This window comes from Ferrovibrio sp. (genome assembly GCF_029255545.1).
Classification (GTDB): Bacteria; Pseudomonadota; Alphaproteobacteria; order Ferrovibrionales; family Ferrovibrionaceae; genus Ferrovibrio.
Window position 1 is genome coordinate 2126 of sequence record NZ_JANLJJ010000053.1, and the last position, 42126, is coordinate 44251.

At 65.0% G+C, this 42126-nt stretch carries 39 protein-coding genes; 28 read left to right on the forward strand and 11 right to left on the reverse strand.

Annotated features, from left to right (window positions below; all coding sequences use genetic code 11):
* The 4 genes from holA to Q1J79_RS10935 form a co-directional block, all read right to left on the reverse strand.
* Positions 1-650: DNA polymerase III subunit delta (holA, locus tag Q1J79_RS10920; RefSeq protein ID WP_367182981.1), on the reverse strand; the 650-nt coding region annotated here is incomplete at its 3' end.
* Complete coding sequence (gene lptE, locus Q1J79_RS10925) at positions 647-1144, reverse strand: LPS assembly lipoprotein LptE (RefSeq protein ID WP_300300120.1); 498 nt, start codon at positions 1142-1144, stop codon at positions 647-649. The genes lptE and holA, both read right to left, overlap by 4 nt.
* Before the next feature lie 19 nt (positions 1145-1163).
* Positions 1164-3731: a leucine--tRNA ligase gene (gene leuS / locus Q1J79_RS10930; protein ID WP_300300122.1), complete on the reverse strand. Its 2568-nt coding sequence runs from the start codon at positions 3729-3731 to the stop codon at positions 1164-1166.
* An 89-nt stretch (positions 3732-3820) separates the two neighbouring features.
* Complete coding sequence (locus Q1J79_RS10935) at positions 3821-4402, reverse strand: DUF3576 domain-containing protein (RefSeq protein ID WP_300300124.1); 582 nt, start codon at positions 4400-4402, stop codon at positions 3821-3823.
* 140 nt (positions 4403-4542) lie between these two features.
* Between Q1J79_RS10935 and Q1J79_RS10940 the strand changes: the two genes are divergently transcribed.
* The 4 genes from Q1J79_RS10940 to Q1J79_RS10955 all read left to right on the forward strand — a co-directional run bounded on the left by Q1J79_RS10940 (position 4543) and on the right by Q1J79_RS10955 (position 9830).
* Complete coding sequence (locus Q1J79_RS10940; RefSeq protein WP_300300126.1) at positions 4543-5439, forward strand: methyltransferase domain-containing protein; 897 nt, start codon at positions 4543-4545, stop codon at positions 5437-5439.
* 319 nt (positions 5440-5758) lie between these two features.
* Complete coding sequence (locus Q1J79_RS10945; protein ID WP_300300128.1) at positions 5759-6943, forward strand: porin; 1185 nt, start codon at positions 5759-5761, stop codon at positions 6941-6943.
* A gap of 270 nt (positions 6944-7213) precedes the next feature.
* Positions 7214-8386, forward strand: a complete 1173-nt coding sequence (locus tag Q1J79_RS10950; RefSeq protein ID WP_300300130.1) for a porin — start codon at positions 7214-7216, stop codon at positions 8384-8386.
* A gap of 190 nt (positions 8387-8576) precedes the next feature.
* On the forward strand, positions 8577-9830 hold the full coding sequence (locus Q1J79_RS10955) for a porin (protein WP_300300132.1): 1254 nt from the start codon (positions 8577-8579) through the stop codon (positions 9828-9830).
* 116 nt (positions 9831-9946) lie between these two features.
* On the opposite strand, the gene ubiB is transcribed toward Q1J79_RS10955, so the two are convergent.
* Positions 9947-11521: a 2-polyprenylphenol 6-hydroxylase gene (gene ubiB / locus Q1J79_RS10960; protein ID WP_300300134.1), complete on the reverse strand. Its 1575-nt coding sequence runs from the start codon at positions 11519-11521 to the stop codon at positions 9947-9949.
* A gap of 13 nt (positions 11522-11534) precedes the next feature.
* Positions 11535-12323, reverse strand: a complete 789-nt coding sequence (ubiE, locus tag Q1J79_RS10965; RefSeq protein ID WP_300300136.1) for a bifunctional demethylmenaquinone methyltransferase/2-methoxy-6-polyprenyl-1,4-benzoquinol methylase UbiE — start codon at positions 12321-12323, stop codon at positions 11535-11537.
* Positions 12324-12388: 65 nt separating this feature from the next.
* Between ubiE and mutM the strand changes: the two genes are divergently transcribed.
* The 6 genes from mutM to Q1J79_RS10995 all read left to right on the forward strand — a co-directional run bounded on the left by mutM (position 12389) and on the right by Q1J79_RS10995 (position 17858).
* Positions 12389-13213: a bifunctional DNA-formamidopyrimidine glycosylase/DNA-(apurinic or apyrimidinic site) lyase gene (gene mutM / locus Q1J79_RS10970; protein WP_300300138.1), complete on the forward strand. Its 825-nt coding sequence runs from the start codon at positions 12389-12391 to the stop codon at positions 13211-13213.
* A gap of 71 nt (positions 13214-13284) precedes the next feature.
* The gene (locus Q1J79_RS10975) at positions 13285-13716 is read left to right on the forward strand and encodes a hypothetical protein (protein WP_300300141.1); all 432 of its coding nucleotides are present in this window, start codon (positions 13285-13287) and stop codon (positions 13714-13716) included.
* A gap of 35 nt (positions 13717-13751) precedes the next feature.
* Positions 13752-14528, forward strand: a complete 777-nt coding sequence (locus tag Q1J79_RS10980; RefSeq protein WP_300300143.1) for an enoyl-CoA hydratase — start codon at positions 13752-13754, stop codon at positions 14526-14528.
* Positions 14529-14543: 15 nt separating this feature from the next.
* Positions 14544-15716 carry an ATP phosphoribosyltransferase regulatory subunit gene (locus Q1J79_RS10985; protein WP_300300145.1) on the forward strand — a complete coding sequence of 391 codons (1173 nt, stop codon included), beginning with the start codon at positions 14544-14546 and terminating at the stop codon, positions 15714-15716.
* A 25-nt stretch (positions 15717-15741) separates the two neighbouring features.
* Positions 15742-17037: an adenylosuccinate synthase gene (locus Q1J79_RS10990; protein ID WP_300300148.1), complete on the forward strand. Its 1296-nt coding sequence runs from the start codon at positions 15742-15744 to the stop codon at positions 17035-17037.
* 137 nt (positions 17038-17174) lie between these two features.
* Positions 17175-17858, forward strand: coding sequence for a hypothetical protein (locus Q1J79_RS10995; protein WP_300300150.1), 684 nt, complete (start codon positions 17175-17177; stop codon positions 17856-17858).
* 19 nt (positions 17859-17877) lie between these two features.
* On the opposite strand, the gene rpoH is transcribed toward Q1J79_RS10995, so the two are convergent.
* Positions 17878-18804 carry an RNA polymerase sigma factor RpoH gene (gene rpoH, locus Q1J79_RS11000; RefSeq protein ID WP_300300152.1) on the reverse strand — a complete coding sequence of 309 codons (927 nt, stop codon included), beginning with the start codon at positions 18802-18804 and terminating at the stop codon, positions 17878-17880.
* 198 nt (positions 18805-19002) lie between these two features.
* Between rpoH and Q1J79_RS11005 the strand changes: the two genes are divergently transcribed.
* Positions 19003-19962, forward strand: a complete 960-nt coding sequence (locus Q1J79_RS11005; RefSeq protein WP_300300154.1) for a dienelactone hydrolase family protein — start codon at positions 19003-19005, stop codon at positions 19960-19962.
* Position 19963: 1 nt separating this feature from the next.
* Here the strand turns inward: Q1J79_RS11005 and Q1J79_RS11010 are convergent, their stop codons facing one another.
* Complete coding sequence (locus Q1J79_RS11010; protein ID WP_300300156.1) at positions 19964-20995, reverse strand: RluA family pseudouridine synthase; 1032 nt, start codon at positions 20993-20995, stop codon at positions 19964-19966.
* Between the two features lie 20 nt (positions 20996-21015).
* On the opposite strand from Q1J79_RS11010, the gene Q1J79_RS11015 reads away from it, so the two are divergent.
* The 3 genes from Q1J79_RS11015 to Q1J79_RS11025 are packed head-to-tail and all read left to right on the forward strand — an operon-like array spanning position 21016 to position 22840.
* Positions 21016-21360: a hypothetical protein gene (locus Q1J79_RS11015; RefSeq protein ID WP_300300158.1), complete on the forward strand. Its 345-nt coding sequence runs from the start codon at positions 21016-21018 to the stop codon at positions 21358-21360.
* A complete protein-coding gene (locus Q1J79_RS11020; protein ID WP_300300160.1) occupies positions 21360-21791 on the forward strand; it encodes a M67 family metallopeptidase in 432 nt (143 codons plus the stop codon). Before Q1J79_RS11015 ends, Q1J79_RS11020 begins: the two co-directional genes overlap by 1 nt.
* 14 nt (positions 21792-21805) lie before the next feature.
* A complete protein-coding gene (locus Q1J79_RS11025; protein ID WP_300300162.1) occupies positions 21806-22840 on the forward strand; it encodes a low specificity L-threonine aldolase in 1035 nt (344 codons plus the stop codon).
* Here Q1J79_RS11025 and Q1J79_RS11030 read toward each other — a convergent pair.
* Positions 22771-23748 (reverse strand): LysR family transcriptional regulator, encoded by a 978-nt coding sequence (locus tag Q1J79_RS11030; protein WP_300300165.1) that lies wholly within the window; start codon positions 23746-23748, stop codon positions 22771-22773. The genes Q1J79_RS11025 and Q1J79_RS11030 overlap by 70 nt on opposite strands.
* A 113-nt stretch (positions 23749-23861) precedes the next feature.
* Here Q1J79_RS11030 and Q1J79_RS11035 point away from each other — a divergent pair, with 113 nt between their 5' ends.
* A complete protein-coding gene (locus Q1J79_RS11035; RefSeq protein WP_300300167.1) occupies positions 23862-24053 on the forward strand; it encodes a hypothetical protein in 192 nt (63 codons plus the stop codon).
* A gap of 83 nt (positions 24054-24136) precedes the next feature.
* A complete protein-coding gene (locus Q1J79_RS11040) occupies positions 24137-24919 on the forward strand; it encodes a class III extradiol ring-cleavage dioxygenase (RefSeq protein WP_300300169.1) in 783 nt (260 codons plus the stop codon).
* 6 nt (positions 24920-24925) lie between these two features.
* Here Q1J79_RS11040 and Q1J79_RS11045 read toward each other — a convergent pair whose 3' ends face one another.
* Together Q1J79_RS11045 and Q1J79_RS11050 are read right to left on the reverse strand one after the other, a co-directional pair.
* Complete coding sequence (locus tag Q1J79_RS11045) at positions 24926-25504, reverse strand: hypothetical protein (RefSeq protein ID WP_300300172.1); 579 nt, start codon at positions 25502-25504, stop codon at positions 24926-24928.
* Between the two features lie 44 nt (positions 25505-25548).
* Entirely contained in the window at positions 25549-27273 is a 1725-nt protein-coding gene (locus Q1J79_RS11050) for a tetratricopeptide repeat protein (protein WP_300300175.1), read from the reverse strand.
* 216 nt (positions 27274-27489) lie between these two features.
* On the opposite strand from Q1J79_RS11050, the gene Q1J79_RS11055 reads away from it, so the two are divergent.
* From Q1J79_RS11055 to Q1J79_RS11110, 12 genes are all read left to right on the forward strand, one after another.
* Positions 27490-29454 (forward strand): flagellar hook-length control protein FliK, encoded by a 1965-nt coding sequence (locus tag Q1J79_RS11055; RefSeq protein ID WP_300300177.1) that lies wholly within the window; start codon positions 27490-27492, stop codon positions 29452-29454.
* Between the two features lie 24 nt (positions 29455-29478).
* Positions 29479-30195: a flagellar hook capping FlgD N-terminal domain-containing protein gene (locus Q1J79_RS11060; protein WP_300300179.1), complete on the forward strand. Its 717-nt coding sequence runs from the start codon at positions 29479-29481 to the stop codon at positions 30193-30195.
* Between the two features lie 88 nt (positions 30196-30283).
* Positions 30284-30607 (forward strand): DUF1153 domain-containing protein, encoded by a 324-nt coding sequence (locus tag Q1J79_RS11065; protein ID WP_300300206.1) that lies wholly within the window; start codon positions 30284-30286, stop codon positions 30605-30607.
* A gap of 180 nt (positions 30608-30787) precedes the next feature.
* A complete protein-coding gene (gene fliF / locus Q1J79_RS11070; RefSeq protein ID WP_300300181.1) occupies positions 30788-32434 on the forward strand; it encodes a flagellar basal-body MS-ring/collar protein FliF in 1647 nt (548 codons plus the stop codon).
* Between the two features lie 20 nt (positions 32435-32454).
* On the forward strand, positions 32455-33471 hold the full coding sequence (gene fliG, locus Q1J79_RS11075) for a flagellar motor switch protein FliG (RefSeq protein WP_300300183.1): 1017 nt from the start codon (positions 32455-32457) through the stop codon (positions 33469-33471).
* 23 nt (positions 33472-33494) lie between these two features.
* Entirely contained in the window at positions 33495-34148 is a 654-nt protein-coding gene (locus Q1J79_RS11080; RefSeq protein ID WP_300300186.1) for a FliH/SctL family protein, read from the forward strand.
* 23 nt (positions 34149-34171) lie between these two features.
* Complete coding sequence (gene fliN / locus Q1J79_RS11085; RefSeq protein WP_300300188.1) at positions 34172-34507, forward strand: flagellar motor switch protein FliN; 336 nt, start codon at positions 34172-34174, stop codon at positions 34505-34507.
* A 39-nt stretch (positions 34508-34546) separates the two neighbouring features.
* Entirely contained in the window at positions 34547-35917 is a 1371-nt protein-coding gene (locus Q1J79_RS11090; RefSeq protein WP_300300191.1) for a sigma-54-dependent Fis family transcriptional regulator, read from the forward strand.
* 32 nt (positions 35918-35949) lie between these two features.
* A complete protein-coding gene (gene flhA / locus Q1J79_RS11095; RefSeq protein WP_300300193.1) occupies positions 35950-38085 on the forward strand; it encodes a flagellar biosynthesis protein FlhA in 2136 nt (711 codons plus the stop codon).
* Between the two features lie 45 nt (positions 38086-38130).
* Complete coding sequence (locus Q1J79_RS11100; RefSeq protein WP_300300195.1) at positions 38131-39192, forward strand: hypothetical protein; 1062 nt, start codon at positions 38131-38133, stop codon at positions 39190-39192.
* 89 nt (positions 39193-39281) lie between these two features.
* Positions 39282-40028, forward strand: coding sequence for a MinD/ParA family protein (locus Q1J79_RS11105; RefSeq protein WP_300300208.1), 747 nt, complete (start codon positions 39282-39284; stop codon positions 40026-40028).
* Between the two features lie 28 nt (positions 40029-40056).
* Entirely contained in the window at positions 40057-42126 is a 2070-nt protein-coding gene (locus Q1J79_RS11110; protein WP_300300197.1) for a hypothetical protein, read from the forward strand.

Here is a 42126-nt window from a genome sequence, read left to right on the forward strand (position 1 = left end):
TCATCGAGGAACAGCGACGAGCTGTCGCCGATCACCGCCTCGCAATCCTCCAGGCCGATCGGCGTGGTGTCATCGCCCTTGTACAGCAGCAGCTTGGCGATCTCGCCGCGCGTGACCATGCGGTCGGTGCCCAGGTTGTCGAGCAGGTATCCCATCGCTTCCGGCGCGATCTTCTTGCCGGCCTCGCGCGCCATGTCTTCGATCAGGCCCTGCAGCGCGCGCTGGTCATCAGCATAGCAGCCGATGGCGACCGCCAGGTCGGATTCCTCGAAGGCGCCACGCAGCGATGAGCGTGCTGCCAGCTCACCGGCCTCGACGACAACCAGCGTGTCGCCGACCATGGACTCCAGAAACGACTCGAACAGCTTGGCGTTGCGGTCTCCGGCGCCTGACACCATGACGACGCGGCGCCCACCGGTCAGCGCGATCGCGGCGGCTTCATCGGCCAGTCGCGCGGGATCATCCTGCAATTGCGCGCCAGTCAGGCTGGTCACAAGGAAGGGATCATTCAAATCCGCCACCACGCTTCTTGCAATCGCCTTGGCGCGTTCGCGGATCATGCCGGCATCGCTGCCGAACAGCAGAACCGCGCGGATATCGGGGCGCGGGCGCCTGACGAAGCCCTCGACCTCGCGCGTGGCCAGTTTCATGGCTGGCGTGGTTGTGGCTTTGGTTTGAACTGGTCGCGGCCGAAATAATTGGCCAGGCGGATGCGGATCTGCTCGGCGGCATCGCGCAGGGCGCGTTCGCGGGCATTCTTCTCGCTGATCAGATTGGAATAATCGGCAACCGTGAGATTGTAGGAAGCCTGGCTGCTGATTGAAAAGGATGCCAGGGGGGAGCCGGTCTGGTAATCCCGCAGGAAGGTGGAAACGGATATTTGCAGGTTGTTTCGAGTGATCTCGTCGCTGCGCGTGACGAAAACCGAGCCGACGGATTCGGTGATCCGGTAGTCAAGGATGTAAAGCGGGCGCTCCGGGCTGCCCTGCGGCGTCACCATGTCCAGCAGGTGATTGCGCAATTGCTGGCTGATGCGGTCCTCAGGCTGGGCGATGCTGATCTGGGTGAATTGCGGCACGGCCTCGCCGGGACCGTTCTGGCGATACAGCGGCTTGAAGCCGCAGCCCGCAAGGGCAGCGGCCACCAGCAGAATACAGAATGGCCTAGACCACGACATTGACGATCCGGTTCGGCACGATCACCACCTTGCGCACGGGCTTGCCGTCGATGGCACGCTGCACATTGTCGTTGGCCAGCGCCAGTTTTTCCAGCGCCGTCTTGTCCATATCGCGTTCCACCTCGATGGTGGCCCGCAGCTTGCCGGCAACCTGCACCGCCACTGTCACGGTATCGTCGCGCACCAGCTCGGCCTCGGCCACCGGCCAGGGCTGCTCCAGCAGCAGGCGATCATGCCCCAAAGCCTGCCAGATTTCCTCGGCCAGATGCGGCACCATCGGTCCGATCAGCTTGGCCAGGGTCTCCAGCGCCTCGCGCCGCGCCCAGGCGGTGGCGGCATCCTCGCCCTTGGCCGCTTCCAGCAGGTTGGCAAATTCATGCACCCGCGCCACGGCCTTGTTGAAATGGAACTGCTCCAGGTCGCCGGTCATGGCCGCGATGCTCTTGTGCAGGGCGCGGCGAAGTTCCAGCGCGGCGCCAGTGAATTCGGCGGGCTTGGGCGCGGCCTTGTCGGCGATGGGGCCTTTTGGTTCGGACACCAGGCGCCACAGACGCTGGGTGAAACGCCAGGCGCCCTCGACGCCGGATTCGCTCCATTCCAGGTCGCGTTCCGGCGGCGAGTCCGACAACATGAACCAGCGCGCGGTATCGGCGCCATACGTGTCGATGATCAGGCCCGGGTCGATGACGTTCTTTTTCGATTTCGACATCTTCTCGGTGCGGCCGACGCTAACGGGTTCGTTGGTGCGGATATGCACCACCTTGCCGCCATCCTTCTTCACATCGGTCGGCATCAGCCAAGCGCCGGAGGCATCCTTGTAGGTCTCGTGACAGACCATGCCCTGGGTGAACAGGCCGGCAAACGGCTCGCCGCTGGGCAACGATACATGGCCGGTATCGCGCAGGGCACGGGTGAAGAAACGCGAATAGAGCAGGTGCAGGATGGCATGCTCAATGCCGCCGATATACTGGTCGACCGGCAGCCAGTAATCGACTTCCGCCTTCACCATCGGATCGTCGGCGCGCGGGCTGCAGAAGCGGGCGAAGTACCACGAGCTGTCGACGAAGGTGTCGCAGGTGTCGGTCTCGCGCCGCGCTGCCTTGCCGCAGGTCGGGCAGTTCACATGTTTCCAGGTCGGGTGATGGTCCAGCGGGTTGCCCGGCCGGTCGAAGGTGACATCGTCCGGTAATTGCACCGGCAGGTCTGCTTCCGGCACCGGCACGATGCCGCAGGATTCGCAGTGGATCACCGGGATCGGGCAGCCCCAGTAGCGCTGGCGCGACACGCCCCAGTCGCGCAGGCGGAAGGTGACGGTGCCTTCGCCGGACTGCAGCTCTTCCAGCCTGGCAATCGCGGCGCGCTTGGCCGCCGTGACATCCAGGCCGTTGAGGAAACCGGAGTTGATCGCCACCGTGCCATCGGTATCGGTGAAGGCCTCGGTGCCGATCTCCAGCGACGCTTGGCCTTTGGGGGCGACGACCGCTTTGACCGGCAGATCGTATTTGCGGGCGAAATCCAGGTCGCGCTGGTCGTGGCCGGGGCAGCCAAAGATGGCGCCGGTGCCGTATTCCATCAGCACGAAATTCGCCACATAAACCGGCAGGGTCCAGGCCGGATCGAAGGGATGGATGGCCTCCAGCGGAATGCGGTAGCCCTTCTTCTCGGCCTTTTCCAGCTCGGCTTCCGCCGTGCCGGTCTGGCGGCATTCCTCGATGAAGGCGGCCAGCTTCGGGTCGGTCTTCGCGGCCTCGGCGGCGAGCGGATGATCGGCCGAGATGGCGACGAAGCTGGCGCCGAACAGGGTGTCGGGCCGGGTGGAATAGACCTCGATCTTGTCGCCTCGGTTTTTCAGCGCGAAGGAGAAGCGTGCGCCTTCCGACTTGCCGATCCAGTTCTGCTGCATCAGCCGCACGCGTTCGGGCCAGCGGTCAAGGCTGCCCAGGGCCTGCAGCAGGTCGTCGGCATAGGCGGTGATCTTGAGGAACCATTGCGACAGCTTGCGGCGTTCGACCACGGCACCCGAGCGCCAGCCGCGGCCATCGATGACCTGCTCGTTGGCCAGCACCGTCTGGTCGACCGGGTCCCAGTTGACGAAGCTTTCGCGGCGGTAGATCAGGCCGGCTTTCAGGAAATCGAGGAACAGCTTCTGCTGGTGCTTGTAATAACCCGGATGGCAGGTGGCGAGTTCGCGGCTCCAGTCCAGCGACAGGCCCATGCGCTGCAGCTCGGCGCGCATGTTGGCAATGTTGTCGTAGGTCCAGGCAGCCGGATGCACCTTCTTTTCCTGAGCGGCATTTTCCGCCGGCAGGCCGAAGGCATCCCAGCCCATGGGATGCAGCACGTTGAAGCCGCGGGCGCGCTTGTAGCGCGCCACCACGTCGCCCAGCGTGTAGTTGCGCACATGGCCCATATGGATGCGTCCCGAGGGGTAGGGAAACATCTCGAGCACATAGTATTTCGGCCGGGCCAGATCAGCCTGGGCACGGAAAGCCTGGCGTTCATCCCAGATGGCCTGCCACTTGGTTTCGACCACCTTGGCATTATAGCGGGACATCGTTCATCCACTCGACTTGCGGGCAATCGGATGCGGGCGCCCGGTTGCCGGAGACAGTTTTATATGGGGAAGGCGATGGCTGGCGCGGATCAGCGCCGGGCCTCGGCCTCCATGCGGAATTCGCGGGCGCGCTGCAGGATGGCGTTTTCCATGGTGGTCGCCGTATTCGCCGCCGCCGCCTGGTCGACCCAGCTGTCGCCCTGGCGCACCTGGCGGAACACGCCTACCCGCAGACCATCAGCCCGCAGCGAACGATCCAGAATATAAACGGTGACCTTGAAACGCTCGCCAGGCGTCTGCGGCGGCACATACCAGTCGGTGATGATCACGCCGCCAAAGGGATCCGCCGAGGTCAGCGGCATGAAGGACACGGTATCCAGGCTGGCCCGCCACAGATAGCTGTTCACGCCGATACCGGAGCCGGCTCCTGATTCAGGCTTCTTGTTGCCATCACCAAGGAGATTGAGGCCGCCAGGGCCAAATACGCTTTGTCTCCCGCTTGTGGGCGCCGGATCGTAGGTGCCATATTGATTTTTTTCAGGGAAATAGGTTTGAGTCTGACCGTCACCCGGTGCGGAGCAGCCGCCGAGACCGAGCAAGAGGACTGCTGCAGCGCAAATATGCGCAGCTAAATAGAAAATACGAAGTGAAATCGGACGCAGAGCAGCCATTATGGCCTCCTCAAACTCTCTAATCAGGTCTGATGCGGTTCAGGTTAGTTTGAGATATCATAATTCATTGTAGGGTCCAATCGTCGGGTATTGGATCAAAGCATTGTCCAACATCCCGAAAAGCCTTAGCCCATCTATTAATGTTGCCGCCTCCGTCTGCCATTGACACCCTTTTCCAACAAGCTTGGGCAGCCCAAACCGCTGGCCGTGCCGAAGAAGCCGCGGCGATTTACTGCCGTATTCTGGCTAACAGTGAGCATGCCTCGGCTTGGTTAGGGTTGGGGCAATGTTATCTTGACCTGAAGCAGACGACAGAGGCCTTGGCCGCCTTTCGCCAAGCGGCTGTCCATATGCCGGATTCCGGGGCGATTCGCCACATGGTCGATATGTTGGCCGGCACCCGGGTGCCTGATAGGGCACCAGATGATTATGTACTATGGGTGTTTAATGGCCATGCTGAAAGCTTCGACGCTCACCTCACTGCGCTGAATTATCGGGGACCGGAGATGATTGCCACCTTGGCCGGCCGGGCTTGGCCACGCCGGCCTGATCGGGCAATTCTGGATCTTGGTTGCGGGACGGGCTTAAACGGGCCAATCTTTCGCGAATGGGCAAGTCGGCTTGATGGAGTGGATTTGGCGCCGCGCATGCTACAGCAGGCGGCCCGGCGGGAAGTTTATGATCAATTATACAAGGCAGAAGTGCACACTTTTCTGCGGCACCATCCATATCGTTACGATGCGATCCTATCGACCGATGTATTTATCTATATTGGGCGGCTGGAAGAATTTTTTGATCTTTCTTATCAAATGCTTAATGAGAATGGAGAAATTCTGTGTACAATTGAACTAAATAATAATGATCAACCTGTTCAATTGATGTCAACTGGACGATTTCGGCAGAGTGACTCCTATATTTGTAAGGCTGCCACAGCGGCCGGCTTCGCGATTGTGGGGATTGTTGATAATACACTGCGGATCGAACAAGGACAGCCTGAGCGTGGGCGGGCTTACCATTTTGTTCGACAGACGAAATAACGACTTTTGATGGCATTTAATAGCTGTTGTTAAGTTATTGTTTATGAAGTGTTATTTGAGATATGGCTTTTCTGGGGCGGAATTTCTAAATCGCTGATAAATAATAAAAAATCCAGAATCCAGCGGTACTGTGGCGACAATGCAACACGCGCGGCAAAAGCGCAGTGAGAAATGCCACTTTTATTGACACTTGTAGGGCGGTAATGGCTTCATCCTAAATGATCATTCGGCTCTGCAAGGCTGATTGTTCTGCCGGTCGTCGGCGTTGTTGGCGGCGAGGCATTGCAACCCAAATCCCGGTGGGAGAGGAAAGAGGAACATGAAGAAGACGCTGCTTCTGCAAACCGCGCTCGTTGCGGCTGCTGGCCTGTTCGTGGCCGACGTTGCTTCGGCGCAAACCAAGGCCACGCCGATCGGCGTGACCGTCGGTGGTTACTACACCTCGTTCTATAAGGTGCAGGATCGCGATAAGGCCGCGAATAACGCGGGCAACACCGACCAGTCGACCCAGGCTCTCGGCCAGGACGCCGAAATCTGGTTCAACATCCGTGGCGTGCTCGACAACGGCACCGTCATCGGTGGCCGCGTCGAGTTGGAAGGCACCACTTATGCTGACCAGATCGATGAAACCTATCTCTTCGTCGAGAAAGCCGATATCGGCCGTATGGAAATCGGTGCTACCGATCGCGTGACTGGCAAGATGCTGTATTTTGCCCCGAACGCGCTTCCTGGCCACTCGACTACGGTCAACTCCGAGTATTCGGCTGCTAATGTTCAGCCTCTGATGTGGTTCTCCAATTCGGGCCACGACAATGAAGGTATTAACCTCTATACCGCTTCGAACCGCTACTTTGGCTCGAAGACTGGTAAGGGCCTGCAGCTCGGCGTGTCGTATGTTCCGAACGGCTGCCAGGACTTTAGCGGCTGCGCCGGCGGCTTCTCGTCGACTGCCGATGCCGGTCAGTTGTCGCAGCAGTTTGCGGCGGCCGCCAACTATATCGAATCGTTCGGTTCGGTTGATGCAGCTCTGTATGCCGGTTACACCACTGCCCACATCGAAGGCACGCTGGGTACCGGTGTGACCGATCCGCGTCAGGATGGCTGGCAGGTTGGCGCGCAGTTCACCTACAACGTAGGCGATGGTTCGACTGTGCAGTTGGGCGGTGGTTACAGCGCCGAAGATGTGGGTCGTGATGCTGACTCGACTGCTTCGGGTGGCGTGATCAAGGATCGCAAGGCTTACTCGGTTGGCCTGCGCTATCTGACCAACGGTGCCGCGCCCGGATCGGTTGGTATCGGTGCTGAGTATTACAATCGTAAGGACGATCTGACCACTGCGGGTACTGAAGACAAGCTGAACTACTACACCCTCGGCGTTACCTACCAGATCGCTGCTGGTATGCTGACCTTTGCGGGTGTTGGCGTTTCGGATGCCAAGTATGCGGCCGCTACGAACGACCCGAAGCAGACCTTCGGCGTCGTTGGTCTTGCTCTGAACTTCTAATTCGACCTATTTGGTTGGAGGGAAAGGGGCGGGGAAACCTGCCCCTTTCTTTTTATATGATTGTCCCCACTGCTGATTTGTGATTGCCATCACATTGTCTTGTGCTTCTGCGGCCACAGCGCCGCATGAACTACAGGCCGCATATTTTTCCTATGTTTCCCGTGATTGCCGTATGGGTTCGGCTTCCGCATGATGCCGCCACAAAATGGGGTGCGAAGAGGTTCGTCCTTCGACGCTGACAAGCTCCAACATAGTGGAAGGACATTCCAGATGAAAAAGACTTTGCTGCTCCAGACCGCGCTTGTTGCGGCTGTCGGTTTGTTCGTGGCCGACATTGCTTCAGCGCAGACCAAAGCCACGCCGATTGGTGTGACTGTCGGTGGTTACTATCAGTCATTCTATAAAGTACAGGATCGTGATAAAGCGGCCCAGACTGATCAGTCGAGTCAGGCGCTCGGCCAGGACGCAGAAATCTGGTTCAACATCCGTGGCGTGCTCGATAATGGCACCATCATTGGCGGCCGCGTGGAGTTGGAAGGCACCACTTATGGTGACCAGATCGATGAAACCTATCTCTTCGTCGAAAGGGCTGATATCGGCCGTATGGAACTCGGCGCTACCGATCGCGTCAATGCTAAAATGAATTACTTCGCGCCAGATGCCTTCCCGGGCCATGGCACGACTTCTCAGTCGGAATACGCCGCATCGGTCATCCAGCCGCAGATGTGGACAGTAAATCACGGCAACGACAGCGAAGGCATCAATCTCTACACCGCCTCGAATCGCTACTTCGGTTCGAAAGCTGGGAAGGGTCTGCAACTCGGTGTGTCTTATGTCCCGAATGGTTGTCAGGATTTTGGCGGCACCTCAGCCTGCGCCGGCGGATTCTCGTCGACCGCCAATGATGGCCAACTGTCGCAGCAGTATGCGGTCGCAGCGAACTACATCGAGTCGTTCGGTCCGGTCGATGCGGCGCTGTACGCCGGTTATAATAGCGTGCATATCGAAGGCACGCTGGGCGCCGGCGCCACCGATCCGCGCCAGGATGCCTGGCAGGTTGGCACTCAGCTGACCTACAATGTCGGCGATGGTTCGAGCGTCACTCTGGGTGGCGGTTACAACAACGAGGATGTCGGTCGTGCTGCCGGCTTCTCCAGCGCCACCGTCACCAAGGAGCGCGAATCCTATACCGTCGGCCTGCGCTACCTGACCAACGGTGCCAATCCGGGTTCGGTTGGTATCGGTGTCAACTACTACACCGGTGAAGACAAGAACTTCAACGGCACCAAGGACGAGCTCGATTACTACGCGCTCGGCGTGACCTATCAGGTTGCCAAGGGCGTGCTGAGCTTCGCCGGTGCCGGCGTCACCGATGCCGAACTGTCGGCTGCCGAGGATCCGAAACAGACTTTTGGCGTCGTCGGCCTGCGTCTCGACTTCTGATCCGGATTGGATTCTGAAACGGGAAGGGGGCGGGGCAACCTGCCCCCTTTTCGTTGCCGGCCCGTCTCTTGCAGCCTTGTGTTCATTCCCGGCGTTGACTTGTGGGGCTGGCGCTCCATAGTCGGGTGTAGGCCGGACCACAAGGTCATTCTTCGGCACAGATCAGGCACCTTCAGGAAGGAGCTACGGCATGAAAAACGCTTTCCTGCTCCAGACCGCACTCGTGGCAGCGGCTGGCCTGCTGGTTGCCGGTGTCGCAAATGCCCAGACCAGGGACGTGCCGATCGGCGTCGCGGTCGGCGGCTACATGACCCATGTCTTCAAGATGCAGGATCGCGACGACCGCCCGACGCAGCGCGATGCCGGTTCGATCGCCTTCGGGTCGCCCGATGCCGAGATCTGGTTCAGCATCCGCGGCGTATTGGACAACGGCACCGTCGTCGGCGGGCGTATCGAGCTGGAGGGCCAGACCGAGAGCGACCAGATCGACGAGACCTATATGTTCGTCGAACGCAGCGACATCGGCCGCATCGAGCTGGGATCGACGGATCGGGCCGCGTCCAAGATGGTCTATGGCGCGCCGATTGCCATTCCCGGTTACGGTACAATCGATCCGACTGGTGCGATTTCGGTTACTAACACCCCGGCCGGCGCCCGCACCAGCGGCAATCTGACCAAATTCATCAGTGTCGACGACAATCAGGGCGTCAACCTGTATACTTCGGCGAACCGCTATTTCGGCTCCAAGGCAGGCAAGGGTCTGCAGTTCGGCCTATCCTATACGCCCGACGGCTGCCAGGATTTCTCCGGTTGTGGCGGCGGTTTCGGGTCGACCGCCAACGCCGGCCAGATCTCGAAGGCCTACACCGCTGCCGCAAACTATCTCGAGTCGTTTGGTCCGGTCGATGTAGCTGTTTTCGGTGCCTACAACCGCTTCTCGGTTGAGGCCGACAGTGCCGGCAGCGCCACCAACGGTTCCGCCACCGTGTTCAAGTCGAGTGGTCTCGACGGTTATGCCGCCGGCACCACGCTGACCTACAACATCGGCGACGGCTCGTCGGTCCAGCTCGGCGGCGCCTACAAGCGCGAAGAGATGGGCGTCACCCGCAGCGGCGACGACAAGCGCAACGTCTACACCGCCGGCCTGCGCTACCTGACGGCCGGCACCACGCCGGGTTCGATCGGTCTGGGCGTCGATTTCGCCAAGACCAAGGCCGACCAGGGTAACATCGCCGGCACTGCCGTCGGCGGTGAAGACGAATACACCTGGTATTCGGCTGGCCTGACCTACCAGGTCGCGACCGGCATCCTGCTGTTTGGTGGTCTCGGCTATTACGAGTATGACGACGCGATCAGCGCCGGCACCGTGGTCGCCGCCACGACCCAGGCCGATAACGATTCCAAGGCGACCTTCGGCGTCGTCGGCATGCGCCTCGACTTCTGATCCTGCGATCAGGATCGGAATGCATCGTTTTGGGAAGGGGCCGGGCAACCGGCCCCTTTTCTCTTCTCTTTTCTCTTTTTTGTTTTCCGTTTGGTTTGGGCCAGTCCGCCAGCGGTTCAGTCCGCCAGCAGCAGCGCTGCGGCCAGCAGGGCGGCGATGCCGGCCCAGATGCTCCACAGCAGTGGCCGCTGACGTTTCGCCGCCGCCGTCGCCTGGGCTTCGGCCAGCAGCGCCAGGCTGTCGCGGCTCAGCCGCAATCCGCCTTCCGCATTGGCCGCCGCCAGCGCGTCCAGCCCGTCGAGGATCGTCGGCAATCGGCGCAGCGCATCACCCAGCGCATCACCCGCCTCGCGCAGGCGCGCCGCCGGCCCAAGATTGTCGCGCGCCCAGTCCTCGATCACCGGCCGCGCCACCTCCCAGAAATTGATCTCCGGATCGAGGCTGCGCGCCACGCCCTCCACCGTCACCATCGTTTTCTGCAGCAGCAGCAGATGCGTCTGCGTGCGCATGCCAAAGGTCTCGGTGATCTGGAACAGCTGCGCCAGCAGCCGGCCGATCGAAATCTCGGTCACCGGCCGGTCGAGGATCGGCTCGCCGATCGAGCGACAGGCCTGAGCAAACGCGTTTACGTCGCGGTCGCCCGGCACATAACCGGCCTCGAAATGCACTTCCGCCGCGCGCCGCCAGTTGCCGGTCAGGAAAGCGCCCAGCATTTCGGCCATGAAGCGCCGTGTCTTCATGTCGAGCCGGCCCATGATGCCGAAATCCACCAGCTCCAGCCGGCCACCCTGCCCGGGCGAGACAAACAGGTTGCCGTGATGCATGTCGGCATGGAAATAGCCGTCGCGCAGAGCCTGCTTGAGGAAGACGCGGATCACCCGCGCGGCAATGTCGTGCAGCTCCAGGCCGGCATCCTGCAGGGCCGCGCGATCCTCGATCGGGATGCCGGCAATGCGCTGCACCGTCATCACCCGGCGCGCCGTGCGCTGCCAGTCGATCGCCGGCACCAGGACGTCGGCGTCGTCGCGGAAATTGTCGCGCAGCTCGCCGGCGGCGGCGGCTTCCAGCCGCAGGTCCAGCTCGATCGCCACCCAGTCGCGCAAGGACGCCACCACGTCGCGAGGGCGCAGCCGGTCCAGGCCGGCCACATGCCGCTCGGCGGCCTCGGCCAGCCAGGCAAACAGCGCCAGGTCTTCGGCAAAGGCGGCCTCCACGCCGGGTCGCAGCACCTTCACCGCCACGGCTTTGCCATCGCTGGTCTCGGCCAGGTGCACCTGCGCCACGCTGGCCGCCGCCACCGGCTCAGTCTCAATATGGGCAAACAGGGTTTCGGTCGGCGCGCCCAGCTCGGCTTCGATCACGGCTTTGGCTTCGGCCCAGGGAAACGGCGGCAGCTTGTCGCGCAGCCGGCCGAGATCCCCGGCCAGGGTGGCGCCGACCAGATCGGGTCGCACCGAGAGCACCTGGCCCAGCTTGATGAAACTCGGGCCCAGATCGCTTAAGGCCGCGGCCAGCCGCTCGCCTTCGCGCAGATCCGGCCTCCGACGGCCGAACAGCGTCTGGAACAGGCCCAGCATGCTGCGGGCGCCGGCACCGACTGGTGCCTCGCGCAGCAGGAACAGCGCATCCTGGCGGGCGAAGCAACGGCCGATGGCAAACAGGCGGAGCAGGTGGCGCAGGTCGGTCAGCACGGTTGGGTCAGTCTCAGATGCGGCGGGCCGAATGCAAAGCAGCGATGCCGCCGGTCAGATCGCGCACCATCACATTGCCGAAGCCGGCTTCCAGGATCATGGCGGCGAAAGCCTCCTGGTCGGGGAAACGCCGGATGCTTTCCACCAGATAGCGGTAAGACTCTTCGTCCTTCGCGATCAGGCCGCCCAGCTTGGGCAGCAGATTGAAGCTGTAGGCATCATAAAGCTTCGCCAGCGCCGGATTGCGCACGGCCGAGAATTCCAGGCACAGGAAACGACCGCCGGGTTTCAGTACGCGATACGCCTCGCGCAAAGCGGCATCGATATGGGTCACGTTGCGGATGCCAAACGCGATGGTATAGGCGTCCACGCTGCGGTCCGGCAGGGCCAGTTTTTCGGCATCCATGCAGGCCCAGGCCAGATTGCGCAGGCGGGCGGGATGCTGCGCGCCGGTATCGATGGCGCGGTTGCGACCCTGCTCCAGCATGGCGGCGTTGATGTCGGCCACCACCACGCGGGCCCTGGGCGCCCGCTCGACGATGCGGAAGGCGATGTCGCCGGTACCGCCGGCCAGGTCCAGAACGGTCATCTCGCCGCGGGGGGCGAGCCAGTCGATCATGGCCGCTTTCCACAGGCGGTGGACGCCGCCTGACATCACGTCGTTCATCAGGTCGTAATTGCCGGCCACCGAATCGAACACGCCGCGCACCAGTTTCGCCTTCTCCTGTTCCGGCACGGTCTGGAAGCCGAAATGGGTCTGATTTCCCGAAGCGTTTTCAGTCGGTTGAGTCTGATCGGTCATGGCGGGGCCGACCATAGCCGAAATGGAGCCGTCACGGTATAGAGACAGCCCAGAGGATCCACGCCATGCCCGAATTGCCCGAAGTGGAAACCACGCGCCGCGGGCTGGCGCTCAAGCTGGAAGGCCGGCGCATCGCCCGCATCGAGGCCCGCCGGCCCGACCTGCGTTTCCCCCTGCCGAAGCATTTCGCGAAAACCATCCAGGGCCGCCGGGTCGAGGCGCTGGAGCGCCGGGCCAAATACATCCTGATCCGCCTGGAAGGCGGCCTGGTCTGGATCATCCATCTGGGCATGTCGGGCCGCATGGTGCTGCGGGCCGGCTGGCCGAACGATATCGGCCCGCATGACCACGTGATCTTCGCCACCGACGAGGGCTGGGCTGCCACCTTCAACGATGCCCGCCGTTTCGGCATGATGGACCTGGTGCCGGCCGGGAAACTGGCCGAGCACCGCCTGCTGGCGGGTCTGGGGCCTGAGCCGCTGGACGATGCCTTCACCCCCGCCGTGCTGGCCGCCGCCCTGAAGGGCAAAAAAACCCCGATGAAGGCGGCCCTGCTGGACCAGACCGTGGTGGCCGGCCTGGGCAACATCTATGTCTGCGAGGCGTTGTTCCGCGCCGGCATCGACCCGAAACGGCTGGCCGGCACGGTCAAACCCGAGCGGCTGGCCAAGCTGGTGCCGGCGATCAAGGCGGTGCTGCGCGAGGCGATCAAGGCCGGCGGTTCCAGCCTGCGGGATTACGTGCAGTCCGACGGCGAACTGGGCTATTTCCAGACCCGGTTCAAGGTCTACGACCACGAAGGCGACCCCTGCCAGGTTTGCGGCGCCCCGATCCTGCGCATCGTGCAGGCCGGCCGCTCCACCTTCTACTGCCGCCGCTGCCAGAAATAGGGCTTTTCCGGGCTGATTCGGGTCCGTCCCGGCACTTCCAAAACCCGCCCCGACCTGCCAAATTCCCGGCCATGTTCCGCCCCGGCTGGAGACGTCGCCCGGTCCCGGCGCTAGCTGCACTTGTCGTCATCGGCTTAAGCCTTGGCGGTCTGTCGCTGGCGGGGATTCGTGCAAGCATCTCAGGGGCCTGGGCTGCTGATCCACGGCCCACCGCCGGTTTCCTGTCGATCGCTGAAGACGTGCCGCTGATGCCGGGCCTGGCGGAAAGCCCGGATGCCGCCACGGTGTTCGACAAACCCGCCGGCCGCATCGCCAATACCGAAGCCAGGGGTGCCGTCGCCGCTGCCGCCGTGCGCCAGTTCTATGCCGCCACCCTGCCGCAGCTTGGCTGGGAAACCCTGGCGCCGGAACGGTACCGGCGCGAGGCCGAGCAACTGCGGCTCAGTTTCACCGGCCGCGACGGGGCGCTCACCGTGCGCTTCGAGTTGCTGCCCAACCAATAAACCGTCCGCTACATCACGCTCCAGAGGAAACAGTCATGGCGTATGAAAACATCCTGGTGGAAACCCGTGGCCAGGTCGGCCTGATCACGCTGAACCGGCCGCAGGCGCTGAATGCCCTGAATGCCGCGCTGGTCAGCGAAATGGCCCAGGCCCTGGATGCTTTCGAGGCCAATGACGGGATCGGCTGTGTCATCATCACCGGTTCGGAGAAGGCTTTCGCCGCCGGCGCCGATATCAAGGAGATGCAGTCCAAGACCTATATGGACGTCTACAAGGAAGACTTCATCACCAAGAACTGGGAACGTGTCACCACCTGCCGCAAGCCGGTGATCGCGGCGGTGGCCGGCTTTGCGCTGGGCGGCGGCTGCGAGCTGGCGATGATGTGCGATTTCATCATCGCTGCCGACACCGCCAAATTCGGCCAGCCGGAAATCAACCTCGGCACCATTCCCGGCGCCGGCGGCACCCAGCGCCTGACCCGTTTCGTCGGCAAGTCCAAGGCGATGGAAATGTGCCTCACCGCCCGCATGATGGATGCGACGGAAGCCGAGCGTTCCGGCCTGGTCAGTCGCGTCGTGCCGGCCGCCGAGCTGCTGAATGAAGCCTTCAAGGCCGCCGAGAAGATCTGCTCGCTGTCGCGTCCAGTGGTGATGATCGCCAAGGAAGCGGTGAATCGTGCTTATGAAACCACGCTGGCCGAAGGCGTGCGTTTCGAACGCCGGATTTTCCACTCGACCTTTGCCACCGAAGACCAGAAGGAAGGCATGAGCGCATTCGCCGAGAAGCGCAAGGCCGTCTTCAAGCACAAGTAACGGAAGCGACCGATCATGGCACCGCGCGGACGCAGTCCTGCAAGCGAAGGAGAAACCAGTGCGGCCGCCGGCCTGCTGCCGGCGGGTCTGCGCGACGTTCTGCCGCCGCGCGCCGAATGGGAGGCCCAGGCCAGCGAAAGCCTGCTGGCCGCCTTCGCCGCCCAGGGCTATGCCCGCGTCAAGCCGCCGCTGATCGAATTCGAGGAAACCCTGCTGGCCGGATCGGGCGCCGACCTGGCCGGCCAGATGTTCCGCGTCATGGACCCGGTATCGCAGCGCATGATGGGACTGCGCACCGACATCACCATGCAGGTGGCGCGCATCGCCGCCACGCGGCTGAAGGATTCCGCCCGTCCGCTGCGTTTCGCCTATGCTGGCCAGGTGCTGCGCGTGCGCGGCACCCAGCTTCGCCCCGAGCGCCAGTTCGCCCAGGCCGGCGTGGAGCTGATCGGCTCCGCGGCGCTGGGCTCCGACGTGGAAGTCGCCGTGCTGGCGGCGGAAGCCGTCGCCTCGCTGGGCGTCAGCGGCCTGTCGCTCGATATCACCCAGCCTCTGCTGGCGCCGGCGATCATGGAAGCCCATGGCCTGGAACCGAAACAGGCGCGCGCCGCCCGCCGTGCGCTGGATCGCAAGGATGCCGCCGAGCTGAAAGAGGCGGGCGGTGCCGCCGCGCCCACTTTGCTGAAGCTGCTGCCGCTGGCCGGTCCGGCCCGCGCTGCTCTGGATGGCCTGCAGAAACTGAAACTGCCACCGGCGGCCGCCAGGATCGTCGCCGATCTCGATGCCCTGGTGCGCGAGGTGTCGGCTGCGGCGCCCGAACTGCTGGTCACGCTGGACCCTGGCGAATTCCGCGGCTTCGAATATCACACCGGCATCGCCTTCACCCTGTTTGCCCGCAACGTGCGTGGCGAACTGGGCCGTGGCGGCCGCTACAACACGCCGGCCGGCGAACCGGCCACGGGTTTCACGCTGTATCTCGACAGCGTGATGCGCGCCCTGCCGGCGCGCCCGGCGCTGCAGATGGTCTATCTGCCGTTCGGCACGCCGCGGTCGGCTGCCGCGAAACTGCGTGGCCAGGGCCATGCCACCTGGGCAGCGCTGGAGCCGGAAGCCGGCGATACGAAAAAAGCGGCCAAAGCGGCGGGCTGCAGCCATTGGTGGGACGGCAAGGCCGTCCAGCCTGTCTGAATTTTTTGTCTGAAGGGTTCCTGAGATGAGCAACGTCGTCGTGGTCGGCGCCCAGTGGGGCGACGAGGGCAAGGGCAAGATCGTCGACTGGCTGAGCCTGCGCGCCGATGTGGTGGTGCGTTTCCAGGGCGGCCACAATGCCGGCCATACGCTTGTCATCGGCAACAATGTTTACAAGCTGTCTCTGCTGCCGTCCGGCATCGTGCGCAAGAACAAGCTGGCGGTGATCGGCAATGGCGTGGTGGTCGATCCCTGGGCGCTGTTCGCCGAGATCGACAAACTGCGCGGCCAGGGCGTGGAGATCGGTGAGCATAACCTCAAGGTCGCCGACAATGCCGCGCTGATCCTGCCGTTGCATCGCGAGCTGGATGGCCTGCGCGAGGATGCCGTCGATGGCGGCGTGAAGATCGGCACCACGCGGCGCGGCATCGGTCCGGCCTATGAGGACAAGATTGGCCGCCGTGCCATTCGTGTGTGCGATCTGGCTGATACCGCCTCGCTCGGCCGCAAGGTCGATGGCCTGCTGGCGCATCACAATGCCCTGCGCAAGGGCCTCGGCGCGCCGCTGGTGGATCGCGCGGCGCTGCTCAAGGAGCTGGCCGAGATCGCGCCGAAAATCCTGCCCTATGCCGCGCCCGTGTGGCGCGACCTGGACGAGGCCCGCCGTGCCGGCAAGCGCATCCTGTTCGAGGGTGCCCAGGGCTCGCTGCTCGATGTGGATCACGGTACCTATCCGTTCGTTACCTCGTCGAACACCATGGCTGGCTCGGCTGCGGCCGGCTCAGGGCTGGGGCCGGGTTCGCTCGGCTATATTCTCGGCATCGTGAAGGCTTATACGACGCGCGTCGGCGAAGGCCCGTTCCCCACCGAACTGACCGACGAGATCGGCCAGTGGCTGGGCGAGAAGGGCCATGAATTCGGCGTCGTCACCGGGCGCAAGCGCCGCTGCGGCTGGTTCGATGCCGTGCTGGTGCGCCAGACCGTGAAGCTGAACGGCATCCACGGCATCGCGCTGACCAAGCTCGATGTGCTTGACGGCCTGAAGGAGCTGAAGATCTGCGTCGGTTACGACGTGAACGGCAAGGTGCTGGATTATTTCCCGGCCGCGATGTCCGAGCAGGCGGTGGCCAAACCGGTTTACGAGACGCTGGAAGGCTGGAGCGAGACCACCCAGGGTGCGCGCAGCTGGGTCGACCTGCCGGCGACGGCGGTGAAATACGTGCGCCGCATCGAGGAACTGATCGGCGCCCCGGTCGCTTTGCTCTCCACCTCGCCCGAACGCGACGACACCATCCTGATGAAGGACCCCTTCGAGGATTAAGAACTGGGGATTATTGCTGTATTCAGTTGCCGTTTCAGGTTATCGATTCTTAACCCTGCCGTTATCGACCCTTAACTATCGCCAGCGCGGCTCTCTGGACAAAAGTGGTGCCAACACATCACACCCGGAGAGTAGCCATGCTGAGGACCCAGGAAGCCGCCTTATACGGCATCGGCGAGAACGCAATGTCGGTTCTGTGCGAGGCGATCTGCCTCGACGCCGTCGAAGTGGCGGCGGTCGGTCGGGTCAGCATCTGGTTCTTCGACGAAACCGGCAATCTGGTCTGCCAGCGCCTGCTTGATGCCCGCGAAGGCAGGTTCCATGAGGGCGCGGTGATCCCGCGCTCGGCCACGGCGGCCTATGTCAAGGCGGCCTCGGCCGGCCTTGCCGCGCTGACCACCGAGGACGCCCCGGTGCTGGAGCATGACAATGCCATGCCGGCGGACGTGACGGCACGGCTGGATCTGCTGCTGGTCGACAACAAGAATCAGCCCGCCGCGATTTTCCGCTGCGAACGCTATGATGCCGCCGGCGAGTGGCGCGAGCGCGATATCATCATCCTGCGCAAGCTGGCCCAGACCCTGGCCACGGCGATCCGCCATGAATGCGAACGCTATGTGGCGTGCCAGACCGTGCCGGCCGTGCCATCCGTTCTGCTGGCGCCGACCGGTTCGGCCAGGCAGAATCTCGACTGGCTGCGCAAGGGCAAGGAGCCGTCGATCTGGCTACAATCCCTGCCGGCCGCGTCGGTCTATGATGCGCTGGATTTCGATCTGCCGCCGGTCCTGTCGGGCGATGACGAGCCGGACTGGGATAACTGAAGGATTCCGTTAGGCGGCCTTACGCGGGGGCGGAAAAACCTTCGCTGGCCGGCCCGCCGGTCATGCCTTGTTCGGCGGCGGCCTGACGCACCGCTTTCTGCAGCTTCTCGAAGGCCCGCACCTCGATCTGGCGCACGCGTTCGCGGCTGATGCCGTAACGGGCCGACAGGTCTTCCAGCGTGGTCGGTTCTTCGGTGAGGCGGCGCTGCACCAGAATGTCGCGTTCGCGCTCGTTCAGGTCGGCCATCGCCGCCGCCAGCAGCTTGTGCCGGCTGTCGAATTCATCACCCTCGACCAGGCGGGCTTCCTGGTTCGGCGTCTCGTCGACCAGCCAGTCCTGCCATTCGCTGCTGCCTTCCTCGTCACCGCGCAGCGGCGCGTTCAGCGAACTGTCGGCGCCGGCCAGGCGGCGGTCCATGGTGATGACTTCGTCCTGCGGCACGTTGAGCTGGGTGGCGATCTTCTCCACCTGGTCGGGGGTCAACTGGCCGCCCTCGATCGCCTTCATCTGGCCGCGCAGGCGGCGCAGGTTGAAGAACAGCTTCTTCTGCGCGGCGGTCGTGCCGATCTTCACCAGCGACCACGAACGCAGGATGTATTCCTGGATCGAGGCACGGATCCACCACATGGCATAGGTGGAAAGCCGGAAGCCCTTGTCGGGGTCGAAGCGCTTCACCGCCTGCATCATGCCGACATTGCCTTCGGCGATCAGTTCGCCCACCGGCAAGCCATAGCCGCGATAGCCCATGGCGATCTTGGCCACCAGACGCAGATGGCTGGTTACCAGCTTATGCGCCGCTTCCACGTCGCCGCGATCGCGCCAGGCCTTGGCCAGCATGAATTCCTCCTGCGGCTCCAGCATGGGGAAGCGGCGGATTTCGGCCAGGTAGCGGGCAAGGCCGCCCTCGGCAGAGGACAATGCGGGTAGGCTGGCGGCGGTACTCATGGATCTGGAAACTCCCCCCTCCGGGGCTGGTCTTCGACTCTCGCCCGGTTCGGTATCAGAAATGGGTGCCCTGTCTTTCATTTGCAATGAGGGAAGCGGGGGATTGCGGCGGAAGTGCGGCAGTTTCGCCGTCCATATTGCCCGAATTCTCCCCCGGTGTGATAGTTGTCACAGGGCCTGACAACCTGTGGGGGAGCCATGCGCGGGGCTGTTTTCACTCTTTCCGGGCTTCTGCTGGCCGCCCTTCCGGTCATGGCGGAGGTGAAAAAGGAAATCCTCGAATTCAGCGGTCCGTCGCGGGGTGGGCCGGTCACGGTCAGGGCCGAACTGTTCCTGCCCGATGCGCTGGCGGGCACCCGGCTGCCGGCCATGCTGATCCACCATGGCAGCGGTGGGGTCAGCAACGAGCGTGAATATGCCTATGCGCGGGAATTCACCGCCATGGGCGTTGCCGCGATCATCCCGGATTCCTTCACCCCACGCGGGGTGAAAAGCACCGTGGCGGACCAGAGCGCGGTGACCAATAACGACATGCTGGCGGATGCCTTCGGCGCCCTGAAGGCGGCGGCCGGCCACCCGCGGCTCGATCCGGCCCGCATCGGCATCACCGGCTTTTCCAAGGGCGGCACGGTGGCACTACAGAGCGCGCTGGTATCCGTTGCCGAGCGGTTCGCGCCGGGCGGGCCGCGCTTTGCGCTGCATGTGCCATTCTATGCTAGCTGCGGCACCCAGTATCTTAACCCGAAAACCACTGGTGCGCCGATGCTGGTCCTGATCGGCGGTGCCGACACCTATGTCGGCAGTCAGCCCTGCCTGGATTACGCCGCGAAGATCGGGGCAACCGGCGGCAGGGTTGAGGCCGTTGTCTATCCCAATGCCCAGCATGGCTGGGATGGCGCCGGCGCGGCATACCGGATCGCCAATGGCGAGAACTACAGCAAATGCGTTTACGTCGAACAGCCCGACCGCAGCTGGATCGAGCAGACTTCCGGCGTCATGACCAACGGGCCGGGCGGCCGCGCCATCGAAGGCGCCAATCAGAAAGCCCTGGCCGCCTGCCGCACGCTTGGGGTCAGCGGCGGTCCGGATGCGGATGCCAGAACGAAGTCCATGGCGGCGCTGAAAGCCACCATGCGCGCGGCTTTCGGGCTGAACTGACTCAGCGCGGCGTGTTGCGCTGGCTGGACAGCACCTTCAGCAAGGCGGCGAAATCGGCGGGCAGCGGGCTTTCGAACCGCAGCAATTTGCCGCTCACCGGATGGCGGAAACCCAGCGTGGCCGCATGCAGCGCCTGGCGCTTGAAGCCGAGCAGGGCGGCCCGGGCGGCATCGCCGAGCTGGAAGCGCTGCAGGCTGCGGGCCCGACCATAGGTCTGGTCGCCGATCAGGGCATTGCCCCGGGCCGTCATGTGCACGCGGATCTGGTGGGTGCGGCCGGTTTCCAGCGTGCAGCGCACCAGGGCGCAGACCGGTTGGCCCTTGCCGTCATAGATCATCTGCCGCGTCTCGTAATGGGTTACTGCCGGCTTGCCGCCGCGGGTGACGATCGCCATGCGCTTGCGGTCCTTCGGGTCACGGCCAATGGCGCCCTCGATGCTGCCCTGCAGCGGATTGGGATGGCCCCAGACCAGCGCGTCGTAGCTGCGCTCGATGTCGTGGTCGGCGAACAAAGCCGCCAGCGCATGATGGGCGCGGTCGGTCTTCGCCGCCACGACCAGGCCCGACGTGTCCTTGTCGATCCGGTGCACGATGCCCGGCCGCTTCACCCCGCCGATGCCCGACAGGCTGTCGCCGCAATGATGCAGCAGGGCGTTCACCAGCGTGGATTCCGGATTGCCCGGCGCCGGGTGCACCACCAGCCCGGCCGGCTTGTCGACCACGATCAGCTGGTCGTCCTCGTAGACGATGGTGAGCGGGATATCCTGGGCCTGCGGCTCGGCCGCCACGAGTGCCGGCTGGGTCACCGCATAAATCTCGCCCGGTTTGATCTTGCGCGAGGGGTCGGTTATCGTCGCGCCGCCCGGTCCATCGCCCAGCTGCACATGGCCGTCGAGGATCAGGGCTTTCAGGCGCGAGCGTGAGAAATCGGCTTCGCCGCCCGCCAGCGTTGTCGCCAGCCAGCGATCCAGCCGTTCGCCGGCGGCCTCGGGCGGCACGGGCGGCAGGATCTGCGGTGTGGCGGAATCAGGCATTGATATCGGGACCGGATGGAATGACGGAGCGAACGGCGGAAGAGGCGACAAGGATACGGTGGCTGAAGGCTGTCGTCATCGGTCTGGGCATCATCTTCGTTGGCCTGGCCGTGCTGCTGCTGGTGCTGATCATGACCGGCGGACCGAAACGCACTGCTTCCACGGGGAATGTCGCCCCGCATGCCGTCAGCGTGGAAGACCTGATCGTCACCCTGCCGAAGAACAGTCGCGTCGCCGATGTGCTGGCCACCGGCAACCGTATTGTGCTGAGGGTGCGACTGGCCGACGGTACCGAGCGGCTCTACGCCCTGGATGGCGAGACGCTCAAGCCGCTCGGCAGCATCACGGTGCAAGTCGAGAAGTGATGCCGCTGCGGCTGACCCGGGTCCAGCTTGCGCAGCTCGCCGCCCTGGCCGAGGCCGCCTTTCCGCGCGAGGCCTGCGCCCTGCTGCTGGGGCGCGGTGACGGCGAAATGCTGCAGGTCAGCCGCGTCGTGCCGGCAGCCAACATCGCCGCATCGCCCGACCGTGATTTCGAGCTCGATCCCGCCGTGCATGTCGCCGTGTTACGCCAGTTGCGCGAAACCGCGTCGCCCGATCGTGTTGTTGGCCACTGGCACAGCCATCCCAATGGCCGCGCCGAACCTTCGGCGCGGGATGCGGCGATGATCTATGATCCAGCCATGCTGTGGTTGATCAGCGCGGTGGATGCCAGCGGCGCGGCTGCGCCACGCGCCTTCCGCCCGCGTGCCGATGCATCCGGCTTCGATCCCATTCCCCTCCAGACCGAATCATAAAAAAAGGATTTCCCATGGCCGCCCCCAGCCTGGATTTCAGAAGCGACAACGTGGCCGGCGCCGCGCCGGAAATCATGGCGGCGTTGCAGGATGCCAATCGCGGCGATGCCTCGGCCTATGGCGGCGACGATTACAGCACGCGACTGGATGCCGCCTTCTCGCGGCTGTTCGAAACCGAATGCCGCGTTTTCCCGGTCGCCACCGGCACCGCCGCCAATGTGCTGGCGCTGGCCTGCATCGCGCCACCCTTTGGCGCGGTCTACTGCCACCAGGACAGCCACATCATGGTGGATGAATGCAATGCGCCGGAATTCTATACCGGCGGGGCCAAGCTGGTCGGCCTGCCCGGTGAACAGGGCAAGATCGCGGCGGCGACGCTGGAAGCCGCGCTGAGCCAGGGCTGGAGCGGCGTGCAGCATCATCCGCAGCCTGCCGCCGTCAGCCTGACGCAGGCCACCGAATCCGGCACCGTCTATTCGCCCGATGACGTTGCCGGAATCGCCGCCCTGTGCCGCCAGCACGGCCTGCGCCTGCATATGGATGGCGCGCGCTTCGCCAATGCCGTGGCCGGGCTGAACTGTTCAGCGGCCGATCTCGCCTGGCGCGCCGGCGTCGAGGTCCTGAGCTTCGGTGCCACCAAGAACGGCGCCATGGCGGCCGAAGCCGTGGTGTTCTTCAAACCTGAACTGGCCGAGAGTTTCCTCTATCGTCGCAAGCGCGGCGGCCATCTGTTCTCCAAGTCGCGCTTCCTCTCGGTGCAGTTGCTCGCCATGCTGCAGGATGGCCTGTGGCTGAAGTTGGCGCGCGAGGCCAATGCGCGGGCGCGCGAACTGGCCGAGGGTTTTGTCCGCATTGCGGGTGCCGAGATCGTCTGGCCTGTGCAGGCCAACGAGGTGTTCGCGAAACTGCCGGCCGACAAGGCGGCGGCGATGCGCAGCAAGGGCGCGTTGTTCCACACCTGGAGCGAAGCCGACAGCCTCTATCGTTTCGTTTGCGCCTTCGACAAGACCACCGAAGACATCGCTGCGCTGCTGCGCGCCGCCGGCTGATCCGTCACCCAGGGCGGTTGCGGCGAGAAGCGTTCGACCAGGAAGTCGACGAAGGCACGGACTTTCGCGGCCAGATGCTTGCGCGCCGGATAGACGGCATAGATCGGCCAGCTCTGGCGATCGAGATAATCGTCCAGCACGGTGACCAGTTCGCCCGCCGCGATCTCGCGATAGGCCAGCGAGTCGGCCAGGAAGGCCAATCCCATGCCCTCGCGGCAGAGATGGAACAGCGCGTCGCCGCTGTTGGAATAGATGCGGCCACGCACGGGGATGCGCTCGCGCCGCCCGTCCTGCCATCGCATTGGCCAGCGGTTCAGCGCCTCCACGTTGTTGCTGTGGATCGCCGTATGCTGCGCCAGGTCTTCCGGGCGCCGCGGAATACCATGACGCTCGAAATAGCTCGGCGCGCCGCAGATCATGCGCGTGTAGCTGGCCAGGCGGCGCGCGATCAGGTTCTCGTCGCGGACCTCGTTCAGGCGGATGCCGAGATCATCGCCCTCAGCCACCAGATCAACAATGTGGTCGGTGAAGGTCAGCCGTACGTCGATCTTCGGATAACGCGCCGCGAAATCGGGTACCAGCGGCACGATCTGGCTCATGCCAAAGCCATGCGCCACGTTCACGCGCAGCAGGCCGCGTGGCTCGGCCTCGGCGCCGCCGATGCTGGCCTCCACCGCGTCGATCTCGGCCAGGATGCCGCGCAGTTCGTCGAAATAGGCGCGGCCCTCGGCGGTCAGGCTGACCCGCCGCGTGGTCCGCTGCAGCAGCCGGGCGCCCAGCCGGTCCTCCAGCCGCGAGATCAGCTTGCTGACGCCGGAAGGGGTCAGGCGCAGCTTCTTGGCGGCTTCGGTGAATCCGCCGGATTCCACCACCTGGACAAAGGCTTCCATCTCGCCATAGCGGTTCATGGCCGTCTCATTTGTGAATTTCAGTCATCAAATACTGCCATATTTCCATATTAATGAATACATGGCGTAGGCCTATCGTTCTTTCCAGCCCCCCAGTAGAGGAAGGCCTCCCCATGACGACCAAGCTGACCACCCAGACGACTCTCCCGACCCGCTATATCACCGCCGAGGAAATGGCATTCCATGCCGATCGCGCCCGCGCCCTGCGCGCCGCGGCCGCCCGGGCCTTTTTCGCCGGCCTGATCGCGCTGTTCCGCTTCGCGCCCGCGCAGGTTCGCAACGCTGCGCTGGTGACCGTGAAGTAACGTCTTGCGGCCTTGCCGCAACCGACTTAGGTGATGCTCCGGCGGCGCGGTCCTGTCTGTGCGCCGCGCCGAAGGAGAGCCCGATGTCCCGTTTGCCGTCCGTCTTCGTCAGCCACGGTTCGCCCATGCTGACGCTGGAGCCTGACCGGCCGGCGCATCGTTTCCTGCGGCAGGCATCGCAGCACTGGCGGCAGCCGAAGGCCATTCTTGCCGTCTCGGCCCATTGGGAAACCGAGACGCCGGAAGTCGGCGCCACGGCGCAGCCAGAGACCATTCACGATTTCTACGGGTTTCCGCCGGCGCTCTACCGCCAGCTTTATCCCGCGCCCGGCGCGCCCGATGTGGCGGCCAGGATCAAGGCGCTGCTGGAGGCCGCCGGCCTTCCCGCGCAACTCGATGCCACGCGCGGTCTGGATCACGGCGCATGGTCGCCGCTGAAACTGATCTATCCCGATGCCGATATTCCGGTGTTGCAGCTCTCGATCCAGTCGCATCGCGATCCGGCCCATCATTTTGCGCTCGGCCGGGTCCTGGCGCCGCTGCGTGACGAGGGCGTGCTGGTCTTCGCCACCGGATCGCTTACCCATAACCTGCGCCTGTTGAATCGCGCAGACCGCGGCGAAGTTGCCCCCTGGGCACAGGCCTTCGCCGACTGGATGGCAGAGAAGCTGCAGGCGCGCGACGATGCCTCTTTGCTGGATTACCGGCGCCTTGCGCCCCATGCGGCGATGAACCATCCCAGCGACGAGCACCTGCTGCCGCTCTATGTCGCGCTTGGCGCGGCGACGCCCGACATCCCGGCCGAACGCCTGCATGCCAGCTTCACGCTGGGGGCGCTGGCGATGGACAGCTATCTGTTTGCGTGAACGGCCTTACTGGCCGATGTCGCCGAGCAGGCGGAAGATCACCACGTCCAGCACGACGACGTAGAGCAGCATCACCAGCAGCATGAAATAGCGGTGGATGTCGCCGCTCAGCTTCGGCTTGCGGCGCAGGGCGCTGCGCGCCAGGTTTGAAAAATCGCCGACCAGATAGGCCATCTTGGCATGTTCGTTGGCCTGCCAGGATTGCAGCATGGCGATCACCATGACGCTGACGAAGCCGACGAAAACCAGGAATCCGGCAACGAATCGCGCGACATCGGCGGCAAAGGGCATGGCGGTGCCGATGGCGACCAGGGCAAGCCCGAGCAGGGTGAAATACTCCACCACGCGCCATTGCTGGCGTTTGGCGAACAGCACATTGCGTGCCGCCGCATCGTAAAGCAGGCGGAATTCGGCATGGGTGGCGTCGTCCAGCTCGCTGGGGCTGAGCTTTTCCGGCTCCGGCCCGTTATCGGCGGGAGGAGCGGCCTTGGGTGCCGGCGGACGCGGCGGCGCGCCATGAGGCGGTGCACCAGCCGGCGGGCGGCTGGGCGCTTGTCCGGGAGTCTGTTTCGGTGGCAGAGCCATAATATAACCCTAGCCGGGCGACGTTAAAAAAGCTTTGCGCCACATCAAGCCGGGGCGAAGTCGAAATAGGTGTCGGCCAGGGTAACCCGGAACGCCATTTGCCCACCGGCCTGAACCGGTCGGTCTTCCGGCAGCCAGCATACCGCCTGGCCCCAATGCCGCATGGCGCCGTCCGGTCCGGTCGAGAGCATGATCTCGGCATCGAGCCAGAGCTCGAACCAGAAGACTAGCGCCTGCGCCGTACCATCCCGCAGGATCGGCGCCGACCAGGCCATCTGCTGTGGCTGCACCCAGTCTGGTGGATTGGCGAAATCGACCCGGCAGACCGGCAGCACGGCGCTCAAGGCTTCATAGGGTTCGTGATCCAGTCGCACCACGCCATGGGCCGACTGGTTGCGGAATTTGTCGAAGGGCGACAGGTCGAAGCCGCAGATTTCGCGCAGGGGGTTCACCGCACGCAGGTTCGGCAGGCGCACCACCTGCGCGACCACCTGTGCCGCCGCCGGGATCACCGTCGCGCCGGGCCGGGCCAGGCGGCGCAGCGCGTCGCGGATGGTCGGCAGCATACCTTCGCCGGTCAGGCCGGCATCCAGCACTTCCGCCACCACCAGGTCGGCCGGTTTCGGCAGGTCGCGCCCGGGCTCCAGTTCGGTCGAGCGTTTGGCAATCACCGCGATGCGGTCGGCATAGCCGTTTTTCGCCACGATTTCCTGCGCCGTCTCGGCGATCAGCGGATAGGCCTCGCAGGCGATCACGCGCTCGGCGCCGGCGCGGGCCGCCAGCATCGCCAGCAATCCCGAGCCGGTGCCGATATCGAGCACCGTCAGGCCCGGCTGCACCGCCTTGTCCAAAGCCGCGGCGAAAGCCTCGTTGCGCGCGGTGTCGGCCAGCATGGGAAAATGCCAGCCGGGAATCTGCGCGCTCAGCAGGCCGGACAGCGCCGCCTTCACCTGCGCATCCTCCGGCGCCAGTTCGGCGGCGCGGCGCAGGGCCGCCAGTGCCGTGGCGCTGTCGTTCAACTCGCGCGCCGATTGCCCGATCGCCATATGGGCAGCCACCAGCGTGTCGTCCCGTTTCAACGCCTCGCGCAGGGTGGCGATGGCCTCGCGGAAGCGGTGCAGCTTGTGCAGCGCCAGGCCGGCATTCAAATGCGCCATGGTCAGGTCGGGTCGCAGCGTCGCCGCCGCGCGATAGGCAGCCAGCGCGGCTTCCAGGTCGCCGGCCAGCTCGCAGACAACGCCGAGATTGACCTGGGCGGCGACATAATCGGGCCGCTGCTGCAGCAGGGCGCGGTATTCCGCCTGCGCCACGGCATAGGCGCCACGGTCCTTCAGGATATTGGCCAGGTTGAAGCGCGCTTCGGCGAAATCCGGCCGCAAGGCCAGCGCACGGCGGCAGGCGGTTTCGGCTTCGTCCAGCCGGCCCAGCATGCCCAGCGCCAGGGCCAGATTATTGGCGGCGTCGGCGTGATCGGGCTGCAGTCGCAGAGCCTGTTCGGCGGCCTGGATGGCCTGGGCGGCCTGGCCCAGGGCCATATGCATCAGGGCGGCATTGCACCAGCAGGCCGGATCGGGCCGCAGGGCCAGGGCGCGCTGCAGGTATTTCAACCCCTCGGCCGGATGACCGGCCTGGTAATGCAGCAGGCCGTATTGATGCAGCAGGCCGGGCTGCTGCGGATCGGCGCGCAGCAGAGTCTGGTAAATCTCGGCCGCCTCGGCCAGGCGGCCGGCTCTTTGATGCTGCAGGGCAGTCTGGACGGGATCGGACATGGGGCCGGACCATAGCCGCAGATTCGGGAGAAGGCGACCGCCGGCGATCCGGCAGACCGGACGATTCGCGCACCGGCAGAAATTGCCGCCCGGCAATGCCGGAATGGGGCGTGGACCCAGGGCGTGGCAGAAATATCATTGTAGAACATGTAGTTATACTTGGCTTTCGACTTGGCCCACCGCTTGCTTCTTCCCCGGCGACGAATGAGGCATTCCATGCAGGTCGCACCGCTTTCCAATTCCGCCGCCGCCGCTTCCGGCTCCAGCTCCGCCGAGGAGACCGATAGCCGTGCGCGCGATTTCGCCCGCGTTTTGCAGAACGCGTTTTTCAGCCAGGGCAGCAAGGCGGTGACCCGGTCGTCCGAGCCGACCGGCCCGGAAGCTGCCAGCCGCACCGAAATCCGCTCTGACTCCCGCTCGGAAACCCGCAGCGAGAGCCGGTCCGACACCCGCACCGAAATCCGCGCCGAACCGCGTCGGGAAAACCGCCCGGCCAGCCAGGTCCGCCCGTCCGAAAGCGCGACGTCTGAAACCGCCACGCCGCCGCGCGACAACACGGCACCGGCAAAAGACGGCAAAGTAGCCGACAAGCCTGCGGCCGCCGGCAAGGACAAGCCGGCCCCGGCCCGGGACGCCGCCACCGATGCAGCCCCGGACGCCGATGCGGCCCCACCTGCCGAACAGGCCGATGCAGCCCCCGCGGCCGGCGAAACCGAGCCGGCCCAGGATGATGCCAGCAAGCCGGCGGTTGCCCTCGCCCCGGATGCCGCGCTGATCCTTGGCCTGCTGCAGATGCAGACCCAGCCGGCCACGCCCCCGGTGATCGTGCCCCAGACTGGCCCCCAGACTGGCCCCCAGACTGGCGAGGCCGGCGTGGTGATTGCTGCCGCCATCCCGGCCGCCGCTGCTGCCCAGCCCCAGCTGGTGGCCGCCGCAGCCGGCAGCACCGTACCGGCCGCCACATCCGCCACGCCTGCGGCCCCCGCCATTCCGCCTGCCGATGCCGCCACGGTGGCCACGCCGGCCGTGCCTGCGACACCGGCCGCTGCCGCATCCGCCACGGACATGCCGCCTGCGGCCACCACTCCGCTGCCTGCGGCGGCCCAGCCGGCCGAAACGCCGGCGGCACCGGCTGCGGCGCAGCCGGTGGTCCTGCCAGCCGAGATTATCGCTGCCGCCAAGAGCAGCACGGATACCAGCGCCGCCGCCCTGTTGGCGCAGCAGCAGACGATAACGCCGGAGCAGCTGGCCGCCCTGCAGGAGGCCGTTCAGGCCGAAGGCAAGCTGCAGGTCGAAACCCAGGCTCAGGGCCAACTGCCGCGCCAGCCGCAGGGCGAGGCGCAGCCGGCCGTCACGGCGAAGCCGGCGACCGAAAAGAGCCTGCTGCTCGATATCCAGCCGGCCACGGCCGCCGCGCCGAAGGCGGTGGTTGATCAATCCTCGCTGCTGGCCATGCAGGGCGATGCCGATGCCGCCGCCGAGCAAGCTCTGCTGCAGCAGCAGCTCACCACGGCCCAGCATCATCAGTCGACCGCCGAGGCGAAATTCGCCGCCGCGCTGCAGGCCCAGCAGGGCAGCGATGCGCAGCCGCCGGCCACGCCGACGGTCGCTGCCGCGGCCACCGCCAATTCCACCCAGCAGAACCTGCAGCCCGCGCCGATGAGCAATCCCGGCACCAGCATGCCGCAGGCGGTACAGCATGCCGCCACGCAAACCATGGCCCGCCAGCTCGGTGCCTATATCCCGGCCGGCGAACAGGTCGCGGTGCAGATCAAGAAGGGCGCTGCCGAAGGCGCCGACAAGATTTCGATCAAGCTCGATCCCGGCAATCTCGGCAAGGTCGAGGTCAAGCTCGAGGTTGGTCATGACGGCAAGCTGATGGCGGTGATCGCGGCGGACAAGCCGGAAACCCTGCAGATGCTGCAGCGCGATGCGCAGCAGCTCGAACAGTCGCTGCGCGATGCCGGTCTGAAAACCGATGCCGGCTCGCTCAGCTTCACCCTGCGTGAGCAGAACCAGAATGCCGAGGGCCGCGAAGGCCAGGGCAACGGCGGCCGGCAGCGCGGCCGTGGCCATGAGGAATATGTCGAAACCGGCCTCGTCACCGATCCGGCGGCGCTCGCCGCCAGCAATGCCCAGCGCGCGGCCGCCGCCCGCGGCGGGCTTGATATCCGCATTTAAGGCGCGTCGCGCAGGAGCCCCGTCATGGTCAGCAGCGTCACCGATACCACCGGCACCACCAATACCGTTTCGAATACCGCAGCCAGCAAGCTGGCCGGCGACTTCGACACCTTCCTCACGCTGCTCACCACGCAGCTGAAGAATCAGGATCCGACCTCGCCGATGGATCCGAACGAATTCACGCAGCAGCTCGTGCAGTTCAGCCAGGTCGAGCAGCAGATCAACATGAATAAGAATCTCGAGAAGATGATCTCGATGCTGCAGGCGGGCCAGAACAGCACCAACCTGAACTTCATCGGCAAGGTCGTCGATGTCGACGACAAACAGGTGAAGCTGGCCGAAGGCGGCAGCGCCTTCTGGTCTTATGAACTGCCGAAAGGCGTGATGGGCGTGCAGTACAACATCCTCGACTCGTCGGGCAAGGTGGTGCGCACGGTCAACGTCACCTCGGACCAGGCCAGCGGTTTCAAGCCTGGCCGCGTCGAAGTCGCCTGGGATGGCAAGGACGGCCAGGGCAATGCGATGGCGGCCGGCACCTACAAGCTGGAAGTGGTGGGCAAGGATGCCAACGGCAAGTCGGTTGACGGCGTCAAGGTCTATGCGCGCGGCTATGTCGAGGCGCTCGAGACCGTCGACGGCCAGCAATACCTCGTCGTGTCGGGCAGCAAGTATCTGCCGGAGAAGGTGGTCTCGGTCTTTGCGCCGCCGCAGGACAATTCCGGCAGCGGCAGTACGACCTGACAGCCGGCCGCACGACAGTCACGCAATAGTACTGCTTTTTTAAAAACGGGTGATTAGCATGGAAAACGTTCAGCCTCTCAATCCGCAGATGCGTCAGCTGCCGTCGCAGGGCCGGCCAGCCAGTGTGATCGGCCCGGAGGGTCAGCGCATCACCCGCGACACGCTGCCATCACCCAGCACCAAACGCTGGGTGATTCGCCGCAAGGCCGAAGTGGTGGCCGCCGTGCGTGGCGGCCTGCTCAGCCTGGAAGAGGCCTGCCAGCGCTACGCCCTCACGCTCGAGGAATTCCAGTCCTGGCAGCGCGCCATCGAGGAACATGGTCTGCCTGGCCTGCGCACCACCCGGCTGCAGGATTACCGCCCGGGCACCCTGCGGGCCCCGGCGGCCCGGATGTCCGGTGTGGCGGGCTGAGGGGGCTCCGCTAAATCACTGATTTTCCTGATTCCGTAAGGTTAACAAACCGCTAGGCAAATTTTGCCGGGGTGTTAACCTCTTTTTCATCCCGCGTTCCTACCTTGCAAGCGCGGCAGGAGGTGCCTGCCACAACGCGTGCCTGGTGCATGGGGTGAAGCCGTGAACGGAATCATGAACATGATGCGGAGCATTGGTCCCGCGCGGCTGGCGATGCTGGCGGCGACGGCGGCCGTTCTGCTCGGCTTTTTCGTTTTCCTCGGGATGAAGGTCACGCAGCCCAAGATGGCGCTGCTGTACGGCAATCTCGACCTGGAAACCTCGGGCGAAATCGTCAACCGGCTCGAGGCCCAGAAGATTCCCTACCAGATCGCCGCCAACGGCGCGCAGGTCCTGGTGCCGGAAGACCGCGTGCTGCGCGCCCGTATGCAGCTGGCCGAAGGCGGCCTGATGGCCAGCGGCGGCGCCGGCTATGAAATCTTCGACAAGGCCAATGCCCTGTCGGCCACCAATTTCATGCAGAACATCAACCACCTGCGTGCCCTGGAAGGCGAACTGGCGCGCACCATCCGCTCGATTGACCAGGTGTCATCGGCACGCGTGCATCTGGTGCTGCCCAAGCGCGAGGTGTTCAGCCGCGAGCAGCGCGAACCCTCGGCCTCCATCGTGGTCAAGACGCGCGGCGGCCGGCTCGACCAGCCGCAGGTGCGCGCGATCCAGAATCTCGTTGCCTCCGCCGTGCCCGACCTGAAGCCGACCCGCATTTCCGTGGTCGATGATCGCGGCAACCTGCTGGCCGGCACGCAGGAGCAAACCGATCCCGCCACCGCCACGGTCAGCCGGCTCTCCGACATGCGGCGCCAGGTGGAGGATCGCCTGCGCAAGAATGTCGAGGCCCTGATCGAACGCTCGGTCGGTGTTGGCAACGTGCGCGCGGAAATCTCGGTCGACATGGATTTCGACCGCGTCACCACCAACCAGGAACTGTTCAATCCCGACCAGGCGGTGGTGCGCTCGACCCAGACCATCACGGAAAACAACCAGAGCCAGGAAGGCCAGCAGAACGTCACGGTGGCCAACAACCTGCCCGAGGCCCAGGGCCAGGGCGGCACGCAGGCGACCTCGACGGCCAACCGCACCGAGGAAATGGTCAATTACGAGATTTCCAAGACCGTCCGCACCCAGGTGCGCGAGGCCGGTGTGATGCGCCGTGTTTCGGCCGCCGTGCTGGTCAACAACATCATCCAGGTCGACGGTCAGGGCCAGCGCTCCTATCAGGCCCGTTCGCCGGAAGAATTGCAGCAACTCAACACCCTCGTCCGCAATGCCATCGGCTTCGACCAGCAGCGTGGCGACACCGTGGAAGTCGTGTCGATGCGCTTCGCCGAGCCTGGTGACATCCCCGAGGAAATCGACCCGGCCAGTCTGCCGGTGCTGCTCGGCCTGACCAAGGAAGAGCTGTTCCGCATCGGCGAGATCGCCGGCTATGTACTGCTTGGCCTGCTGGCCATGCTGCTGGTGGTGCGTCCGCTGATCCGCCGCGTGCTGGAAGCCTCGCGCGAAAGCGAGGATATCCCCCCCGGCATGCTGACGCCGGCCGCGCCGGGCCTGCCGATGGTGGTTGGCGGCGCGCCGCTGGCCGAACTGCCGGCCGCGCCCGATGCCGGCATGGCGCCGCCTACGCCGGGCATCGAATCGATGATCGACATCGCCCGCATCGAGGGCCAGGTGAAGGCGTCGTCGCTGAAGAAGATCGGCGAGATCGTCGACAAGCATCCCGAGGAAGCCGTGTCGATCATCCGCAATTGGCTCTATCAGACCACCTGAGTCGGACGAGGGTTTAACTCATGGCCGGTGAAAAAGACTTCCGTCAGATGAAGGGCCCCGATAAGGCGGCGGTCCTGATGTTGGCGCTTGGCGAGGAGCATTCATCCAAGATCTGGCCGTTGCTTGACGACGAGGAGATCAAGGAAATCTCCCAGAACATGGCCAATCTGGGCGCGGTGAATTCCGACGTCGTCGAGAAGCTGTTCCTCGAATTCGTCAATAACTTCTCCTCCACCGGGTCGCTGACCGGTACGTTTGACAGCACTGAGCGACTGCTGATGAAGGCGCTGCCATCCGAGCGCGTCAATCAGATCATGGAGGAAATCCGCGGTCCGGCCGGCCGCACCATGTGGGACAAGCTCGCCAACGTGAATGAGAACGTGCTGGCGAACTACCTGAAGAACGAATATCCCCAGACCGTCGCGGTGGTGCTCTCCAAGATCCGCCCCGAGCATGCCGCCCGCGTGCTGGCGGCATTGCCGGAAGAATTCTCGATGGAAGTCGTCATGCGCATGCTGCGCATGGAGGCGGTGCAGAAGGAAGTGCTCGACAAGGTCGAGCAGACCCTGCGTACCGAATTCATGTCGAACTTGGCGCGCACCAACCGGCGCGACGCGCACGAAATGATGGCGGAAATCTTCAACAGTCTCGACCGCAATACCGAGGCGCGTTTCCTAGCCGCCCTGGAAGAGCGCAGCCGCGATGCCGCCGAGCGCATCAAGGCCCTGATGTTCACCTTCGAGGATTTGATCAAGCTGGATCCGTCCGGCGTGCAGACCCTGCTCAAGAGCGTGGAGAAGGAAAAGCTCAGCCTGGCGCTCAAGGGCGCCTCGGAAACCCTGCGCGACCTGTTCTTCTCCAACATGTCCGAACGCGCGTCCAAGCTGCTGCGCGAGGAAATGGAATCGCTCGGCCCGGTGCGCCTGAAAGATGTCGACGAGGCGCAGATGGCCATGGTCAACACGGCCAAGGAACTTGCGGCCAAGGGCGAAATCATGTTGGCCGACAACAAGGGCGAAGACGAGCTCATCTACTGATGCGGAAAGCGGCGTAACCGATCATGGTCAGCAAGGCCAAATTCCTGTTCGATCTGCCCTTCGACGGCACCAAGCCGAAGGTCGAGCGTTCTTACGCGCCCAAGCCGCCGCCGGCGAAATTCTCCGCCGAGGACGTGGAGGCCGTCCGGGCCACCGCCTATGCCGAGGGCGAAGAAGCCGGTCGCGTGGCGGCGCATGGCGAGCATCAGCGCAATCTGGAGCAGGCCATGCACGCGCTGGAGGGACGGCTTGCCGCCATTGCCGGCGGCGAGGAACGTTCGCGCCTGGCGGCGCGTGCCGAGGCCACGGAACTGGCGGTGGCGATTGCCCGCAAGCTGGCGGGCCGGCTGATCGACCGCCAGCCGCTGGAGCAGATCGAGGCGCTGGTGCTGCGCTGCATGGACGACATGCGCGACGAGCCGCGCCTGGTGATCCGTGCTGCCGAGCCGGTCGTGCAGCTGCTTGACCAGCGCATCGACCAGTTGGTGGCGCAATCGGGTTTCGGCGGCAAGGTGGCCCTGGTGCCTGACGAGACGATGGCGCCCACCGATTGCCGCATCAACTGGGCCGATGGCTCGGCCGAACGGCGCCAGGCGGCGCTGGAACAGGAAGTCGACCAGGCGGTCGAACGCTATCTTACCGGGCTGCAGGCGCAGCTTGGCGAGCCCGGCGAATAGCCGCGGCCAGGGAGTGAGCAGGTATGGCTGACAGCGACGATCTCGACCTGAAGGACCTCGGACAATCTCCCGACATGATGGAGGAAGAGGATCCGAATGCGGCGCGCACGGCGGCGGATCTGCAGGCGGTATTCGATATTCCGGTTCATGTCTCGGCGGTGCTTGGCAAGGCCAATATGCAGGTCAGTCAGTTGCTGAAACTGGGTCGCGGCGCGGTGGTCGAGCTCGACCGCAAGGTCGGCGAGGCGATCGACATTTACGTCAATAACCGGCTGGTGGCGCGCGGCGAGGTGGTGGTGGTGGAAGACCGCCTCGGCGTGACCATGACGGAAATCATCAAGGGTGGCCGTGGCGGTTGAGCTGCGGATAACAGGTAAAGCGGGAAGCTGGGGCGGATTATGCGACTGATCATCATCGGCACGCTCAACGGACAGATCGGTGCGGCGACCCGCATCGCGCTGCAGCGTGGCGCCAAGGTGTCACAGGTCGAAGATATCGATCAGGCGCTCAACACGCTGCGCGCTGGCCGCGGCGCCGACCTGGCGATGATCGATGTCAGCCTCGACGTGAAGCATCTGGTGGAAAGCCTGAAGGCCGAGCGGATCAACCTGCCGGTGGTGGCCTGCGGCATCGGTAATGATGCCCGCGCCGCCGTGGCCGCGATCCGCGCCGGCGCCAAGGAATACCTGCCGTTGCCGCCCGAGGCCGACCTGATCGCCGCGGTGCTGGAAGCGGTGGCGGAAGAAAGCCACCAGCTGCTGTTCCGCGATCCGGCCATGGGCCAGGTGGTCAAGCTGGCCGAGCAGATCGCCCCCAGCGGCGCCTCGGTGATGATCACCGGCGAAAGCGGCACTGGCAAGGAAGTGATGGCGCATTTCATCCATGCCCGTTCGCCGCGCGCCGAGCGGCCCTTCGTCTCGGTCAACTGCGCCGCCATTCCCGACACGCTGCTCGAATCGGAGCTGTTCGGCCATGAAAAGGGCGCCTTCACCGGCGCCGTTGCCCGACGGCTCGGCAAGTTCGAGGAAGCCAATGGCGGCACCCTGCTGCTGGACGAAATCAGCGAGATGGATATACGCCTGCAGGCCAAGCTGCTGCGCGCCATCCAGGAGCGCGAGATCGACCGCATCGGCGGCTCCAAGCCGGTCAAGGTTGATATCCGCGTCATCGCCACCTCGAACCGCAATCTCGCCGACGAAGTCGCCAAGGGCAATTTCCGCGAAGACCTGCTGTTCCGCCTCAATGTCGTGAACCTGAAGCTGCCGCCCCTGCGCCAGCGCCCGGCCGATATCGAGCTGCTGGCGACGCATTTCGTCAAGAAATACGCCGAGGTCAACGGCGTGCCGGAACGCCCCTTAAGTCCCGCCACGCTGGAGGCGCTGAAACAGGCGCCGTGGCGCGGCAATGTGCGCGAGCTGGAAAACACCATGCACCGCGCCGTGCTGCTGGCCTTGGGGCCGCAGATCGAGATCGGCGATATCCGCCTGCCCGACGGCAGCGCGCTGGCCGATGCACTGGGTCGCCCGTCGCCTGACGGCGTTGCCACTGGCGACGGCGCCGCTGCCGCGCCCAATCTGGTTGGCCGCACCGTTGCCGATGTCGAGCGCGACCTGATCATCGACACGCTGAAGCATTGCTTAGGGAATCGCACGCACGCGGCGAATATCCTCGGCATTTCAATTCGCACGTTGCGCAACAAGCTGAAGCAGTATTCCGACGAGGGCCTTGCCGTTCCGGCGGCAAACGAGGGCACGCGCGCGACGGCCTGAGGCCGCGCCGCGCGGGGTGAGGAGAGGTTAGTATGGCGGAGAATGTGCCGGCCGATACCCAGGCGGGTGCCCCGGACGTCGCCCTTGGCGGCGGCGGCGCGGGCGGATTCGACCGCCTGAAGAATATCGGCCGCCATGGCGACATCATGCTCGCCATCGGCGTCATGGGCATCCTGTCGGTGCTCATCCTGCCGATGCCGACCTGGCTGCTCGACGTGGCGCTGGCCCTGTCGATCACCATTTCGGTGCTGGTGATGATGACCTGCCTGTTCATCCAGCGGCCGCTCGAATTCTCCAGTTTCCCGACCGTGCTGCTGATCACTACCATGCTGCGGCTGTCGCTCAACCTGGCATCGACCCGGTTGATCCTCAGTCGGGGCCACGAGGGCACCGACGCCGCCGGCCATGTGATCGAGGCCTTTGGCCAGTTCATCATGAGCGGCAACCTGGTGATCGGCATCATAGTGTTCGCCATCCTGGTGATCGTGAACTTCGTCGTCATCACCAAGGGCTCCGGCCGCATCGCCGAAGTGTCGGCGCGCTTCACTTTGGACGCCATGCCCGGCAAGCAGATGGCGATCGACGCCGATCTGTCGGCCGGCCTGATCGATGAGGCCACCGCGCGGCTGCGCCGCAAGGAGCTGGAAGACGAATCCGGTTTCTTCGGCTCGATGGACGGTGCCTCGAAATTCGTGCGCGGTGATGCCGTCGCCGGCCTGCTGATCACTTTCATCAACCTGATCGGCGGCATCCTGATCGGCGTGATCCAGAACGGGCTCACCTTTGCCCAGGCGCTCAACACCTATTCGATCCTCAGCGTCGGTGACGGCCTGGTGGCGCAGATCCCGGCGCTGATCATTTCGGTCGCCGCCGGTATCATGGTGTCCAAGGGCGGTGTCGCCGGCTCGACCGACAAGGCGCTGTCGAAACAGCTTTCCTCGGTCAAGGCGCTTGGCATGTCCGCCGTGCTGTCGGCCTGCTTCGCCATCATCCCGGGTATGCCCTTCCTGCCCTTCCTGCTGCTCGCCCTGGTGTCGGCTGGCCTGGCCTATGCGGCCTGGCAGCAGGAAAAGAAGGCGCGCATCGCCGCCTTCGTGCCGCCGCCGCTGCCGCCCGCGCCGGTCAGCCCGCTCGACGAGCCGGTCACCAACGCGCTCAGCATCGACGACCTGCGGCTTGAGCTCGGCTTCAGCCTGCTGCCCCTGATCAATGACGCGCGCGGCTATCGCCTGACCGACCAGATCAAGGCCCTGCGCCGCCAGATCGCCATCGACATGGGCTTCATCATGCCCAGCGTGCGCATTCTCGATAACATGCAGTTGCCCGGCACCACCTATGTGATTCGCGTCAAGGAAGTGGAGGCTGCCCGCGGCACGGTGAAGCCCAGCGCGTTGCTGGTGATGGACCCGCGCGGCGAGCGCATCGCCCTGGCCGGCGAGGAGACCATCGAGCCAACCTTCGGCCTGCCCGCCATGTGGGTCGACGAAAGCCTGCGCGACGAGGCGATGTTCCGCGGCTATACCGTGGTCGATCCCGGCACCGTCATCACCACCCACCTGACTGAGGTGGTCAAGGACAACATGGCCGATCTGCTCAGCTATGCCGAGACGCAGAAGCTGATCGAGGAACTGAAGAAGGGCAATGAAAAGCTGGTCAACGAGGTGATTCCGGGCCGCATCAGCGTCAACGGCGTGCAGCGCGTGCTGCAGAACCTGCTGGCCGAGCGCGTTTCGATCCGCGATCTCGCCACCATCCTGGAGGCGGTCGCCGAGGCCACCGGTTACACTCAGAGCGTCACCCAGATCACCGAACATGCCCGCACCCGCCTGGCGCGGCAGATTTCCAATGCCCATCTCAGCCCGGACGGCTATATTCCGCTGGTGACGCTCTCGCCGCAATGGGAGCAGAATTTCGCCGAGGCGCTGGTCGGCCAGGGCGAGGACCGCCAGCTCAGCATGCAGCCCTCCAGGCTGCAGGATTTCATCGCCCAGGTGCGCCAGACCTTCGAGCGGTTGGCGGCGGAAGGCCATATGCCGGTGCTGCTCACCAGCCCGGGCATACGACCCTATGTGCGTTCGATCGTGGAGCGGTTCCGGCCGGCCACCGTGGTGATGTCGCAGCAGGAAATCCACCCGAAGGCCAAGCTTCGGACGGTGGCGCAGATATAAACAGGGCGCGTATAAGTACGACGCGGTTCCAGGGGGTAGCGAAGGATGCGGCTGAAGACGTTCCAGGCAGCGACGATGAGCGAGGCGATGGACCTCGTGCGCCGCTCCTTGGGCGAGGACGCCATCATCGTGTCGACCTATACCCACCGCAATGGCGGCGGGGTCGAGATCACGGCGGCCGTCGAGCAGCATACCGAGGATGATTTCGCCACGCCGGAAGCCCAGGCTCTGCGCTATGGCCAGGGCAATGGCCGGTTGTTCGTCCCCGACGAGGATTTCACCAGTGCTGCGCCGGAGCAGGTGGCTGAACTGCTTGCCGGCGCGCTGGGCTGGCATGGCGTGCCGGCGCGGATCGCCGAGCGCCTGACCCAGGCGGCTCAACGCGTTGGTCTCGATGACCCGCTTGGCGCGCTGGCCGAGGCGCTCGACGAGGTTTATCGCTTTCCGGGCCTGAGCAGCGACAACCGGCCGCTAATTCTGATCGGCCCACCGGGCAGCGGCAAGACCATTGCCAGCGCCAAGATTGCCGCGCGCTGCGTGATGGATCGTCGTGCCGTGCAGGTGGTGTCCTGCGACGTCAGCCGCGCCGCTGCCGGAGAGCAGCTTGCCGCGCTCTGCCGCGTCATGACCACGCCCTTCACCGAAGTCGCCGATGCGCGCGAGCTGGGCCAGGCCGTCGATGCCGTGTCGGCTGATACCAAGCTGGTGATTGACACGGCCGGCATCAACCTGTTCGATGCTGCCGACCGCAAGGCGATCAAGACGCTGATCGATGCCAGCGGCGCGGAGCCGGTTGCCGTGTTTGCCGCCGGCACCGATGCGATGGAAACCGGCGAGCTGGCCGGTCAGGCCGCAGCGCTCGGCGCCCGCCGCTTTATCGCCACCCGCCTCGATACCGCGCGCCGTCTCGGCGCGCTGGTCACCGCCGCCGATCTCGGCGGCCTTGCTTTTGCCGATGCCGGCGCCTCGCCTTTCGTGGGCCAGGGTTTCCTGCGCCTCGATCCGCTCGGCCTGGCTCATCGCCTGCTGGCCGACCCCGATGCGGTTGCTGTCGATGCCAGCCAGACTTCCGCCCCGAAACCCGCCGTTTTCAAGGCTGCTGAATGACCGTGACAACCATGACGCCGACGCCGCCTGTCCCGCCTTCCGCTGCCCGCCCGCCCCGCCATCCGGCCGCGGCCCTGCGTCAGCCCAATATGGTCGCCATCGCCTCGGGCAAGGGCGGCGTGGGCAAGACCTGGCTCTCGGTCACCCTGGCCCACACCTTCGCCCGCCAGGGCCAGCGCGTATTGCTGTTCGATGGCGATATAGGCCTTGCCAATGTCGACATCCAGCTTGGCCTGATGCCCGACCGCGACCTGGGCAGCGTGATCGCCGGCCGCTTCAGCCTGGCCGATGCCGTGATGTCTTCCGAGGCGGGCTTCGACATCATCGCCGGCAAGTCCGGTTCGGCCTCGCTGGCGACGCTGGACCAGGCCGCGCTCACCGCCCTGCGCGACGAACTGGTGCAACTGGCGAAAAGCTATGACCGCGTGGTGATCGATCTGGGCGCCGGCGTCGACGCGGTGGTGCGCACCTTCTCGGCCGCCGCCGGCATCACCCTGGTGGTGACCAACGACGAACCCACCGCGCTCACCGATGCCTATGCCTATATCAAGCTGACCCGCATGGCCGACCGCAACGCCGATGTGCGCGTGGTGATCAATATCGCGCCGACCACGCGCGAGGGCGAGCGCACCTATGCCAAGCTGAACAAGGCGGCCGAGAATTTCCTGAAATACTCGCCACCGCTGGCCGGCGTGATCCGCCGCGACGAGAAGGTGCGTGATGCGATCCGCAACCAGGTGCCCCTGCTGACCCGGCATCCGATGTGCGAAGCCGCCGAGGATGTCGAGGCGCTGATGCACAGCCTGATGCGCGCGCCGCAGACGGCGCCGCTCTGAATCCGTCAGCCGCGGACGGAACTGGCGCGTGAGCGATCTCGGTCCGCTGCTGCCCACGCCGCCGGTGCCGCCGGCCGGCAATAGCGGGACCAGCGCCGCGCCGGCCACCGCGACTCCCGCCAGCACCACGCCTACTGCGGCAGAGGGCGCGGCGGTGCAGACGGCGGCGGCCGTGATCCAGCCGGGCAGTTCCGCGCCCGCGCAGGCTCAGCCCCAAACAACCCAGCCCCAGACAACCCAGCCCCAAACGCCGCAATCCCAGACGCCGTCACCCGCCACGGTGCTGCAGGATGCGGCCGCCGAAATCTCCACCTCGCTGCGCGAACTGGCGCGCGGCGGCCAGGTCGATGCCACGGTGATTGCCCGCGACGGCAATGCCCTGCTGGTGCGCACCGCCGCCGGCAGCACGCTCAGCCTGCCCAATCTCGCCAGCGTGCTGCAGCAGGCGAACATCACCGTACTGAATGCGGCTTTGCGGCTGCAACTCAACCCGGAAAATCCGCAGCAGGCGACGCTCACTGCGGCCAATGGCTCGGCCCTGCCGGTGCCCTTGGCCGTGCAGGTGCAGCCGCCGACCGCCGCCCAGCTTGCGCTCGCCGTGGCGCCGCCGCAGCCGGCCACGACCGGCGCGCCGGTACTGCCGCAACCCGGCCAGACGCTTGCCGCCACGGTGCAGACGCCGCCGGCGCCCGCCGGTGCCGGAGCAAGCGCTGCGCAAAGCGCCCTGCCGCCAGGCAGCCAGATCCAGGTGGTGGTGCAGGCTGCGATCTTGCCGGCTGCCACCGCACCACCGCCTGCCGCATCGCCGTCCGTCGCAACGGCGCCAGTGACGACGCCACCAGTCACAACGCCACCCATCGCAGTGCCGCCGACCACCGCCCAACCGGGCGGTGCGATGCCGGGGGCTTCGCTTCCGGCTCCTGCTGGCGCAGCGGCGCCGTTGCCTGCCGGCGGCGCGTCGCCGGCGCCGTCCGTCATCCTGGCCAGTCCGGCCGCGGCACAGCAGGCCGCGCCGCTGGCCTCCGGCCTGTCGCCAGCCATGGTGGCGCAGATGACGGCGCAGGCATCGGCACAGCCTGCGATCCAGCCGCCGATGCAGACCGCTGCGCCGCCGCCCGTGTCTCAGCCCGTGTCTCAGTCAGTGCCTCCGCCGCTTCCGGCCCAGACCATGCCGCCTTTGCCGCCAGGAGCTGCGCCGCTGCTGGCCAATGCGGCGGTCAATCCGGCGACGCTGATTGGTCAGACGCTCACCGGCGTGGTGACCGGTCAGTCGAATTCCGGCCAGGTACTGGTCAGCACGCCACAGGGCCTGCTGGCGCTCAGCCTGCCGCAGCCCTTGCCGCCTGGCACCCAGCTGTCGCTCGAACTCGCCGCCATCACCCGGCCGCCGACACCGGCGCCCACGTCGCTCGGTCCAGCGCCGCTGGCCTCGGTACTGACGCGGCTGCAGGGCGAATGGCCGGTGCTGCAACAGACCTTGGATGCGATCCGTGCCGCCGATCCCGCCCTGGCCCAGCGTCTGCAGGCAGAATTGCTGCCGCAGCCCAATGCGCGGCTGGCCGCCACGGCCTTGCAGTTCATGGCCGCTGCGGCTGCCGGCAATGCCCAGGCCTGGCTTGGCTCGGAAGCGGTGCGCCGGCTGGAGCAACAGGGCAAGCGCGAATTGCTGCGCCGGCTGGATGATGATTTCCGTGAACTCGGCCGGCTCAACCAGCGCGGCGGCGACAACGACTGGCAGGCTTTGGTGATGCCGATGCTGATCGGCGGCAAGGTCGAGCCGGTTCAGATTTTCATGCGCCGCCGCCGCGACCAGAAGCAGAAACAGCAGCAGACCCGCTTCATCATCGACTTCAACCTGGAAAGCACCGGCCCGATTCAGTTCGACGGACTGGTCAGCGTCAAGCAGCTCGATCTCATCCTGCGCAGCGAAACCGAATTCGGCCCAGCCTTCCGCGTCGATGTGATGGCGATTTTCGAAGAGGCGCTGGCGGTCACCGGCATGAGCGGCAGCTTACGCTTCCACGAGCGCGAAGCGCCGCTGGCCTGGCCCAGTCCGGAATTGGAAACCAAAGGCCCCAGCACCGAGCTGAAGGCCTGA

Bases quoted from the DNA above. Each gene is read 5' to 3' on its own strand.
- Q1J79_RS11030 (WP_300300165.1), bottom strand. From the start codon at position 23,748: ATGAACCGCTATGGCGAGATGGAAGCCTTTGTCCAGGTGGTGGAATCC.
- Q1J79_RS11100 (WP_300300195.1), top strand. From the start codon at position 38,131: ATGCGGCTGAAGACGTTCCAGGCAGCGACGATGAGCGAGGCGATGGAC.
- leuS (WP_300300122.1), bottom strand. From the start codon at position 3,731: ATGTCCCGCTATAATGCCAAGGTGGTCGAAACCAAGTGGCAGGCCATC.
- Q1J79_RS11035 (WP_300300167.1), top strand. From the start codon at position 23,862: ATGACGACCAAGCTGACCACCCAGACGACTCTCCCGACCCGCTATATC.
- Q1J79_RS10990 (WP_300300148.1), top strand. From the start codon at position 15,742: ATGAGCAACGTCGTCGTGGTCGGCGCCCAGTGGGGCGACGAGGGCAAG.
- Q1J79_RS10980 (WP_300300143.1), top strand. From the start codon at position 13,752: ATGGCGTATGAAAACATCCTGGTGGAAACCCGTGGCCAGGTCGGCCTG.
- Q1J79_RS11090 (WP_300300191.1), top strand. From the start codon at position 34,547: ATGCGACTGATCATCATCGGCACGCTCAACGGACAGATCGGTGCGGCG.
- Q1J79_RS10935 (WP_300300124.1), bottom strand. From the start codon at position 4,402: ATGGCTGCTCTGCGTCCGATTTCACTTCGTATTTTCTATTTAGCTGCG.
- Q1J79_RS11105 (WP_300300208.1), top strand. From the start codon at position 39,282: ATGGTCGCCATCGCCTCGGGCAAGGGCGGCGTGGGCAAGACCTGGCTC.
- Q1J79_RS10940 (WP_300300126.1), top strand. From the start codon at position 4,543: ATGTTGCCGCCTCCGTCTGCCATTGACACCCTTTTCCAACAAGCTTGG.
- Q1J79_RS11055 (WP_300300177.1), top strand. From the start codon at position 27,490: ATGCAGGTCGCACCGCTTTCCAATTCCGCCGCCGCCGCTTCCGGCTCC.
- Q1J79_RS11060 (WP_300300179.1), top strand. From the start codon at position 29,479: ATGGTCAGCAGCGTCACCGATACCACCGGCACCACCAATACCGTTTCG.
- Q1J79_RS11005 (WP_300300154.1), top strand. From the start codon at position 19,003: ATGCGCGGGGCTGTTTTCACTCTTTCCGGGCTTCTGCTGGCCGCCCTT.
- mutM (WP_300300138.1), top strand. From the start codon at position 12,389: ATGCCCGAATTGCCCGAAGTGGAAACCACGCGCCGCGGGCTGGCGCTC.
- Q1J79_RS10950 (WP_300300130.1), top strand. From the start codon at position 7,214: ATGAAAAAGACTTTGCTGCTCCAGACCGCGCTTGTTGCGGCTGTCGGT.
- Q1J79_RS11025 (WP_300300162.1), top strand. From the start codon at position 21,806: ATGGCCGCCCCCAGCCTGGATTTCAGAAGCGACAACGTGGCCGGCGCC.
- Q1J79_RS11065 (WP_300300206.1), top strand. From the start codon at position 30,284: ATGCGTCAGCTGCCGTCGCAGGGCCGGCCAGCCAGTGTGATCGGCCCG.
- Q1J79_RS11020 (WP_300300160.1), top strand. From the start codon at position 21,360: ATGCCGCTGCGGCTGACCCGGGTCCAGCTTGCGCAGCTCGCCGCCCTG.
- Q1J79_RS11010 (WP_300300156.1), bottom strand. From the start codon at position 20,995: ATGCCTGATTCCGCCACACCGCAGATCCTGCCGCCCGTGCCGCCCGAG.
- fliF (WP_300300181.1), top strand. From the start codon at position 30,788: ATGATGCGGAGCATTGGTCCCGCGCGGCTGGCGATGCTGGCGGCGACG.
- Q1J79_RS10985 (WP_300300145.1), top strand. From the start codon at position 14,544: ATGGCACCGCGCGGACGCAGTCCTGCAAGCGAAGGAGAAACCAGTGCG.
- fliG (WP_300300183.1), top strand. From the start codon at position 32,455: ATGGCCGGTGAAAAAGACTTCCGTCAGATGAAGGGCCCCGATAAGGCG.
- fliN (WP_300300188.1), top strand. From the start codon at position 34,172: ATGGCTGACAGCGACGATCTCGACCTGAAGGACCTCGGACAATCTCCC.
- Q1J79_RS11080 (WP_300300186.1), top strand. From the start codon at position 33,495: ATGGTCAGCAAGGCCAAATTCCTGTTCGATCTGCCCTTCGACGGCACC.
- Q1J79_RS11015 (WP_300300158.1), top strand. From the start codon at position 21,016: ATGACGGAGCGAACGGCGGAAGAGGCGACAAGGATACGGTGGCTGAAG.
- Q1J79_RS10975 (WP_300300141.1), top strand. From the start codon at position 13,285: ATGTTCCGCCCCGGCTGGAGACGTCGCCCGGTCCCGGCGCTAGCTGCA.
- Q1J79_RS11050 (WP_300300175.1), bottom strand. From the start codon at position 27,273: ATGTCCGATCCCGTCCAGACTGCCCTGCAGCATCAAAGAGCCGGCCGC.
- flhA (WP_300300193.1), top strand. From the start codon at position 35,950: ATGGCGGAGAATGTGCCGGCCGATACCCAGGCGGGTGCCCCGGACGTC.
- Q1J79_RS11040 (WP_300300169.1), top strand. From the start codon at position 24,137: ATGTCCCGTTTGCCGTCCGTCTTCGTCAGCCACGGTTCGCCCATGCTG.
- Q1J79_RS11045 (WP_300300172.1), bottom strand. From the start codon at position 25,504: ATGGCTCTGCCACCGAAACAGACTCCCGGACAAGCGCCCAGCCGCCCG.
- Q1J79_RS10955 (WP_300300132.1), top strand. From the start codon at position 8,577: ATGAAAAACGCTTTCCTGCTCCAGACCGCACTCGTGGCAGCGGCTGGC.
- Q1J79_RS10945 (WP_300300128.1), top strand. From the start codon at position 5,759: ATGAAGAAGACGCTGCTTCTGCAAACCGCGCTCGTTGCGGCTGCTGGC.
- ubiE (WP_300300136.1), bottom strand. From the start codon at position 12,323: ATGACCGATCAGACTCAACCGACTGAAAACGCTTCGGGAAATCAGACC.
- Q1J79_RS10995 (WP_300300150.1), top strand. From the start codon at position 17,175: ATGCTGAGGACCCAGGAAGCCGCCTTATACGGCATCGGCGAGAACGCA.
- rpoH (WP_300300152.1), bottom strand. From the start codon at position 18,804: ATGAGTACCGCCGCCAGCCTACCCGCATTGTCCTCTGCCGAGGGCGGC.